Origin of the sequence: Sphingomonas sp. PP-F2F-G114-C0414 (assembly GCF_003688595.1) — a bacterium.
Taxonomy (GTDB): domain Bacteria; phylum Pseudomonadota; class Alphaproteobacteria; order Sphingomonadales; family Sphingomonadaceae; genus Sphingomonas.
The window spans coordinates 56,630-114,300 of record NZ_RCWT01000016.1; the positions used below are offsets into that span (position 1 = coordinate 56,630).

Here is a 57,671-nt window from a genome sequence, read left to right on the forward strand (position 1 = left end):
ACGACCTGACGCGGCTCGATGCCGACACCTGGACCGCGCATTTCGTGCCGCAGCATTATACCGGCGACTGGAGCGTGCTGCCGTTGCGCGTGCCGGTTGGCGTCACCCACCCGATCCTGCGGATCGCGCCCGATCCCGGCTGTCGCGACTGGGAGGATAGCGCGCTGCTCGGGTTGTGCCCGTATTTCTCACAAGTCCTCGCGGCGTTCGCCTGTCCGATCGAGGCGGTGCGGCTGATGCGGCTGGCGCCCGGATCTGCGATCAAGGCGCACCGCGATCACGACCTCGCGGCCGAACAGGGGCGCGCGCGGCTGCACATCCCGGTTGCGACCAACTCCGATGTGGATTTCCGGCTGAACGGCACACGCGTGTCGATGACGCCAGGCAGCGTCTGGTATCTGCGGCTGGCCGATCCGCATTCGGTGATCAATGCGGGCACGACCGAGCGCGTTCATCTGGTGATCGATGCGATCGTCGATCGCTGGCTCGAAGACCTGCTGGATCGGGCCAAGACCGGGGGGCCGCTATCGCGATGACCCTCGGGAGTGGCAGGGCGCTACGCAAGCTCGGGACTGCAGCGCGGATGCGTCGTGCCGACCGACGCCTGGTGGTCGAGGCGATGGCGGCGCTGCTGACGGCGCGTCTGCGCAGCCTGTTGCCGTTCCGGGTTCTCGCCCGGCATCTGGGCGGCATGGTCCCGTCACGATCCCCCGCCCCCCCTGCCCCGCTGTCTCCCGACGAGGAGACCAGCGTGTTCGCGGTCCGCTGGGCGATCGGTGCGGTGGCGCCGTGGCTGCCGTTCCGCACGCAGTGCCTGCAGCAGGCGATCGCCGCGCGCGCGATGCTGGCGCGCCGCGGGATCGGCAGCGTCCTGCATCTCGGCGTCGGCGACCCGACGGGGACCAAGCTGGTGGCGCATGCCTGGCTCGACGCCGGTCGGTTGCAGGTCACCGGCTATCCGGTCGATCCGGGGCTGGCCGAGGTCGGTCGCTTTACGTGAAGATCCGGTGCCTGATCTGCGTAGGGTTCAGTCCGGTGCGGTGGCGTGGATCTCGGTCGGCCTGAAGGCCTCTAGCGCAATCACGCGGTCGCAGGCGCGCAGCGTCTCCTCGCGGTGCGCGACGATCAGGATCGTCGTGCGCGGCAGTGCCCGCCGCAGATTGGCGATCACCGCCTGTTCGGTCGCGACGTCGATCGCGTTGGTCGCCTCGTCGAGGATCAGCAGGTCGGGATCGCGCAGGATCGCGCGGGCGAGCGCGATCCGCTGGCGTTCGCCGCCCGACAGCCGCGTGCCGCGCTCGTCGACCCGGGTCTCGAGCCCGTCTGGCATTGCCGCGACCATGTCGGCCGCGCCCGCCTGCGCCAGCGCCTGCCAGAGATTGGCGTCGGCGCGCACGGCGCTGCCCCAAGTCAGGTTGCGTCGCAGGCTGTCGTTGATGAGGTAGGAATCCTGCGGCACATAAGCGAGCCGACGCCGCCAGCCGGCCAGCGTGGCAGGGGCCAGCACCGCGTCGCCGATCATGATCCGTCCCGCGGTCGGTTCGAGCAGGCCGGTCAGCAGATCGACGACGCTGGTCTTGCCGGTGCCCGACGGGCCGGACAGCCCGGCCATCTCGCCGACGCCGATCGTGAAATCGAGCCCGGTGAAGACCGGCGCGGCCGCATCCGGATAGCGGAACGCCACCTGCTCGAAGCGCAGCGGTCCGTGACGCACCGACCCCATCGTGGCATCGCGCGAGGCCGTCACGGGATCGCCGAGATCGGCCTTCAGCGCGCGCAACGCGGTGAAGGCGGGCAGGACACCGAACAATTGCTGCGTGCTCTGCTGCAGCGACCGGACCGGGCCGCTCATCCGCACCAGCACGACCAGCGCTGCGAGCAGGGTCACCGTCGGTACGCCCATCAGCACGGCGCCGAAGATCAGGGCCGCACCGACCAGCGAGGCCACGCTCGCCGACGCGATCGATACGCGCGACTGGAAGCGGCGCTGCGCATCGAGCTGGGCGCGGAGGTGGCCGCTCTCCTGCGCGATCTGCGCGACGAACGCGTCGGCCATGTCGTGCGCGATCGCGATCTTGAGCCCGCCGAGGAACTGCGCGGCCTCGCCGGCGATGCGGAACGCGAACCGCGCGCTCGACGTGCCGACGGTCGCCGCACGACGCGACAGCGGCACCAGCAGCGCCAGACCGAGCAGCGCGAGACCGATCGTCAGCAGCGCGATGACCGGCGACAGCAGCAGCATCAGGATCGCCTGCGTCACGAGCATGATCGCCGCCATCATGATCGTCAGCAGCATCGAACAGGCGAGCGCAAGCCGGGCGATCTCGCTCGACAGGATATGGCCGATCCGTGCATGCCGCAGCCGCGCCAGCGCCGACCAGCGCGCCCGCGCCAGATCGGTGACCAGCATCAGCCGGCGATGATCGACGAACCCCAGCGTCAGGTCGGAGACCAGCCGGTCGCGCGTCGCCAGCACCACCGCGCGGAGACCGACCAGCAGGCAGAAGACCAGCAGCACCGCGGCCAGCTGCGCCAGTTGCGAGACGAGCCCGACCGACGCCAGCGCCTCGACCATCATCGCCCGCCAGTGTCCGCCGGTCTGCGGCGCGAGCAACGAGAAGATCGGCACGAGCAGCGCGAGCCCGACGCCTTCGAGCACCCCGCCCGCGAGCATGAGCGCGACCGCCGCAGCCAGCCGGCGTCCGCCATGGCGGACGAAGTCGCCGACCAGCGCGCGGACGTCGGCGATCAGCGACGCCCTGGACTCGGGCTCCGGCCCGGCGACACCACCGGCTGTCCTCCCCACCGGGGTCACCCGACGAGACTCTGGCGTGCGACCTGTTGGCGGAAAAAGCGCATGGTGCAGCATGCGGGTCCGGCGCCCCGCGAGCAAGCGCGCGCCGTCCTGCGGTCTAAGCGCGGATCGGCATTCAGCGTTTTGGGATCGCACCAGTGCCAATTTGCTCCGTCACCCCGGGCTGGCTCGGCGCTTGTCCCCGTCAAATATGTAACCGTCATCGTGGCGGCCCGAGGCGAGGTCCTCATGGATGCGCGACGGATCGATACCCGCCGCGAGCAGCGCATCGCGCCGCGGTTCCAGCGTTGCGTGCCGTCCGACTGGGACACTCGGATATAGCGGATGAGCAATGCGTACCCCGCCAGAAAAGACCACCGATATGGTGTAAGATGGCGCTGGTTTTCACAGCGGGTTTGGCTGTTTTGGGGCTCCGGAGGCGGCACCGCCCGCAACCGGAAAACCGTTCGTTTTTCTTGTGGTCAGGATGACGTCTTCACATTGGCTCGCCGCAAGTAGACGTGCTGGTGTGAGAGCAGCCGCAGTTGCTGTTGAGCGGCAGGCGCATCCTTGGCCGGAAACTCCGGGGCGACGCCTTTCCGGCTGACGGCAAGGTTAACAATGCCATCGACAAGACCGCCTTTCCGATGTGTGGCTAGACCTGCGATGGTGCGATCGAAGGTCAGCGGGTCTAGAGCGAAGCCGCGCCCCTTGTCGGGAAGGACGATCGTCTCGCGGGTTTCCTCATAATAGGGGAAGGCCAGCATGAACGGCGCATCGGCATCGGGGCCGGGCTCCCGCGTGAAATCCACGGATGCTCCCAGTTGCATGTTCGCGAGTTCGAGCGCCCCATCCTGCCAGTCCAGCGTTGCCGCTCCGTCGAGCGTCAGCGTTTCCATACCGGTCGCGGGATCGAAGCGCGCGGCTACGGTCGTAGGGGTGATATAGTCGTAGCTCTTGCGCCATACGGCTCGCAGCGTTCGGTCCCTCGCATCCGGTGTCAGCGCATCGAGTTGCCGATGCATTCCGATCGCACCATCCCCGCGGACGACGAACTCGGCATGGACTGGAACCGGTTTGTCGACGCCCGCTGACGCATCGAGCTTCAACGTCGTGACGCCGAGCGGCCGCATCGGCGGATCGGGCATCATCGGCACCAGTGCGGCACCGGCGGACTGGATCGGCAGCCCCCAGCGGAAGGCCGGCGTCTGGATATCGGCCAAATGGCGATCGCCCATCCGTGTACCGTCCAGCCAATAAACCCGGCCGGCGATCGTCGCGCGGACGAGAACGTGGTTGAACACGCCCGCAGCGGGTAGATAGCGAGGGATCGCGTCGCCGAAGCCCGTGGCGTTGACAAAGACAGGTTGCGCCTCGATGCCCAGCGCACGAAGCAAGGCCAACAGGAGCACCGTCTTGCCCTTGCAGTCGCCGTAGCGGCGCTGCCATGTGTCCTCGGCTGCGGCGGGAACATAGCCGCCATCGTTCAATCCGACGAAGAGATAACGGACCTGATCCTGGACCAACGCCAGCGCGGCCTCCGCACGCTTGACCGGGTCGGAGGTAGTGGATGCGATCTTCGCCGCCTGCGCGGACACCCCGCTGCCGGGAGCGAGCATCGCCGACTTCGCGTAAAGCGGCGCCATCAGCGTTGCGATCTCCGCCCAGTCCTTCCAATCGGATAGCTGTAGAGCATTGGCTTGACGGAACCGAGGCGGGGCATCCTTCGGCAGAACAGGTTCGCGCAGATTGGGGGCTGTCATCGACAACGTCACATTCGTTCCCGTCGATGTCTGTCCAGGCATGGGAAGGCCGGACATGGCACGCCATTGGATCGGCATCGTTTTCGCCCATTGGGCATAGAGACGGGTGTCGATCGTGGTCGGGTGGAAGTTCCATACCGCTTCGACATGTTTACCAAGTGCTGGATCACGATGACGCCTGGACGCCGCGATCTCTACGATGTCACCTACCTGGAGGCCGGTAATCTGAAGGGAAGCAGTCAGCCGCCCATCGATAGCAGCGCGTTCGAGATTGGTTTCGCGGTGGAGAACGGTGAAATGTTGTGTCTTAAGGACGTCGATGACTTGGTCGGCCCGAATAATGTGGACACGGTGGATGGCGAGACTGTCGGTATCGGGATTCCAACTCAAGGAGATATTAGCAGTCTTCATGAGGCCGTCGGGCGTCAGAACCTTCGTCGCATCATCCCAGTAAAGTGTGGTTACGCCGTCTGGATCAAACCATGCCTGATTGTCACGCAGTAGCATCCGGGTTCCGGAGGTAGAACGTTCATTCATAACTGTCGGAATAACATGGCTGACTGCCCAGGCCGGAGGCGATGCTATGATCATTGTATCTGCCGCATGACATTCGCTAGAAAGCATAGAAATTGCGCAGAAAAGCAAAAATCCACGACCTGAGGTCATTAAAAACTCCTCGAAAGCGATTTTATATTAACTTTTTAAAGTTTTACATATTATTACGAGGTCCTTTCAGGCCTGCTCTAACAGTTTGCCCAAAAACTGAACCAAGAAATATGAATAATGTGTATTCGAAAACCCGGAATGTATCAGAATAGCTTACTACATTAGTGCGAATTAATGCCGAATATCCCAGAAAATATATCAGAGAAACGCCAAGCGGCTTGACTAAAAAATTATTTAGTTTTTTCATGTGAGCTCGTTTCTGCCGGCCTTGCCTTATTAGGCAAGGCCGGCTTTTAGCGTTAGGGGATCTGCAATGCGGGATATCCGTTGCCGTAACGCGCCGTTCCATTCTGAATGGCTAAATCTCGCTGATATATGTAATCAAACTTCTGCTGAACAATGCTCTGCGACGATTTATCCGTGACGATTGAGGTCCCCAATGCAACACCGGCGCTTGCCGCATACCCCAAACCACCCGCAACACCAGCTAATGCAACCCCCGTATTGATAGTATGCATTTCTACCGAAGCCATGTCCTGTGCTTCTTGGTTCATCTGATCAATTTGTGACTTGGAGAATGGTGCGGTAACAACGATATCCTGGCCGCTGCCGTCATCTTGCCCACCCGTATTTGCGCCATAGCCGGATTCTGTCGCATCATAGCTGCCGCCATCGTCAAAACCACCGTCACCACCGCCGCCCCCGCTATCATCATCAAAGCTATCGGCATCTTCAAACATTCCGCCCGAAACAAAGGCAACTTCTTCAAGACTCAGGGCACGTAGCATATCAATTTACCTTATAATGAATGCGTGATTAAAACAGGCAATGAGCTGACGGTTGTTATCCCACGGCTTTCCCCTTCTTTGAGTGGTTCAATGAAACTTATCCGCCCATCCTTCATGGCGACCTGTCGGTCGGCGGTGGCGATGGTGCTTGGACGGTGTGCGACAATGATGCAGGCGACGCCCTGCGTTTTGAGCGACGCATTGACCTTCGCTTCGTTCTCCGCATCGAGATGCGCGGTCGCCTCGTCCATCACGAGAAGCTGCGGTTTGCGGTAAAGGGCTCGGGCCAACAGCACACGCTGCTTCTGGCCGCCCGAGAGTGCCGAGCCCATGTCGCCGACCAGCGATTCATACGCCATCGGCATCGCCATGATGTCGTCATGGATGATCGCGAGTCTTGCTGCTTCCTCGACGCGTTCCTGGTCGATCTGCGGATCGAAGAACGCGATGTTCTCCGCGATCGAACCGGCGAACAGCGTATCGTCCTGCATCACCGATCCGACCCGCTCGCGGTACGATGCCATGCCGGCGCGCGTCAGTACCTTGCCGTTGACGAGGATCTTGCCCTCGGTCGGATGCAGCAGGCCGAGCAGCAATTTTAGCAGCGTCGTCTTGCCGCCGCCCGAGGCACCGGTGATCGCCAGCGTCTCGCCCGGCTCGATCACCAGATCGACGCCGGCCAGCACGTCATGCTCGCCCGGGCCATAGGCGAAATACACATCGCGCAGTTCGATGCTCTCGATCGGGCCGACCGGGTTGCCGAGCGAGGCGGCTGGCTCGGGCGGGGTCAATGCGATGTCGCCGATCCGGCCGAGCTGCACATCGAGCATCCGATAATCGGCCAGCTTGCCGACGACGTTAAGGCTCGCCGACAGGAACTGCTGCTTGTACGCGCCGAACGCGGTGATCATCCCGATCGTGAACCCGCCGGCGAGGTTCAGCCGGATCGCGATGTAGACGAACAGGATGTTCTCGATCGCGATCACGGTCGTGTTGGCGGTCGAGAACACGGCCTGCAATCGGGCGATACCGACGCTCGCGTTGACGACCGAGGCGCGACGCGCCTGCCACACGCGAAGTCGGTCCTGCTCGCGGCCGAACAGCCGGATCGGCGTGATGCCTCGGATCGTTTCGATCAACACCGCCTGCTCGCGGGCCTGCGCCTGAATGACGCTGACACTGCGCATCCGGAGCACCCCGAAATAGGACCAGCGGATCAGGATATAGAGGAGCAGGCCGATGATCGTCACGCCGGTCAGCATCGGCGAGTAGACAAGCATCAAAGCCAGCGTGACGATCGTCATGATTCCGTCGACGACAGCTTGGACCAGACCATTGCCAAGCAGTTCGGTGATCGGCTGCGAGGCGTTGAAGCGAGTGAGCACGTCGCCGACGGAGCGCTTCTGGAACCAGCCGATCGGCAACCGCACCATGTGGCGAAACAGGTTCGAGACGAGCCGATAGCCGAGTTCGTTCGACAGCCCGACGATCGCCCAGCTGCGCACGAACGTCGTCACCTGCGACAATATGGCGATCGTACCGAAGCCGATCGCCAGTGCCGTTAGAAAGTCGAGATCATGCGACGGGATGACGCTGTCCAGCCCGATCTGCATGTAGAAAGGAGCGGCGAGCGCGAATACTTCGATCAGCAGCGATAGCAGCAGGACGCGTCCAAGCGCACCGCCAAGTCCTGGCGCGCGACTCCAGAGCTGCCACAGCGACAGCTTCGATCGCTCACGCTTGCGCTGGAAAGCCAGCGACGGTGTCGCCTCCACCACCACGCCAGTGAAGTGCGCTGACATGTCCGCCGCGCTGACCGTCCGCTCGCCGTTGGCCGGATCGTTGATGACGAAGCGTCGGGCATCGCCGCGCCCCTTGATGCGGGTCAGCACGACGAAGTGGTTGAAACCCCAGTGCAGGATCGACGGCAGCGTGAGGTCGTCGAAATCGGTCGGGTCACAGCGAAGCGGGCGTGCATCGAGCTTGAGCTGCTCGGCGATGCGCAGCAGCGTCGTTAGGGTCATGCCCTTGATGCTGACCCCGAACCGCGCCCTGAGCGCCAGGAGATCAACCTCGTGGCCGTGTCGGGAGGCGATCATCGCCAGACAGGCAAGGCCGCATTCCGCCGCCTCGTCCTGATGAATCATCGGTGTGCGGCCACGCCGTGACAGGGCGAGGACGACGTCGCTCACGCGCGCGCTTCCGCCGCATGGATCGGCTCGAGTATCCAGTCGAGGAACGATCGTCGGTCGAGGATCACGTCGGCGCTCAGCGTCATGCCCGGCTCAAGCGGGAGCACCTCGCCGAATGCGTCAATCAATTGCCGGTCGAGCGCGACATGCACTTCGTAGACCGGATCCTGCAGTTTGATCGGCGCGTCGACCTCATCGGGGGCCAAGACCGAGTGCGAGATCCGCACGATATGGCCGGTGAACGTGCCGAAGCGCTGATAGGGAAAGGCGTCGTACATCAACCGTACCGGCTGGCCGACCCGCGCCATGCCGATCGCGCGCGACGGCGCATACAGCGTTGCCTGCATCACCGACCCTTGCGGCACGATGGTGAAAAGGGGCTGGCGCCCATCGGTGCTGCGTCCTGCCGTTGCCTGCACGGACGTGACCCGGCCGGCGATCGGCGCGGTGATGGTGAAGGCGCGAGCGCCCTGGATGTCGATGCGACGCTGGTCGAGCGTATCGAGGCTGTTGTGGAGATCCGCGACCTTGCCGGCGTGGTCGGACGGCAGTTTGCCGAGATCGGCCTCGGCCTCGCTGCGACGTTCGTCGAGCTGCGCAATCTGCTGGATCAAGGCCTGAAGCTGCGTCGAGGCGGCGAGCCAAACCTGTCGGCGTTGCTCATATTCGGTCCGCGTTTCGAAACCCTTGTCGACCAGCGCGGTCATCGCGTCGAACGACTGGCGGGTGGACGCGACTGCCTGCTTCTGAAGATCGGTCTGGGATGTCATCTGGGCGCGTTCGGCGCCGAGATCGCCGATCAGGCGCGTCAGCCGAGCCCGCTCCTTGCCGGCGCGATCATCCTCGTACCCCAGTTCGCGTGCCGTCAGCTGCGCTTGTTCGGCAACGGACGCCAGACGTTCGGTATCGGGCGATGCGCCGCCTTCAAGGTTCTGCTCGGTGCGGATCGTTGCGATCGGCTGCCCTTGCCGAACGATGTCGCCGTCTTTCACGCCGAGCCACACGAGCTGACCTGGCTTGTCGGCATAGACCTTCGACAACATGCCTTCGGGCGTCAGCGAGCCGCTCACGGTTTCGGTGCGCGAATAATGGCCAAGCACGGCCCACAAAACGATTGCGATGGTTATGACCGTCAGCAGACCGGTCGTGACCGACAACGGCAGCGAGCGTGTCAGCGTGACTTCGCCCTCCAGACGCTGTCTTCGATGGTCCAGTGCTTCAGGCCGGAATAACGAAGACGACATCGACGTACAGCCTTCCCGAATCAACGCTCAGGAGAAGCTAATTCAGACCGGTCTGATTCACAAACCTTATGTAGAAAGCTGATCCAGAATAGATCTAAAAGTAGCGAGGTAGTTCGCAAAAGCTTGTTCGCCGGCTTGTGTCATCTGCACCGTGGTGCGCGTCTTCCGGGCAACGAAGGCCTTGTCGATGCTCACATATCCGGCTGCCTCGAGTCTCGACAAATGGCTGGACAGGTTGCCTTTCGTGGTTCGGGTCATTTCAGTGAGCGTCATGAAGTCCGCACTACCCGCGGTGCTGAGATAGGCCAGGACTGCGAGACGGACACGACCGTGTACCGTCTCGTCGATCTGCTCGAGAGAAGCGTTCAAGCCTTCCATTCTTCACGAAGCAAAAGGAGGCCGGGGACGATTTGCAACACGACTGCGGCGAACGCCAAAAGGAGCAGAAGGGGCATGTCAGCGACGACGGACAGCAGGATAAACGCAACGATCATCCAGCTGACGCCAATGTACGAGAACGCCTTCCGGTTTGCCAGTTCGCCTGTAGCCATCGCTGCAACTGCAAGGATGAGCGCGGTAGCCGCCTCGGACTCGGATTGCAGACTTGATCGATGAAGCTCCTCGCCGACGTTGAAGACAATGATCGCGGCCCCCGCAACAACCCAGACGCGGTGTATTGCGCGTGACCGCCAGGTCACTGCCCTGCTGTCCGAGCGGGCCAGCCTTATCGCAAACAGGCTGGCGAGATAGGCCAGAAGGACCGGTACGATCCACGCCGCGACGGTGTAGACCGAATGTCGCGACAGCCGCTCTGCCAAGGCGGCGGTAACGATCGCCGCCCCCCAGATGAGCATGATCGGACCGGTGTTCACGATGCTGGAGCGACCACGATGCGCCATTTCGCTGAGCTCTCTCAGCTGCTCCGTCGCATCCGACTTCAATCTGCCCTGATCGGCCATGCCTGTCTCGTCACCCTGTTACCAAAGCTCGTACCATACGACATGTCCTCATGACGATGACCGGGCATCGGGTCACTCCCTACTTCATTCGCGCGATCCACCTTCCGCCATCGAATGAGGCACGGATCTACCATCGTGCACGAGCGGATCGGCAATGTGCGTCCGTCTTACCGATCGTGGTTTGCGCCTCACGGAATGTGCGTCGAGCGACGCTATCCGTTTCAGCTACTGTGCGCCGGAAACCCATCTTTATTGCGCGTCTGGGCGATCATCATTGCAAGCCACTACAGATACTGACGCCGGCGCCCCCCCGCCCCCCCCGCCCTCTCGCGTTGGGCATCGGGCGTTGCGCGCCGGACGTCGGGCGATCCGTGCGTGCGTCAGGCGGGGATCCTCGTAGAGGTCGCGCAGCGCGCACAGGCGGAAGACGTTCCACCAGCGTTGCCAGCGATGTTCGGCCGCGTCGTGGAGCATGTGGCATCGCTGGCAAAGCGCGGCGAGGTTGGCTGGCATGTTGTGGCCCGGATCATGGTCGAGATGCGCGCAGGCGAGCACCACATAGGTCGTCCGGACGCTGCCCAGCTCGAAGCGATCGCGCACCGCGACCCGCCGTCCGCGCGCCGACCGCCAGTAGGCCGCATCGCCGTCCCACCAGCGTCCGTCGCCAAGATGTGCGACGAACCGCCGATGCGGTCGCGCACACTGCTCGCACCGCGCGCCGGCGCGGTCGAAGCGGATCGCCTGCGACAGTTGCGGCCAGTCGATCGGATAGAGCCAGCGGTTTTCGGGGCGGATCGGCATCGTGATTCTATGAGTCACCGCCGAGTCGAAGGAAAGCGAAATCTTCGCCTTTCGTTTCCCTCTTGTACCGGACGTGTTCGAGGCGCCAGACGGGCAATCCGAAACGGAAAAACTTTTGCCGTGTATAAGTGTCGACATGGTTGATCCGCTCATATCGGGGGCGCTGAGATCAAGGTCCCAACCGGTCATGCCACGAGGATCGATTCCACTAAGAATACCGCGCATCACTCAATCGCTAAGTCACACAGAAGCTTGTGAAATCAAGTGGAACAGCGCGGCGCGGGAGAACTGGTGGTGAAATATTAGGGGATTTCCTACGATGGATTATCAAACGACCTCGTCTAAAAATATGGACATCGAAAGCTCTGTCGATACAGCAGGCCGTGGCAATCAGCGATTTCGTAGAACAGGGATGAATGATGAAACCCAATTGGCCATGTACGATGATACCGATTGTGTTTTTGCTAGCATCCTGTGGCGGTGATTCCGGAGACAGCACGCAACCTGCGCCAATCTCGACGCCTTCGCCAACGCCGACTCCTACCCCGGCGCCCTCACCTACACCAACGCCATCCTCGCCGACGTATCTGTCGGCGTCGGATTTCAGCCGCGATCGGAGCTTTTCCGGCATAGGTCTTCGGATCGGTGTCGATCGAAGCAACGGCACGGCAGTGACCGATGTCCGACTTGATCCCGAGGGAACGGCGATCGGTTTCGACTTTACCGCATCGTCGCGAACCTATGTAGCTCGCTATAACAGCGACACTATTACGGCCGTTACGCAGGGTGTGGCGACCGAGCCGCCGTACGATAAGTTCAGTGGTCCTAACAGCAGCTTTTCCCGTTCACCGTTCGCACTTGCCGCAAGCGCGACTGGTGTACTGATCGGGTCGACGTATTTCGGTTATGTCGACTGGTCTGACAATAATGGCACCGGCGCCGGGGATTTTGGTACCCGATCCGCCACCCGAAGGCTCCTGTTCGGTGCGCGAACGGTCATGAGCGATCTTCCCACATCGTCTGTCGCGGCTTTTATGGGCCAATCGACCATGACCGGACCGGGTGGCGGAAGTGGTGGCACCGCCTCGATCACCGTGGATTATGCGGCGCGAACGATCGCAGGTGCGACCGTGTTTAGTCCGGCATCGACGGGCGGTACGGGTTCGTCCGGTGGCCCCGCGCCAACCCCGGAACCCATCACGTTTTCGGGCACCCTGGATCCATCAACCGGTCGCTTGACGGGCGTGATCACCCATACCGCGTCGGGGGCGACGGGAAAGTTCGAAGGTGCGTTATACGGCCCACATGGCGTCGAGATCGCTATGGTATTCACGATGAGTGCGGTGGACGGCACCCGATATTCCGGCCTTATCGGTGGACGTAACTGAACCGGAAAGACTGTTCGATCCACGCCGTATGCCATCCGTTCACGCCCTGAGCGCAAATCGCATTCGCATGTCTTGATACTCCTTAGCGTATCAAGACATGCGAGGGCAGTGTGAGGCGGCGAGCGGCTGGACGTGCAGGTCGACAGTCACGCGCGGTGGGCCGACCATAGCCTAATCGGGTCTTAATCATCTTCTCCTACGGTTGAGATGTGCGCGACCGTCTTTACGCCCCTGCCCTGTTGACTATCGTGTTGCTGGGTCTCTGCTTGCGGATCTGGTCGGCACGCGGCGGGCTGTGGGTCGACGAGGCATGGTCGGCGGTCTTTGCGGCGCGCGCTGGAACGCCGCTTGGCGTGTTCCTCGAGATCAACCACGACAACAATCACCATTTCAACAGCCTGTGGATGCAGATGTGGGGCCTTGGCGCGTCGCCGCTCGCGCTGCGCAGTCTGTCGATCGCGACCGGTACGCTTACCATCTTCGTCGCCGGCGCAATCGGTGCCCGGCAGGGTGTCGTCCATGCGCTGGTCGCTGCGCTCCTTTTCGCAGTCTCACCGATCCTCGTAAATTACGGATCCGAGGCACGCGGCTATGCGCCGATGCTGCTCGCCGCGATGATGATGATCTGGCGCGTCGCCTGGGTGCTCGACGACCCGCGGCGCAGATCGTCGCGGACGGCCTGGGGCCTCGGCGGGCTGGCTTTGCTGGGGCTGTTCTCGCAACTGACGATGCTGTTCTTCGTCCTGGCCATCGTTGCCTGGACCGTGTGGGTGACGGCGCGACGGATGCCGATTGACGCGGCGCTCGGCTCGACCATCCGGCTGTTGTTGCCTAGCCTCGGCGCCTGTCTCCTCGCGGTCGGGACGACGTTCGGTGCTGCCGCCTTGAGCACGACCGGTATGCAGGTCGGCGATTACAGCGGTTTTTCGCGGGCGGTCTGGGCCACTGCAATGACGACGATGGTGAGTTCGACGCTCGGCTTGCCCGATGCAGAGCGATGGATCGTGATGGTGCCAAGTGTCGTCGTCGTATGGCTCGGCCTTCGTGCCCGCAACCGCCGATCGATCATCGGGCCGTTCGCGATCGTCGCGAGCATCTTTCCGTTGCTCTTCCCACTGTTGGAGATCGGCAACAGCGGCTTTCCACGCTATTTTTTGCTGACCGCGGTCGCCATCCTGCTACTCGCCGCCGACGGTATCGCATACGCGTTTGTCCAGCCACGCGGTGCCAGTCGGTGGAATGGGTGTCGATGGGGCGGGGTGTGGGCGATGCTAGGTCTCGGGGCGATCGTCGTCGCCAGCCTTTGCGACGATCTCGCGCAAGCGGCGCTTCGCCGCGGCGATCCCGGAGCAGCGATCGCGACCATGGCGGCGCGTGCGCCACGCGGGACCAGTGTGATGGTCGATCATCTGCGTCCCGTCGCTGTGCTGCGTGTCGCTGCGGCCGAGGCGCGCTATCCGCTGGCGATCGGTGGCGGCTGTCCTGCACGGCGCTTTCTGCAGGTTGATCTGAGCATGCACGAGAGGGCGTTCCCGACGACCGTTCGATGTGGCCGACGCTATCGCCGTCTCGTCGTTCGCCGCAGCGCCCGCCTGTCGGGGGTGGATTGGGCGCTGTACGAAAGAGCGGGTTCGTAGATTTAAGACGGGAGACCAGCGGCGACAGCGGCAAGCGGGGTGGTGTCCCGACGCATGTGGCCGACAAGTGAAGGCGCTGGAACGCGATGTCCCGCGAGCTGTGGCAGGCCAACGAATGATCTTCCCTGGGTTTGACGGATGCCAATGATAGGTTCTGCGGAGCCGGGAGATGTATGATGGCAAGTACGACGAGACGTCGGTTCGTTGACACGCTCAAACGCGCGGCGATCTATGGGCGGGGCCTTTGGCGCAGCTTGGAGGCGGTCAGATACGCCACGCTCGATTGGGCCGACTGGTCAATTACCGACGACTGCTGAAGCCATAGGCAATATCCTATCAGCCAACGCCAGAGATCGATATTATACTGCTGCGGAAAAGTTTGATACGGCGGTGCGAATCACAAACAACGGCTTCCGGTAAATTCGGACTGTTCGGTCCAAGTTTAGAGTGTGACGCGGTTTTTTTGCTGATAAAATAGATAGATAGAGCCAAAAACTATGTTCAACGCCAGCTTCAACTGTAACGTGTGCGACGCGGCCAACATTTTCAGCCCGCCTGGCGATTGGCGTGAATCGCCATCATGCACCACATGCGGCTCATCCGTAAGAACGCGGCAACTCGTATATTGTCTGACTATGCGTTTGTTTGGAGAGGGGCGGACGCTTCCCACATTACGAGCAAATGAAATACGCGGCATTGGTCTTAGTGATTCGGAGATTTTAGCAAGTCGTTTGGTCGAATCATTCGATTATATAAATACATTTTATCATGCCGAACCTAAACTAGACATCTGCAATCCCGGTGCGGCATGGATTGGCAAGAATGACTTTCTTATCTCTAGCGACGTTTTCGAGCATGTCCCCTCGCCGGTGCAGAGCGCGTTTGATGGCGCGTTCGCCGTATTGTCGCCTGGCGCAATCTTTGTGCTGACGGTGCCCTTCGACCAACGCTCTGCTACGACAGAGCATTTTCCCAATGCGAAACACTTCAGATTGGTCGATTTTGACGACGAGTGGTTGCTGGTCGGGAAAACCGATGCAGGGACTTACGAAGTCCATAAGGATTTAATTTTCCACGGAGGACCTGGGACTACCGTGGAGATGCGCTTCTTCTCCCGTCAGGCGGTAATTGCTCATTTGGAGGCCGCGGGCTTCATCGATGTCCAGGTGCATGATCAGGCAGTGCCCGAATACGGCATATTTCCACCACACCATGAAGGGCTCCCTATCACGGCGCGAAAGCCGTCGCTGAACGCTTGAGGCAGCAATGGCGCACGATTGACACAGCTGGCAGTTCACCGGCTTTTACCCGGTCGCGCAATTCGGGAGTCGGCCGACCGGCTCCCGAACATGTCGCGCAGCATCCGGCTGTGACGTCTGCAGTAGCTAGGATCACCGTCCGGCGTCCAATACGCTGCGGCCAGGGCAAGCGTCGCCCGTACACCGCGCTTGGGAGGTAGCGACAGAAATATGACCGAGGTCGGTTATCGCTTTGCGTGTGACAACGGGCCGACAATCGCTTGCGCGATGAGTGCCTCAACGGACATCTGTTCCTATTATCGGCTGCGGCGAGACGTATCATCGAAGCATGGCCGACGGACACCGTGCGTCCGCATGGTCGCTATGGCGAAACGGCTGCTGACGAGTTTAGACGGGAAGTGGCCACCGGTCCTGTTCGTGATCATCATGGCCGCGCTCGGATCGATAATCCACTTATCCCCGCTGTGGAGCTTCTCCGAACCAACTCAAGCATAGCCTCGGCAGCGGGTCGACAAACACACGCGGCACTCAGTTGACCGTGCTCTCCCAGGTGTTTAGCGACTCCGTCTTGCGGCCATCGAATCAGGGGCGCGCGACGGTCAAATTAGTGGTCGAGCGTGAAAAAATTCGATGATACCGATATGACGGAATGGAGTTTCTATTTGTATAGCGCCGCCATAAATAGTCGCATGCTAAGGTTTGGTTATCAATTTTTAGGCCCTTTCCTGCTTGACTGGTATAATCGCCTTGCCTGTGCAACCCGGGGTTTGCCGACAGATACAATATATATGTTTGGTCGCGAGGGATGGAACCTCGTGCCTTTATTCAATTCTATCGAAGCCATGCGTGGCGGAGATCGTCGCCGTTACCTCTACCTCAACACATCGCGAGCCCTGCTGACCCATATTAGTCTTAGCAATCCGCAATGTGCAGATTTCGGGTTTGAGGTTAATTTCGAGGGGACTGTCCGGCAGTTTTTTGAATCAAGGCTCGGTCTTCCGTTCGAGCTATTGGAAGCTCCAGACATAGGCGATCAGTTTGTAAAGCTGCCGCGTGATGGCGAGTACCTGAAACAGATCTTCAATCGTCGGCGCGTCGTCGTCGAAGGATTTTCCGCAAAATCGCGTGATCTATATGAGCGGTATCTTGTCCGTAGCGGGTTCGACCTGAGCAAGCAGCATATCATATCTGATGTCGGCTTCCGTGGTACGACGCAGGCGCTCCTTTCTGCGATCTACGGATTCAACATACGCGGTTTTTATGCGTTGCTGGATCCGATAGCAGTACCGGCAGCACCCCCGCTTGCACTTGGCGCAGTCGCAGGTCTTTTTTCAGATACCCGTAGTTTTGGCGAAGGATACGCTCCGCTAGATCGCAGTCTTCTGCTGGAAGCTTTGCTGACGGCGCCATTCGGACAGATTATCGGTATCCAGGATGTTGAGCACGGCGATCCGTTTCTGTATCGCGCGGGCAGCGATGCTCAGCGCAATTTTTCGATTATCGGGGAATGCTTTCAGGGCGCGCACAAATTTGCAATCGACAACATCGATTTGCTCGGTTCACCCGAACCCCTCATTGAAGATTTTGTCCAGTTTTTCGAAAGTTATCACGCAGCCATCGTGAGCGATGCCGATGCTTTCAAGCCTATCTTTGCCCTTGATGACAGTTTCTTCGGAACTGACATCAACAATGCAGGACTGAAATTGTGAGCGATCCCATCGATTATGCTTTCTGCCGAAAGCAACACGGTTTCCAAACCGACGAGCAGGTCCGCGATTGGTTTTCGCAGGCGACCCCACTGGACTACCGAACGTTTTCACCCAACTTCTCTCCAATCGACTATCTTGTCGAGAATGAAGACTTGGTAAAGGCCGGAGCCCATCCGGTTACACATTATCTTTCCAGCGGCCGTGCCGAAAGACGGCCGATCAAGCCGGCAACCGAGTTGCGTGGCTACGACGCTGAAAATGCGGCGACGCGTGATATGGCCCCGGCCGACGCGCGTGTCGTGATCGTCCTGCACATCTATTATCCGACTTTTGTCCCCTACTTCATATCCCGATTGCTAGCGCTTGGCGGCCTTATGTGGGATGTCATGATCTCTGCTTCGGCGGACGTCATTCGCGAGCATGAGGAAACGCTGCGTGTCGCTTTTGGCGATCGCTTGCGCATCCTGATGGAGGTCCCCAATCGCGGACGAAACTTTGCGCCGCTGTTGGTCGATTTTGCAGCTGAGTTGAGCGCTTACGACGCAATCTGTCACTGTCATTCGAAGGAATCGCTTCATTCCGGCCGGCGTCAGACGGCATGGGCCGATTATTTGATCGCCAGCCTGATCGGCTCGCAGGACGTCATGCGACGGCATGTAAATCTCATCTTGTCAGGCGCCTGCGACGTCATCAGCCCTGCGCCGTTCATCGGCATGCCGCCTTGGGCGAGCCATAGTTTGTCGAACGATGCGCATTTCACCGAAATGTGTGCCCGGCTGGGTCTGGACGGAACGACGGGGTTCATGGCTTACCCGGTCGGTGGCATGCTTTGGATGTCCAAAACGGTGCATGCCAGCTTGGCATCGATGGCGTTGAAGCATGACGATTTTCCGCCCGAGCCATCACGTCCCGATGGCGAATTGCATCATGCGCTTGAGCGTTTGATCGGGCGTCTGGCTGGGCGGAAGCAGGCGTTTTACGATCAGGTAACTGGCCGATATTGGGCGCCGGATGCGGTCTTGCGAGAGGAAGTCCGGCGCAGCGCTAATGCCGGCGATCTGCCCGAAATCATCAACGGGCACGACATCGTGACCTTCGATTTTTTCGATACATTGTGCACCCGTTCCACCGGAGACGAGGAATGGGCCAAGCGGCGTGTCGAATTCGCGATTGGCCAGAACTATCATATGCGGCGCAATGCGGTAGAAGCGCAGCTCCGCGCTGGCCTCCACCCAGGCGAGGATGTCTCGCTGCCGCTGATCGCACAAGCATTGACGCGTGAAGGCTTTATCGATGCGATCGGCGCGGTTGCGCTGGAGCGCGCGTTCGATCTCGCGACACTCGTCCCGCGACCGCAGATCGTCCACGCTTATGAACATGCCATCGAAAAAGAGAAGATGGTTCTGATCGTTTCCGATAGCTATTATGACCAGGGGTTCATCCGGTCCTTCCTCCTCAAACACGGGATTCCCGAGCCCAAGCAGATTCTTATTTCCGCCGACGTGGGGTTACGTAAGGATCGCGGCGATTTATGGCATCATCTAGGCCGTGTTCGTGGCAACTCGCGGGGCCTGCACGTCGGGGATAATGTGCACAGCGATATCCAGAAAGCTTCAGAACAAGGCTTTTCCGGCTTCTACGTTCAGCACTGGCGGCACGAGTTGCTGCCGTTTTCGGGTTTCAGCAGAAATTTGCTGAAACGTAATCTTACTAATCCTGGCTTTGCCCGCAGCACGGATCGGGCTGCCCCGGAGGTTTTCGACGATGATCTACAAGAGCGATATTTGGACATTGTCCCCAGACGAGGGGTTAAGCGCCGCAACGTATCAAAGAATAGGGTTGCTCGATGAGCGATCGCGCCAGCTGACGCTCGGAATTCTGCCGGTCAAACTGAACGGCTGGTGCGCCGCTTGCGAGGGGGTGCGAGCCATCGACTTCCGCTCCAATCATGCTGTCGTGGACGAAGAGCGCGGGATGATCCACCTCGCCTTTTCCGAAACCGGGGTTTGCACCACCTGTCTAGTGAACTCTCGGCAACGATTTGCAGCAGAGATTCTTCGTACTCGTCCGGCGTCGTCGCGCGTGTACATCACTGAGCACAAGACCGCCCTGCGCATGAGACTTGCGTTGACGATCGCCGATTTGACAAGTTCAGAATATCTCGGGAACTACGAGTCCGGACAGACTGTCGACGGGATTCGGCATGAGGATTTGCAAAACCTCTCCTTCGAGTCGAGCTCGAAGGACGTCATCCTCAGCCTCGATGTACTCGAGCACGTCAATGATCCGCTACAAAGCCTTCGCGAAATCGAGCGCGTGTTAGCCCCTGGTGGCGTCGCGGTCGTGACTTTCCCCTTCTATGCAGATCGAACGACGACCGTACGTCGGTCCGAGATACGCGATGGTCAGATCGTCACGCTGCTGCCGGACGAATTCCACGGCAATCCGCTGGGGGGCGGCAGTCTGGTTTTCTCTGAATTTTCATGGGATTTCTTGCGCACGGTTATTCAAGAGATTCCAGGCAGTCGCTTTGTCCAATATTTTTCAAGCCACGCTCTGCATCTTGGGGGTTGGCGGTTCGCCTTGTTGATCGAAAAACCGTGAGTTGGGGACTGGACTGGCTATTTGAGCCGGTCCAGCTCCCGGGCTACTCCCCGCTCAGCTGGGGGTAATTGATACTCAAAACGCCGCCAGACCCGAACGCTTCCACCTATCGGGCGCGGTACAGACATAAACAAAATCGGCGTCCGCTGTAATCTGTCCCGTCTCGCAGGCTGCGCTTGAGTTCACAGGCGTGCGCGGCTGTATGCGGAGTGAGGCGATCGTAACACTCGACTGACCCGCCGTAAGGATGGCGTCGCCGCGGTTATTCTCGACCACCATCGCACCTCCTCCGAAGGTCAGGCCCATGCTGTCGCCCCCAGTAGCAGCGTCCCGGCCGTAAAGGTTGCCGATGATCTTTCCCGATGCGTCATAGAAGCTGATCGTCTGCCTAGGGGCGAGGGACAGCGCTTCCATCCTTGCATCGGGTCTTGGCGCGAGCGCTGTGCTGGAAAAAACGATGCCTTTTTCGAACTTCGCGCCATTATCGATGATACCGATCGCGGCGCTGGAGTTGGTCGTGCCGGCATAGCCCGCGCCCGCAGCAATCCATATCGCGGGAGTGATCCCGAAACCGCCGATCGCGACCGGCGACATGGCAACAGTGTCACCGAAATTGGCGGTGTTCACTTCGATGCCGTGTGTGGTGCCGGCACCCGCGCGGCGTGTTCCCTCGAAATAACCAGCGTAACTTGTTTGCCGTTGTCCAGCTTCGACATTGTCGTTGTTGGCTATACCGGCATAGGCGATCGACCCCTGACACCCCCCGGTACACGCATTGTCACTGGTTCGTGTTGCAGCAAGCTGGCTGATAAAGCCAGTCGATGATATCGAAACTGATTGTGAAAGTGTTGCGGAATGGGGCCGCATAAGCTCAACCCAATTGGTTGCTAGAGTATTTGAATTTATTTCTCCTACATAGCTACGAATGAGGTGAAGATCAGCAGGAATTTTATTGTTTGGAGATTCTTTCGATGCGGTGGAATTGTTTGAATCGATCATTTGACATCGAGAGTATCTCGATTTTACACATCGTGTATTTTGAATAGTCGCATGTTGCGTTGCATTTGAAGCATGATGCCGTAATGAGGTAGCTTTTGCCGCTGGGGGTTTCGCGGCTTGCAATGCGGAGCCTTGGTCCGTTGAAACAGCGGATGCCACAATCGGCGCGCCGTCCAAGTGCGAATGTGCTGAAGCAAGAGCCAGCACTATCGTTATGAGAGGTTGACTGGTTGCAAACACATCAGGTTCCTTTCTGGCGTGAGCCAGGGGCGTTAATCGTAAAATGATAATCGAAGTCGGAGTGCCCCGCCAGGAAGCGTACGATGCCACTCAATTGCAAGACCGTGCCTGCGAGCGCAACGAAATGACGAAGGTGGCGGACCCTGCTGCTGCTGGATCTGGCGCAGACGCTAATCTAGCTGGGGAAGGCACGCAGCGATCGGCATCTGACTGAGGAGACTGCCACGAACTTACTGACACGATCATGCTGGGAACGGCGCTCTCCTTTTGCATGGCGAGAGCTGGCATCAGGTGATACGGGGCGTCTTATCTGGACGGGTCACTGCAACCCGCTGATGATAGCCAATCCCGATGTGCTGGATGCGTACGCAAGCAGCCCGGCACGATGCGGGTCTATCTGATCACCGAGGCGATGCGCGATGTAGCCGAGTGGGCCGATTGGCTGCGCGGGGATGCCGAACTGCGCGACCTCGACAATCTGGGTTATGGGAGGACTCCTCCGATCCACCGTGATGTGTGAACGAGCACGGCATCAGTCGGCGTTTCGGCTGATCGATATCGTTACACGCCCGCGTCCGCCTCCTCAGGTCTTCCTGACAGCTCGGTGACCACGATAGTGTTGTTTGATCGTCAAGCGCGTACTAAGCCGGATGGACGGTTGAGGGATATAGATTTGCGTAAAGGTATTATTCTGGCGGGCGGATCGGGCACGCGCCTGTATCCCCTGACGAAGGGCGTGTCGAAGCAGTTGATGCCGGTCTATGACAAGCCGATGATCTATTACCCGCTGTCAACGCTGATGACGGCGGGTATCCGTGAGGTGATGATCATCACCACGCCGCATGATCAGGCGGCATTCAAGGCCGTGCTGGGCGACGGTAGCGACCTTGGCATGGTACTCGAATATGCCGTGCAGCCCGAGCCTGCCGGCCTTGCTCAGGCGTACCACATCGGCGCGGATTTCGTAGGGGACAAACCGTCGGCGCTAGTGCTCGGCGACAACATCTTCTACGGTCACGGCTTGCCTGACTTGCTGAACCGCGCCTCCGCTCGAGACGCGGGTGCGACCGTGTTCGGCTATTACGTCAAGGATGCGACCGCTTATGGCGTCGTTTCGTTCGACGCCGACGGCCGCGCCGAGACGATCGAGGAAAAGCCCGCGGTTCCCAAGTCGAACTATGCAGTGACCGGCCTCTATTTCTACGACGGTGATGCGGTTGCGCTGGCACGCGATCTCAAACCTTCCCCGCGCGGGGAACTCGAAATTACCGACCTCAACCGGCTCTATCTCGATGCGGGCAAGCTCTCGGTCGAGATCATGGGGCGCGGCTATGCATGGCTTGATACCGGTACGCACGGCTCTCTGCTCGATGCCGCGCTATACGTGCGCATCACCGAGGAGCGGCAGGGGCTCAAGATCGCCTGTCCCGAGGAGATCGCCTGGCGGGAGGGCTTCATCGACGACGCGCAGCTTGAACGCATCGCGGGGCCCTTACGCAAGAGTGGCTACGGCCAGTATCTGCTCGATCTCCTCGACGGCAGGGTGATCGCATGAAGTTCCTTGAAACCGCCATCCCCGGCCCGATCATCGTCGAGCCTGCCGTGTTTGGCGACGATCGCGGCTTCTTCATGGAAAGCTGGAACGCCACTAAGTTCCGCGACGCCGGGCTCGACCTGGCTTTCGTGCAGGACAATCACAGCCGCTCGTCCAAGGGCGTATTGCGCGGCCTGCACTTCCAGAACCCCAATCCGCAGGGCAAGTTGGTGCGCGTCGCTGCCGGCGCGGTGTGGGACGTGGCGGTCGACGTGCGGCGGTCCTCGCCGTATTTCGGCAAATGGGTCGGCATCGAGCTTTCGGCAGCGAACAAGCGGATGTTCTGGGTGCCGCCAGGCTTTGCGCACGGTTTCCTGACGCTCGAGGACGGTACTGACTTCCTGTACAAATGTACCGAGTTGTACGACCCGGCGAGCGAACATTCGCTGCTGTGGAACGATCCTGCGATCGGCATCGACTGGCCGCTGGACGGCATCGAGCCCAAGCTTTCGGGCAAGGACGTCGCCGGCAAGCCGCTCGCTGAGATCGAGGGCTTCGCATGAAGGCGCTGATCGTCGGCAGCAAGGGCCAACTTGGCCGCGGCCTTGCCATGACTGCGCCCGAGGGTGTCGAGATCGTCGGGCATGACATCGACACGCTCGACATCACCGACGCCACCAGCGTCGATGCGGCGGTCGCAGCGGAAAAGCCGGATCTGATCCTCAACGCTGCCGCTTACACGGCGGTCGACAAGGCCGAAAGCGACGAGGACACGGCCTACGCCGTCAATGCGACTGCGGTGGGCCTGCTCGCCGATGCCGCCAGCACGCACGGCGCGCGGCTGGTGCATGTCTCCACCGATTTCGTGTTCGATGGGCAGACCGGCACACCCTATGCGCCCAGTGCCGCCACCAACCCGCTCGGCGCCTATGGCCGCACCAAGCTCGCGGGTGAGCAACTGGCGGGAGACAGCGCGCTAATCGTACGCACCGCCTGGGTCTACGCACCAACCGGCGGTAATTTCGTGCGCACCATGATTCGATTGATGAACGATCGATCCGAGGTACGCGTCGTTGCCGACCAGATCGGCACGCCGACCTATGCACCCGGCCTTGCCGCTGCCTTGTGGACAATGGCTGATAAGCAGGTCACCGGCATTCACCACTATACTGATGCCGGTGCAGCGAGCTGGTACGATTTTGCCGTCGCGATCCAGGAGGAGGCGCTTGCTGCTGGCCTGCTGTCAAAGCAGGTGCCGGTAATCCCGATCGGCACCAGCGATTTCCCGACGCCGGCTCAGCGGCCAAGCTATTCGGTACTCGACAAGACGTCGACCTTTGTCGCGCTCGGCGGTCCAACGGCACACTGGCGCACCAACCTGCGCACGATGATCGCGGGGATCGTCGTGCACGGCTGATCATGCGGCGTTCTGCCCCGACGACAGGACGATGTCTTGTCCCGTCGTCGGATCGCAGTAGGAGCGGTTCGTAGAGCCGCCCCCCTTTCTCACGTAGTCGGGGTCTAAAGCGTGCCGAGCCGATCGCCCGCATAGCCTTTGCGCAGCGGTGCCCACCAGGCTTCGTTGTCTAGATACCACTGCACCGTTTTGGCGATGCCGGTGTCGAACGATTCCTGCGCACGCCAGCCAATCTCGGTCTCGGTCTTGGTAGCGTCGATCGCATAACGATGATCATGCCCCGGGCGATCGGTCACGAAGTCGATCAGGTCGCGATGCTTGAACGCCTTGGGCGCAAGATCGTCCATCAGATCGCAGATGCGCTCGACCACTTGTAGGTTGGTGCGCTCATTGCGGCCACCAATGTTGTATTTTTCGCCAAACCGGCCCTTTTCCAGCAGCATCACCAGCGCGCGCGCATGGTCTTCGACATAGAGCCAGTCACGAATGTTCGATCCGGTACCATAAACCGGAAGTCGTTTTCCCTCCATGGCGTTGAGGATAACCAACGGGATCAGCTTTTCCGGAAAATGATACGGACCGTAGTTGTTCGAGCAGTTCGAGATGACACACGGCATGCCGTAGGTGCGCACCCAAGCTCGAACCAGATGATCCGATGCCGCCTTGGACGCCGAATAGGGGGACGATGGATCGTACGGCGTTTCCTCGGTGAACAAGCCGTCCGGCCCAAGCGACCCATAGACCTCGTCGGTCGAGATGTGGAGCATGCGCAAGGCATCAGCCCGCTCGGCAGGCAAGCGATCGCGATAGGCACGAACCGCTTCGAGCAACGTCGCGGTGCCCATGATATTGGTTTCCAGGAAGATGCTCGACCCCGTGATCGAACGATCAACATGGCTTTCTGCGGCAAGATGCATGATGGCGTCGGGCTGGTGAGTCTCCAGGATCCGATCCATAGCCTCCCGATCGCGAATGTCGGCCTGCTCAAACGCGTGCAAGCCGGAGGTGCTGATCGGCTCGACCGAGCTCAGACTTGCTGCGTAAGTCAGCGCATCGACATTCACGACGGCGTGGCCGAGATCCCGAACCAGATGGCGGCACACCGCCGAACCGATAAAACCCGCGCCGCCCGTAACCAAAACCCGCATTGTTATAATTCCTAGAAATTAGGCTAATCCGATAACCTTATTGGCTACGACCCGATAATAGGGGGAGGCAGAATTCCGCAAAAGGTTCGTACTGTATGACGGCGGAGTGCCCTGCTGAGCAAGGAATCGCAATCAGGAAACTCAAAGCTGTTTACAAGGCGCTGTACCCGCACAGCAATAGACCGTTAAAGCGTATCAATTACCGAAGATAACAGCGGAAGTGAGACCGTGAAGGCGCTCTCATGCGGAGCAAACTCGGTATCCGTCACATCGCCATACAGCACGCGATAGCGATGGCCGCGAACCGCGGCCAAATCCCAGTAAAATGGCTCGATCCATCCATTGGGCGCAAGATAAAGTATCGACGTCGTCGCTGGACAAAATAGCGTATTCGTCATCGCCGCACCCATCTGACCGATAACGGTGTGAGCGCCGGCGAAAAGCCGTACCTGTTCGATGATCCCCATCGTCTCTGGATCGACTATACGGAAGCCCCGAGCGCGAACCAAATCACGCACGTCTTGTTGATTGACCAGTGTGCGGCTCCGCGAAGAAGCCCGTGACACGAACAAGCGGTCACCACGTCCATCTTGTCGCGGATCAGGCAAGGCCAACTCGACCATTCGGCGCGCCGCATACGCCAGTGCAAGTGGCGATTTCTGTACCGGATGGTCACTTACAGGGGTTGCATAATGTAGTTCGTCAAAATGATACGCGCGGCCGAGTTCAAGCCATTCAATTCTTACGTCGGTTCCCAACATCGCTCGGATCGTGTCGATTCTGACTTGGTCGATCGGAAGATAGAATGCGTGCAACAAGATCCGTACTGGCCGAGAATCGATCGCCTTTAAGTGTAGTGCCGCCTTTAATCGAGGCATGTCGTCGATGAGCCAATGACCATAGTTCGGCGAGCCGACAGATCCTATGTATAGGTTCTGCCAATCGTTGCCGGCAAAACGCTCTTGATCAATTCCGGCGAGATGTTGCGCGTTCGGTATCGTGGCTGCGGCATGGTCGCTTGGGCGGTAAGTCTCATACAACAGCGCCTCGCCATTATTTGACGTGCATTGAATAACGGACTGATACAACGTCGCGTTTTTTATTTTCGCCAGGAGAGATGGTGGGCATCGCTTAGTGGCAATGCTCGCATAAAAATGCCCAAGATGCTCCGTGAATAGGTCTAATGTAACAAATCCATCAGCCGGAAACTGCCATGTATATTGGCAACCGGAAAACAACTCTCCGACAATCTCAACGCCGTAATCCAGAGCTTGACGGCGGGGTGTGAGTACGGGTGGGGGCGTATCACCATATAAACGAAACGGCGCACTACTCACATAATCCGGCATTGTTGAAACTGCGATTTCGTGGGTCATGCCGTTAGTTTTGCCAAGGAAGCGGCGTACGCGGAGGCGTGGCCATCGTGAAATCCGACTGAGCAAGTGTGAGATTGGGCGAGTAATAGGGATCGTCGTCCAATATTGTCGCCCATCGCGTTCGCATCAGGGCCGCTTCAGCTTCAAGGCGCTTTGCACGCGCGCCATTTTCATCGCTTCCACGTGTCTTGCTTTCCTTGTGAATAAGCAAAATCTCGGGGTCGGCAATCACCTTAAAGCCAAGTTCACGAATCTTTAAGCATAGATCTACGTCGTTATATGCAATCTCAAGTTCCGGATCAAACCCGCCAACTTCTAGGAATTCAGTTTTACGTATAAATAGGCAGGCTGCAGTAACAGCCGAAAATTCTTGCAAGAGGCGCGCTTTCGCAAAATAGCCTGGATCTTCACCACCGATTCCATTGTGTGGAGTGCCCGCGACGCGGTGATGACCCATGCCAAGCACAAGTCCAAAATGCTGCAGTGTGCGATCGGGGTATAGCAATCGCGCGCCGACAATGCCGACATCTTTCATAGACAATAATGCACGAACGCGATCAAGCCAGTCACGCGCGAGCACTTCGGTATCGTTATTGATAAACCCTAGTATTTCTCCGCGAGCATATTCAACTGCAAGGTTGTTAATGCGGGAAAAATTAAAAGGCTTGTCGTCTCGTATTATACGTGCCGTGCCGGCGGACTCAAGTTTAGCTAGGTAGTTCAAGGTCGAACGTTCTTCACTGCCATTGTCGATTATTATAATCTCGATATTGATCGGCGAAGTCGCAAGTATGGAGTCAATGCATATTTTAAGTATATCCAGACCGTCACGTGTCGGAATCACGATCGATATCAACGTATTCAAAGATACTGCAGGCACAACGCCGGACAGGCCATCGATAAAGCTAGGAACCGAACGCAAAGGTAAGCCGGTTCGTTCGAAGTGGGCGTTGATCGCGCGTTGGGCAGCGACTGCTGCATAGCTCTTCTGGTCGGGCGAAACCGACGTCGAGCCCGGAATCATCCGCCAGTGGTATAATATATGAGGAATGTGGATAATACGATCATCTGCACTGCTTTCGTAGCACCTCAGGAAAAGGTCATAATCCTGACTCCCCTCGAACCCGATACGAAAGCCGCCGACGGACTCGATCAATGCTCGGCGATACACCCCAAGATGACTGATCATATTGTGACCGTACATCAGGAAACGGTTCCAGCGGCCTTTGAAGTACGGCGCCGAGCGCATCGTCCGCAGATCGACCTTGTCTTCGTCCGAGAAGAGCACGTCAGCATTGGGGTGTTGATTAATGTAGAAGGCGACGACGAATAGCGCATAGTCGGGTATCAAGTCGTCATGGTCGACCAGCACCACAAAATCGCCAGTTGCAAGCGTTAGCGCACTGTTGCTAGCGGCAGATATGTGTCCGTTAGTTGCGCACCGCATTGATTTGACCCGTATGTCACGCGAGGCATAGTCGGCAAGTATCGTTGCGACCTGTGGATCCGATGAATGATCATCGGCGATGCAAATTTCAAAATCGGTATAGGTCTGGGCTAGCAGCGAGTCGAGGCATGCACACAGTAACGCTGCCGGTGTATTGTAGACCGGCAACACGAACGAGAAGCGCGGTCGCCAAGCCATCGTTTCCGTCATGCGCGCGATAGTTACGTAGTCTGTGGCTTGGGGGCGCTCATAGGTCGATATCCAACTCCGATAGTCACTGCCGACGTGAGGATCAGGCGCCATCAGGCTGAGAGTGGCTTCTGCGGCTTCCTCGGCTGTGATTTCGACACGCGCGCAGCGTTGTACGAGTGCTACTAGCCGATCGATATCGAGATCATCCGGGCCGCGCGCCCGCAGCATCTCCTCGGCCTCGGTAAGTGTGATCGGTGCAAAGCCAATCAATGGCAGGCGCATTGCGTTGGGCTTACGGTCGAGGATCCAGCGTACGCCGACTATGTGGCCAGGTCGCGCTACCAGGATGCGGGTTGGCTCGCGTCCAGCGGTATAGACCAAAGCCAGGTTGTCGTCGAAACCCGCGCCATAATCGATCTGCACTTCCCCCCGGGGCCGATAGGCCACGTCGAGCGGCTGGGTGTCTAGCGTCAGAACGCCAAGCTCGAACTCGGGGTCATTGTTATGCTTCAGGTCCAGCAGCATCTGCGCGCTACGCGATATGAGGTCGAGCCGATCCTGACCGGCGAGACGTAAATCGGTAATATCGAGAATTTCAACATTGCTAGTACGAGGTGATAGTGCAGTGATTATCGCCGCACGTTCCGCAGGTGCGGGGCGCTCGGCACCATCTCCGGTATCCTGCAACAGATCGGCCTCGATCAGCGCATGTCGATTGCCGTCGAGCGCAGCACTCCGACGATAGTCGTTCAACGCACCCGGGCGATCACCGAGCAACTTTCGGACATGCCCCATGCTGAGCCATAAATCCGCATCATCAGGAGTTAGCGACAAGCCTTGCCGATAGGCCGCCAGTGCATCTACCAGTCGGCCGGAGTGTTTGAGCGCATGTCCCCACTGCACGACGATCGCAACATCGTCGGGCGATCTTGCGACATGCTGGCCATATTGTTTTGCTGCTTCTGCCCAATCACCGATTGCACGTGCGGCATCGCCCAGTCTGCGTGGTGTTCGTCGATGTCTGCCCAAGCCTATCGTGCGCGCGGCCAACGAAATGAAATACGGCGCTCTCAATCTCAGTCCTACGTCGGTCATTGTCTGGCGGATCGCGCCGTCTCCGGCTACCGCTAGCTGAAACGATCGCAGTCCACTAGGTCAAAACCGGACTTTAGACGAGTTGGGGTTTGTGCGGAATGCTGCAATGGGGTTTAGCGCGACAGCGCCTTGCGGCCGCGCGGCATGCAGCACGGGCCGGGACGTGGCCGGAAGCGGCAAAGGCGTATGCAGCCTTCCTGGATGTCCGCCCGCGCAACGCAGCCGCCTGGGTGCAATATGGCCATGCCCAGAAGGCGATTGGGGAGCTCGCCGGCGCGCGTAGCGCTTACGAGCGTGCGATTGCTCTTGCGCCAAATGTTCCTGATACCTGGCTTCAACTTGCGGCGGTGCTGCGCCGTCTCGGCGATCGAACAGCCGCGATCGATTGCTGCGTACGCGCGCTGACGATCGATCCGAACTTCGAGGCTGCAACCGAAGAGTTGCTTGGGCTCGGCGGGCGTGACCGACTGCCTGGCGGTATTTCGCATCACCAAGGCGATGAGAATGTTCCAGGACAGGCGCCATGGTTGGAGGCGCTGGTGAAAGCCCAGACCGGTGACGTGTACGCGCCCGCGCGCTATCATGAATATCGTCGTTCGTTGACTATTCCGACCCCACCGGCACGGCCCCGCCTCGACCAACCTATTGCGGTTATGATCGATGCACAGGCGGCGCTGCCGGTCGATGTCCGCGCGACGCTTTCGAGCCTGCGCGACCAAACTGACCCATCATGGACAGCGGTCGTGATAGGACCCGCAACGATCGGCGATCATTCAATTGCCAGCCTAGCGGCGCTCGACCCGCGCATTGTCTTTGTGCAGTCCTCCGTATCACCGACTACAAGCTACATGCTGCTGGCACGTGCCGGAACCGTACTCGACCGACAGGCGATTGCCTGGTTTTCTTATACCGCCGCACACACCGGATGCTGCGCAGCTTATGCAGATCACGATCACTGCATCGATGACTGGCGTACCGGGCGGCGTCATGACACGCCGCTATTTCAACCGATGTTTGATCCCGACTGGTTCGCGGACGCAGACATGTGCCCGGCCTTGCTGCTTATCAATTCCGCCAATTTTGATATCACGCTCGAAGCATCTCTCCAGCGCCTGCGCAAAGGGCGAAACGAAGTCGCGCATATTCCGCTGTTGCTCGCATCTATAAAGGCAATGTCGCTACAGGCCCTGCGTGCCCAAGCCGAGCCCGCGTATGCCGGGCAAACTCATGCTCACCCAACGGTGCCGCGGCTCCTCAAAGCATCATCGCACCAAATTCACGTTGTAATTCAAACTCGTGATGCACCCGAACTGCTGCGCGACGCAATCGACAGCCTGCATCGGCTCGCGGCACGGCCAGACCTGCTTCGTATCACGATTGTCGATAATCGCAGTAACCTGCCATCCACCGCGCGCTTACTGGCACGGTATGCAGCGCGCGGGATAGCCCATACGATTGCGCTCGATGAACCGTTCAACTGGTCGCGCGCCAACAACCTTGCAGTTGCGGACAGCGATGCCCCTGTCCTGCTGTTCCTCAACAACGACACCACCAGTCTGACCTCTGGCTGGGATGCGGCACTTCACGACATACTGGCCGATCCCGACGTTGGCGCAGTTGGTGCGATGCTGCTTTATCCGGACCAGAGCATCCAGCATGCCGGAATGATCTTCGGCATCGGCAGCGGCGGACCGGTTCACGAGGGTATAGGTCATTCGGCCCGGGATCGCGGACCCAGCGGGCGCTGGAGCCGTGCCCGCAGCGCCGCAGCCGTTACCGGCGCGTTCCTCGCAGTGCGGCGCCACGTGTTCGAGGATATTGGCGGGTTCGATGCCGTCGAGCTCTCGATCGCGTTCAATGATGTCGATCTGTGCCTGCGAATTCGCGAAGCAGGCTATCGGGTCATTCAGACGCCGACTATTCGCCTGATTCATCATGAGTCCAAGACCCGCGGGTTGAACGTTACACGCAGCCAAGTCGCCTGGGACCTGGAAGAGCTAGCAGTGGTGCATCGCCGCTGGGGTGCGGCCTTGTTCGAGGACCCCGGCTACAACCCACATTGGACACGGATCGGCCAGCCGTTCGACGGCTATCGCTTTCCCTCGTTGAGCGAGACGCTGAGCCACATCGAACGCAGCGCGCGCGCGGATCCTTGGCAGGTAACCGCGCACGCTAGCGTTGATGGGTGATGGGCGGCTCAGATCAGTTCGTGATTTGCCGGGCGGTGATAAACGGCGCGAACAGCTGATTGATGATGCCGAACAGCTTGGCTGGCTGGTTGGCGCGGGCATTAGCGATGTAAATCACGTCCTTGTCTTTCATGACGAAACGCTGGGCCAGAAAATAGCTCTCGGGTTTCAGCATGTTGACACGGTAGATGATCGGCTCCTCCAGCCCTGAGGCGGGCTGAACGCTGTAGCGAAACAAGAAGATCGCCGACGGATCCGCACTGGCATCACTCGGCCCTCCGACACGTGCGAGCGCTTCTGCAAGTGAGACCTGTGCGGTGTCGAACGGCATCTGTGAAATTTTGGCGACCGCGCCGAACACCGTGTAGGTTCGTGCGCTTCGGATCAATTCGATGCGATCTCCCGGGATCAGCACCAGATCGTCCGCCGAGTTCGACCGGATCGTGCCAAGCCGCGCTTCCGCGACATTCGAGCCCCGCACGAAGCGCACAAGCATGTCCTCAACGGTACTGGTACCGCTCAGGACGCTGCCGCCCGCGCTGGCAATGGCGTCGAGCAGGCGTTCGCGGCTTAGCGTCAGTTTGAATCGTCCCGGTTTGTTGACGGAGCCCGAGACAAACACCGTATTGGCGACATTCTCCTTGATTGCCACCATCGCACGTGGATCCTGCGATTTACCTCGCAGGCCCGCGACGATGCGCTGTTCAGCTTGGTCGACCGTTAAGCCACCGACCTGGACCTGGCCTAGATAGGGCAGCGTCACCTGACCTGCGGCGTCGACCACCGTTTCAGGAAAAACTTCGCCGCGCGCCGATGGATCAAAGCTTCCGCCGGCAGCGGAACGCATACCGCCCCCGAACAACGAAACACCGACTTCATATATTGAAATCGAGAGCACATCCCCCGGGCCGATCAGATCGACGCGACGCTCCTCGGCCAGCGACGCCAGCGTGGGACCAGCGACGTGCCCGTCCTGCGACGCGGTGTTGAGCGCGGCTACAGCATTGCTGTCGAGGTTGATGATGCGAAACTTGACCGGACTGTCTGTAGCCTGCGATCGCTTGACGATCGTACCGGCGGTCGGACCATTTGACGGCAATGTCGAGCATCCCGCCAAGGCAAACGAGACGGCGCACGCAACGAAGCCGCAAAATCGCCGATCTGGCACAGGCAAAGGCATTAGGGTCGTATTCCTGGTTGGGCGAGCATAAGCAGTGGCGGCGAGACACCTTCCACTCGGATGTGCAACCACGCCTTTAGCAAAGGCACGCGCAATTGCTACCGAGCAAAGAGGCAGTGCGTGCCTACATGCCGCGAGATTGGAGTTGGTGGTGCACCGCGGACGCTTCCTCGATCGTATCGTAATGGACCAGCGCTCCCCCATAGAGAACTGCACCGCGTCGACAATATGAGAGCAAGGTCGCTGGATCGTGCGAGATCATGATCAGCGTTGCATTGTCGCGGCGCGATAGCAGCGCATCGCGCGAGCGTTTTCCGAAGCGTTCGTCGCCCGCGGCAGTGACCTCGTCGACAAGATAACAATCAAATTCGATCGCCAGGCTGATCCCGAAAGCCAGGCGGGCGCCCATTCCGGCCGAATAGGTCTGCACCGGCTGATGCAGATAAGCCCCCAGCTGTGCGAAATCTTCAACAAAATCGAGCAGTTCCTGCTCGGGCCGATCGTAAATCCGCGCAATGAAACGGGCGTTGTCGGCACCCGTCAGGCTTGTCTGAAAGACGTTGCTATAGCCTATGGGCCAAGAGGTCGTCATTGATCGGATCACGCGCCCCGACGTCGGCTGCTCGACGCCCGCGATCAAGCGCATCAACGTCGATTTTCCAGCACCATTGGCCCCGCAGATGCCAATCGAGTCCCCCTTCTCGATGGTGAAATTCAAGTCGGCAAAAACCAGTTTCTCGAACTTGCGGATATGATAGCTCTTGGAAACATGCTCGAAACGGATCATCGAAGGGTCCAGGCAGGCAGCGCATGCGCCACTATGGCGTTATGGTAACGCTGGCTCGATACAGGCGCGTCCAACAATAAGAAAGCCGCAACGCATTTGCCTGTCGATACCGCTCGCTTGCCGATCCCGATCCTTACCGATGCCCGCTCGCTGAACGGTGGAACGGGTGTATCGACCTATGCGCGGGGCTTGGCTGCGGCGCTGCCACACCTCACCGATCAGCCGCTGCTGTTGAAGGCGAGCACAACGAACAACAGGGCCGTTCGTTGGCTTAACGCGGTCAGCCCAAGGACACGGCCGCTCGTCTATGATGCTATGGGTTCGCTGTCGGCACGAGACGTGTTTCGCAACGCGCATGTTCATTTTTCGACATGGGGAAGGCTGCTTCGGCTCTCGAGCGACCTTCCACCTGGGATCGCGCACTGGACCTACCCGGTTCCATTGGTGCTCGACGGCTGGATCAACCTCTACACGGTGCATGATGCCATCCCGCTTGACGCACCAGAGCTGACGTCGATTGACCCACGGCGGCATCGCGCGGTGCTCGATCGCATCCAGCAGGAGGCCGCGCGTCTGGTTACCGTTTCAGACAGCGCACGCGTGTCGATCGTGACAGCACTCGGATGTGCGCCTGATTTTGTCGTCAATGCCGGACAGGCGGTCGACGTAACCGACACCCCCCGGATGCCCATTCCGGCCGCTCTTCGGCGCAAAGGCTATTTGCTCGTGGTTGGTTCGATCGAGCCCCGTAAGAACGTCGCCAAATTACTCGCTGGCTACCGCGCAAGTGGTACGACATTGCCGCTAGTTCTGGCTGGTCCCGACGGCTGGCAGGCGGAACCAATCCTGCGCGAAATCCGTGCCACACCGGGCGCCGTACGTTTACCCTATCAGACCCGCGGCGAGCTTCTGGGTCTTATCGAAGGCGCGCGCGCGCTGCTGTTTCCCTCCCTTGCGGAGGGTTTTGGCCTGCCAGTCATCGAAGCGATGGCACTGGGCACGGCGGTAATGACCAGTGAATTGGGGGCTCTCGCCGAAGTGGCTGGAGGTGCGGCCCGATTGGTGAACCCGCACGATATCACTTCGATGGCAGCGGCAATCGAAGAGTTGAGCCGCAACGACGCCATGATCGACGCGCTTGGGTCAGCCGGCTTGGTCCGTGCAGATGCTTTTACCGCCAACCGGTTCGTCGAGGGACTCCGTAGCCTGTATGTCGATGCGTTGCGTGGGACTCGACCTCAGGGTAGGGGAAAACCTCTCGATCTTTAAAACAGGCACGCAACGGTTGCGCATCGGCATAGACGGCTACAATCTGGCGATGCCATGGGGAACCGGGATTGCGAGCTACGGCCGCAGCTTGGTCGAAACACTAACCGCGATGGGCCACGAGACCGACGGGATCTTTGGGCTCGATGTCGCAGGACCGGTGCAAGAGCGCGAGGCGTTGTTCTATGATCGCCTGGCACGACCGCCCAAGCATACCATCAACAAATTCGGTATACGCCGGGCTACCACCATCGCTCGCATGCTGCGAGGACCGGTCGCCCAGCTTGTCCCGCCTGGGGGTGTCGATACGCGACCGTTTGCCGAGCGCATGCCTCGCTTCGATCGACTATGGAGCAGCCCTTTTCTGTTCGAGCGCGCGCACGCTTATTTTCGTACGACACGACAATTCGTCCGACTGCGCATCCCGCAGCCGCCGGCCATCATGCACTGGACCTATCCGGTGCCGGTGGTGCTCGAAGGCGCACGTAACATCTATACCATCCATGACGTGGTGCCGCTGCGGCTGCCGTCGGCGACGCTCGACGACAAACGGCAATTTCGCGCGCTGGTGCAAGGCTGCATAAAGCATGCTGCACAACTATGTACCGTATCCGAGACAAGTCGGCGCGATATAGTGGATTTGTTCGACGTAAATCCTGACCATGTGTCGAATACCTATCAGATCTCGCCAATCGATGATGGCCTACTGGCAGAAAATCCCGCTGAATCGGCACGCTTGATAGAGGCGCTGTTCGGACTGAAGCGCGATGGCTATTTCCTATTCTACGGAGCGATTGAGCCCAAGAAGAATCTTGGACGCCTCATCGAGGCCTATCTCTCGCTTGAGCTCGATACGCCACTGGTAATCGTCGCGGGCCGATCGTGGCAAAGCCAACCCGAGCTAGTCCTGCTTCCTCGCCCGGATGATCTCGCGAGCCCCCGCCACGCCCATCTCGAGCGAAGAATTATCCAGATCGATTATTTGCCCCGTCACTTGCTGCTGAGGCTGTTGCGCGGGGCACGGGCGCTGACTTTCCCCTCGCTCTACGAAGGCTTCGGGCTTCCCGCCAATGAGGCCATGTTATTGGGCGTGCCGGTGTTGGCAGCTGATACCGCATCGCTACCGGAAATCGCCGGGGATGCTGCACTGTTGGTCGACCCTTACGATGTATCCGCTATCGCGAGCGGTTTGCGCAAGCTCGATACGGACGCTGGCCTGCGTGCAGAGCTCGCGAAACGCGGGCCGGTCCAGGCACAACGCTTTTCACCTGCACGGTACAAAATGCACCTTGCCGACTTATATGATCGAACGATGAGCCATACCGCATGATTGATGAAGCCGATGAGATCGCACGGGAAGCCGAACGCGCGGCTTGGGAGCGTGATCGGTATACGCCGTTGCCACTCGACCCGTTTGGATCAATGCCGCAATGGGCCAGCCGACTGCCGGGGCTTGGCCGAGATCAGCCCGCGCCAGATCCGGCCTATGTCTTCGCGACGATGATCGTGCGGCCAGCGCTTGGCCCGGTGACGTTCAGCATCGTCTTTCACGATCTGGTCGCATCGCATGGCACCCTGGTACTACAGATCGTCGCGAAGCCGGCGCACCTGCGCAATGCGCCGCAGCCGGTCGAGACCCGCAGTGTCGCATTGGCTGACCTCGCTGCGAACGGCGGCATCGCTCATATGCAAGTCCTAAGCCGCAAGAATATGTTCTACGCAGTTAGCGGTTACATCTATGACGAGACCGACGCGCTTGCGAGTGCAATCAGCGTTTCGCTCGACCGGCGCGAAGAGTCAGATCCGGAATGGGAAGTTTCAGGTGCGGGCTCTCAAGTCCGTTTCGCGAAGGCCAATCCACCGCCTTTGCGTGCCCAGCCCGAACTGGTTACCGTTTCGGACCCGACGCTCGCAACCCCGGTATCGCAACCGATGACGGTACGGCAGTTCGGCGAACGGAGCTTCACGACCTGGATGTCAGCGCTCGATTCCGCTCCCGAACGGACCGGTGAGGCTTGGCAGGACGCTTATGTTCTGCAGGCATTGCAGTATTATGGCGCCCCGGTGAGCGGGGGGCATGGCCTTGGCATAGAAACGCGGCCGAGCCTGCTACCGACTTATTTCACAAGCCAGCAGTGCGCTATCCTCTCGGCATCGGTGTCAGACACCCCGCACGGGGATGATCCCGATGCGCTGGGCGGCGTGCCGGACGCGGAAGGTGTAGAGCGAATAGAGCTGAATGGCCTGTCGATACCCGAGGACATCGTCGATTTCGATTTTCTCTGGACCAACGGCCTGCCCGGGGTGCGAGGCGGACGCGAGGCATTTCCCCACCTTGTGCTCGACTGCATGCGATGTCTTAAGCTCGATGGTATCGCGATACACCTTTTTGACTATGAAGGTATGCATGCGGGGCAGTATCGCGCGGTTCCAAGCGGCCTTGCCTATACGCGCGGGGAAATCGAGCGGATCGCGTTATCATTAATCGCGCAAGGCCAAGAAATTGCCCAACTGACCTTTGCCGCCGACGATCAGCGCCGTGCCAACCACGAAAAACCCGTGCCGTTCGGACTGATTGCTCGCCGGCGACGTTAAGTCGCCGGCATTGCGGATCAGAGGGCATGTTCCTTGACGCCCGCAGCCAGCAGCCAGCCGATACTGTAGACCAGCAGCAAGGCAAGAAATACCGTCAGAACAATCCGCCCGCGCTCGGGGTATTCTGACTTCACGGGCATATTGGCTTCGACCACTTTGACCAGATACAGTTGCTGACGCTGCGCCCGGTCCCTCGCCTGCTCATACGCGGCCGCTGCGGCCTCGTAGCGTTTGCCGACAAATTCCTGGCGCAAGCGCAAATTTTCATATCCTCCAAGGTCTCTCGCAATCGATCCGCCGCCACCGCCGCTGGTCAACCGACCGGATTGCGCCGCAAGCTGCGATTGAAGCGAACGCACTTGGCGTTGCATCGCAATATATTGCGGGCTGGAATGGCTGACAAAGGCTCCCATCGTTTCCAATTGCGACTGCGCCGCCGCAAGATTTCCGCGCAACGTGGAAACCAGGCCAATCTGCGCTTTGCCCGAACCTTCGGGATCAATGTCCGCTTGCGACTGTCGGAAGTCGGTAAGCGTGGTCTGAACGTCCGCAACCGCACTTTCCGCCAAATCCAGCTGACGGCGCGCCGACGCGATCCCGTCGGTATAACTACGGGCGTTCAGCAGGTTCACACGCTGCTCACCCATCTTCATCAGTCGCTGGATGATATCATAGCTATCTCCAGGACGAAATGCACGGACGGTCAATACAGCAATGCCCGTATCGCGATTGTTGAGTACTAAGACCTTACCCTTATAATATTTAAGCAGTTTTTCGGGCGTAGGATTAGGTGTACTCAATCGGCTAAAAAAGTCGGCTTCGGGGCGCCGAAAGCGATCGACTAGATCGATGTCGCGATTAAGCTTTGTAACAGCGTCATGCGATTGAAGGTAATCTGCGACACTGACTGCCTCACCTTGCGATTGTGTCATCCCGCCGGCTAAGCCGATCAAACTACCAAAACCCGTAGGAGATGCTGTCGCACCCTCGGATGAGCGAATCATGAAATGCGCTTCAGACTCATACTGGTCCGCTGCTACCAAATAAAAGTAAGCTGCCACTAATAAAGTAGGCAGCATAACGATCGATAGAAAGCTACGCCGCTTGTAAAGCCAAGCAACAAAATGTGAGAATAGACTGGGTCTATCTTCAACGCTCGTTTCGATAACCGGCGCGAAAATACCATGCATGTTCATTTTAAAATCTCGAGCCGTGCAGAGGAGTATTTGTAGCAGATCGGGTCACGTCATATGTATCCGGTGTTTTACCGCACGGATCATAAGTAGTCCGACTAGATTCAGTCCCAAAATCCACGCGTTGATGTAGGTGTAATTGACATACTCAAGCGTCGCCGACTCAAACTGCCCGTATCGTACAAGCTCGAATATCTGCGGAAACGGGTTGTATAATAGATAGTCACGATATGGCTGCGGCACCCATATGACTTGATAGAAGGCGCCGGAGAGGGGTATCATAAAATATGTAAATAAGTGAACGAGTCGTTCCAGTGTTCGATTTTCGTACGTTCCGCCAATGATAATATTGGCAATTCCGAATGAAAAAAGAAAAACGTACAATACGCCAAGGAGCAGGCTCAGCGGTCTAACCGGTAGGCTCGCATATCCCATTGGAATAATGAGTCCCAGCAAGACGGTGAAAGCCATGAACGTTCCCGCAGCCTCCAATATCGCGCGTGCAAAAGAGATGTCGAACACGGTGACCATTCGATGATACAGTAGCGGCGCATTGCCATGCAGCGCACCTTCGGCGCGATTAACAATGCCCCGGAACATGATGAAAATGGTGTAACCGCAAACAGTAAGTGCGATTGGACTAATCTCACCGTCATGCGACGCCTGCCCGCTGTGCATCAGAGCGATAACGCTGCCAAGCATCAACGGCTCGCCGAACAGCCACAAATATCCGATATTTTCGCGTCCATAACGCGTGTGCAATTCGCGCATTAGGATGGCGCCAATAACACGCATCTGTACGGAAAATGCCTGCGCGAAGTTTGTCAACTTAAAATCACTTGCAGTTATAAGTTTCACACGGCAACCTCGTAAGGAGCGCGCCATATCAAGTGAATACGGCTTTGCCAATGTCGTTGCCCCTTGCAGGCCTGACGGGGCCTCGCGAATGTCGCGGTACGTTCCCTAGGAGGTCGTTGGCCTCGAGTGCGGTGCGGGCGTCCCTTATCGTATGGGCATTCCGCCGGTGGAGGGGGGGGGCGATAGAGCCTTGCGCATTTTGCTGGGGGGCACGCAGGACCCCGCTGGGCGTTCAGATCCCCGCTGTCGAAGCAGAAGTAGCCCGTACAATTTAACGACGCGCTCTACGCGTTTCGGGTCGGGTTCTCGACGCTCTGTCTTCGGCCTGCTTACAGCGAAGCATGACCACGGCGATGGCAATGGGCCGGTAGATCATGGATCGGTAAGTTCGGCGACCAGAGCGTGAATGTCGGTGACCGACGACCCGCCCTTTTCTTGCGGATACGTCACCTTGACGATCCAAACCTGTCTCTTCCGGTACCTACCGCCTCGGTACCGACCACGAGGAGCAATTTCGCTCTCCTTGTGAGCCGTTCGTACCGCCAGCCATATGGCTCAATTCATATATGGTGACGAGCTGGCGCCGCGGCGTTCAGGTGGGCATCTCACCGCGCCCACCGCGTCTGAAGCTTGGCTATTACAAGCGCCCACTCTAAAGCCAATCAGTTCGAGATAGAGCGGTTGCACGAATACGGAGGACAGATTGTTCAAAAAAACGCTCGGCAAGATTCTGAAACGAAAGAGTTTTCTGAATGATGCCGTTGGCAGTGACGCACGTGAGCGCAATCCGTTTCGGATCGCGGGCGATAATGCGCGTGATCTCCGCAATTGGCGCGCCGCCGCTGATAACTACACCAAGTATCTGCACCAATATCCGGATGATTTTGACATTTGGGTTCAGCTTGGTCACGCGGAGAAGGAGGCCGGGGCATTTGACGGCGCAGAGGCGGCGTATCGGCAAGCGTTGGTGCTCGATCCCAACGATGCCGATTTGCTTTTGAATTTTGGAAGTTTTTACAGGAGGATGGGCGACCTCGAAACCGCGGCTGAAATGATCCGCCGCAGTTTCGAAGTTGATCGCAACCGGCCGGCTGGTGCCGAACTCGAACGATCGATCTTTCAACCGTATCTAGCGAATGCCGAAAAACACGTCGCTCGTACGAAACTTCGGCCACGCGCCGCGGAGGTTGTCGGACCTCGCGTTCGTTCCATCGGTGCAGTCGACTCTACTCACGGTTGGACAATTTCAGGTTGGGCCGTGGACCCCGATGCCCCTAACGAGCCCGCTGAAGTGGCATTTTTCCTCGACGGAGCATTGATCGATAGCTGTGTGATGCACCGCTTTCGTTCTGACATCGACTTGCTCGGGCATGGATCCCCTCTCGCGGGCTTCAGCGTCGACCTGGATTTAGATTACGGCAAGCAGAAAAGTTATACCGTCTCAGCACGCTTGGCCAGAAGCGGACAGGAACTGTTGGACTCTCCGGTTATAATGTCCGCACCTGTCGAATATGCAAATTGGGTTTGCCGAAAGGCCGATACAAAGGGCGATGTTCTAGAGCTTGTCCGTCGCAAATTCGCCAGTGAAACGGCAGGCGAGCTGCTTTCAATTGTCATGCCTGTCTATAATACGCCAATTTTGTGGCTAAGGCAGGCGCTTACCAGCGTTGCCGAGCAGTGGTGTGAAAATTGGGAGCTGATTTGTGTCGATGATTGCTCACCTAACTCAGACGTACGAGATGTGCTTGATGAATTCTCAGCTCGGGATTCCCGATTCCGCACTATAAGACTTGAAGTCAATAGCGGAATATCTAGCGCAACTAACGCTGGTATCTTGAGTGCCAAAGGTAACTATGTCGCCTTTATGGACCACGATGACTATCTTGAGCCCGATGCCGTATACCGTATGCTGCAAGCGGGTCAAAAGCGTCCAGAACTAATTTATTCGGATGAGGCCATTACTGGCGATAGTATCGCTACTATACAGCACTTTGTTGCAAGAAGTGCGTTTTCATACGACTATTATTTATCGCATCCCTATTTTGTGCATTTCGTCGCCGTCCGTGCCGACGTGGCGCGGGCCGTATTGCTAGATGAAACGCTAAAAATATCTGCGGACGTAGATTTTGTTCTGCGGGTTATCGAGAAATCCTCGAATATAGCACATGTTCCCTCCTTCCTCTATCGATGGCGTACTCACAAGACGAGTACCGGGCACGCACGTAAGTCCGAGGTAACGGCAGCCACTATCGGTGTGCTTAAGCGCCATCTTGAACGATCGGGCGTGCAGGCCAATGTCTCGCCGGGGCTTGGTTTTAACAATTATCGTATCGATTTCCATGATGATCGCGGAAAGACGATGATCGTCATTCCGACAAAAAATCGAGGCGATTTGCTTAAGGCCTGTATTGATTCGATTCTAAAGACGTCATCCACAGATAACGTGGATATTCTGGTGATCGATCATGAGTCCACAGATAAGGCGACATGTAGATATCTGGCATCTCTCAATGGCGTCGCTACAGTTTTGCCATATTCCGGGCCTTTCAATTATGCGCGAATGCATAATTACGCGCTTGAGCATATTTCCGAGGATTATAAATATCTTCTGTTCATGAATAATGACGTGGAAGCGATCGATGCCGGCTGGCTCGAGCATATGAGAGGATTGGCAGGTCGAAGCGATGTCGGTGTCGTCGGTGCGACGTTGCTGTATGGCAATCTTACGATTCAGCATTCCGGCGTAGTGATGTCTCTTGGCGATCTAGTCGACCATGCGCATAAGTTTCTCCCATTCGAGGTCGATGGGGAACGCAATCGCGGATATAATCTAAGCTTGAGTTCTACGAGAGACTATTCGGCGGTTACGGGTGCGTGCATGATGATGCGGCGGGATGTATTCGCCGGTATAGGGGGGTTCGATGAAACCTTTGCCGTTGGATATAATGATACAGATTTGTGCCTGAGGATTGGGTCGCTTGGCCTAAAAATCCTGAATGACCCGTACGCTGTCCTATATCACCATGAGTCGGCAACGCGTCTCGATACCGACCATATGAAACATCCGGAGGATGCCAAGCGCTTGATTGCACGCTGGTCCGATATGCTTGCGGCAGGCGATCCTTTTTATAATCCGTTGTTGGTTCCACGTCCCGCAGAAGATCATTCGGTTCGCAAGATACAGGATATTTATGCGCCGCCGCGAATCCGTGCCGTCAATCCGGTGATAAAGTCATCGTCGACGGCGCGGCCGGAAAAATTCGCGGTATGAAATCCGTGATGTGATATGGATAGCTAGGTGTCGATGCTCGTGTTGCTCGACACCGCAGTAGGGAGCGGGATCTTGCATGCGTTGATCATGGTCCGTTTCCTGCGGGTCCGCTTATCCCAGGCTCAAACTCAGGTCATGCTCTTGATTTGAATGAATCTTCCTGATGCACAGCGGCTGTGCTGGTGGGACGCGACGGGTGGCGTTGTTCCGTTTGTCGGACAGGGCGTGAGCAGCGATCGAGCCGTACCTGCCCAAGAACCAACCTGGTGTTCGTCGGGTTGATGACCGACGGGTTATTTCGGAGATTGTGCATGGGCTGAAGGTCGGCTGTCGCTGGTGCGATTGCCCGACAGACCCGCCGCCGACAATCTGCAATCGCGTCGATCGCCGGTTACCGCGCGGGAATTCGCTGTTGTTTGAGCGGTCGATTGAATGGCGGAACCTGACCGTCAGGTCAGATGAGAAAATAAAAGCAGGGCCAAACGAAAATATCGCGTATCAGGCGGCGTGGCGAACCTGTGGCCCAAAAGTCACGCTTCGATTATTCTATGTTAGGCGGGGAACGTCCCGCCAGCGCCACGGTTTCAACGTCGTCTACCGTACCAATCAAGGATGTTTACATGCGTAAAATCGTTGCGCTCTGCGCGATCGCGGGCTTTGCGGCCGTTGCTACCCCGGCCCTCGCACAGGATGCGACGCCGGACACGACCCAGACCACAACCGATACCGGCCCGACCTCGTTCCGCGGTTTCCGCATCGAAGGTAACGCTGGTGGCGATCGCTTCCAGTCGCAGGGCCGCCACGACGACAAGTTCGGCTACGGCGCGAGCATCGGCTTCGACGGCCAGATCGGCGAGCGGATCGTGATCGGGCCGGAAGCGACCTATTGGCGTTCGAGCGGTTTCGGTGAAAACTGCACCGCCGGCGTTTCGGGCGGGTCGATCTGCCACAAGTCGTTCGAGGAATATGGCGTCGGCGTCCGCGCAGGCGTTCTGGTCGCACCGCAGCTCCTCGTGTTCGCCAAGGGCGGTTACGTCACCAACGAGCAGCGCAAGCGCTTCGACGCACCGGCAGGCCAGACGAGCTTCTACAACCACTTCAACACCGACGGCTATCAGGTCGGCGGTGGCGTTGAAGCCTCGATGGCGAACCGCTTCCAGGGCCCGCTCTCGGGTCTCTACGTCAACGCGCAGTATGTCTACTCGCAGTATGACGACCACACCTCGCGCCAGCGCGTGATGGGCGGCATCGGTATCCGCTTCAAGTAAGCGGTTGACGCCATCGGCGGTCTCGACCGCCGATGGCGTCGCTTTGCCGACAGGCAATCTGCCGCTAGGGACGATCTCCCTAGCGGCAGCCGTGGCATTCCTCGGTGAGCCACATTCCGACGTGGTCCTGCGTCGGGTTTCGAGGACAGATACGTGCAATTTCCCTACCGGGCCTTTGGCCGGGTCGATCGCAAGATCGACGACCGTCGACCATGACCATGGTTGACCGCCCGCCCGCCCCCGCCCGGAACGACGTTGCCGTGGCGCCCCCCATATTAATCGACGTCAGCCGCTCGATCTGGCGCTACTGGTCCGGTCGGCTGCCGACCGGCATCGATCGCGTGTGCCTGGCGTATGTCGAGCATTTCGGTCCGCGTGCGCAGGCGGTCATCCAGTGGAAGCGACGCCGTATCGTGCTCACCGCGGCCAATTCGCGACGCCTGATGGCGCTGCTGGTCGCGCCGGGGCTTCCATCGCGGCAGAAGCTAGTCGCGGTACTGGGCAAAGCGATCCCGACCGCCTTCGCCAGCGCGCCGCAGCGCGGTCAGCTCTATCTGAATATCGGCCATACCGGGCTGAACGATGACAGCCTGGTGACCTGGATTGCCCACCATGGTCTGCGCGCGGTCCATCTGATCCACGATCTCATTCCGATCGAGACACCCGAATTCTGTCGGCCAGGCGAAGCCGGTCGGCACGTCCAGCGCATGACCAACGCCTTGCGCAGCGCAAGCGGGATCATCGGCAATTCGGAAGCCACGCTGACCGCGTTGCGCGACTTTGCCGCTCAGCATGGTCTCCCCCCCCCGCCGATGGTCGCCGCGTGGCTGGCCGGCGACGTGCTGCCGGCTGAGGTCGCGCCGACGCCCGCCGATCATCCCTATTTTGTGGTCGTCGGTACGATCGAGGGGCGCAAGAACCACCTGCTGCTGCTGCAGGTGTGGAAGCGGCTAGTCGAACGGCTTGGTGACGCGGCCCCGCGCCTGCTGCTGGTTGGGCAACGCGGCTGGGAGGCCGAGGGCGCGTTCGCCTTGCTCGACCGGAGCATCGCGCTGCAGGGCGTGGTGATCGAACGCGGTCGTTGCGACGACCACGAACTGGCGGGGCTGCTGAAGGGCGCGCGCGCGCTGTTGATGCCGTCGTTCGCCGAGGGCTTCGGCATGCCGGTGATCGAGGCGTTGCAGCTCGGTGCGCCGGTGATCGCATCCGACTTGGCCGTGTTCCGTGAGATCGCGGACACGATCCCGACGTTCATCCCGGTCCACGACGCGGGAGAATGGGAGCGCACGATCCTCGATTTCTGTGGTCCCTCCCCCGAACGCGCGCGGCAGATCGCGGCGATGCGCGCATACCGGGCACCAAGCTGGGAGGGCCATTTCGCGATCGTCGAACGCTGGCTGGAAACCCTCCCCGCCCAATAAGATCCCCGATAAGGTCAGAGCATCGGCGTCGCCTTGACCACCGCGTCGATCGCCATCAGCTGACGCAGCAACGGCTCCATGTCACCCAGCGGCCAGGCATTCGGGCCATCCGACAGCGCCTGGTCGGGATCGGGATGCGTTTCGATGAACAGGCCCGCGACGCCGGCACCGACCGCGGCGCGCGCCAGCAACGGCACGAACTCGCGCTGGCCGCCCGATCGATCGCCCTGCCCGCCCGGCAACTGCACCGAATGGGTCGCGTCGAACACCACCGGGCATCCGGTGTCGCGCATGATCGCCAGGCTGCGCATGTCCGATACCAGGTTGTTGTAGCCGAACGTCGCGCCGCGTTCGCACACCGTGAAGCTGTCGGGATCGCAGCCCGCCTCGGTCGCGGCGCGGCGCGCCTTGTCGATGACGTTCGTCATGTCGCCCGGCGCCATGAACTGCGCCTTCTTGATGTTGACCGGCTTGCCGCAGGCCGCGACCGCCGCAATGAAATCGGTCTGGCGCGCGAGGAACGCGGGCGTCTGGAGCATGTCCACCACTTCCGCGACAGCCGCGACCTGCTCGACCGTATGGACGTCGGTGAGAATCGGTACGCCGATTTCGGAGCGCACCTTGGCGAGGATCCGCAGGCCTTCGTCCATTCCGGGCCCGCGGAACGACAGTCCGGAACTGCGGTTGGCCTTGTCGAACGAACTCTTGTAGATCAGCAGGATGCCTAGCCGGTCCGCGATACGTTTCAGCGTCTCGGCGGTCGACAGCGCAAGCGCTTCGTTTTCGATCGCGCATGGACCCGCGATCAGGAACAAAGGTTCCGTCGACCCCACCGCCTTGCCGCACAATTGCATCTATCTTAACCCTTCGTCATTCGATGACCGCCGCAATTATCGGTATCAAACCGACATCGTTACGGCTGACCGCGAGAACTGTAAAAACTGGATCACCCGTCACACTTGCAGTATGGGCCGCGCGACGGCTCCCGGCCGTCGTGTATCTTTTAAGGGATGGATTCGCCATATGCGATATGACGAGCCCCTCCGGCGAGGTGACGAGTTGCAGTCCATGGAAATGCGTAAAGTCGGCGACGCCGCGCTGGTATCGGCGTTGAAGACGGTTCGGATCGAACAGGAAGCGCTCAACATTCTCGCGATCGCGCTGGAGAATTCGGCACTCCGCGATGCGTTCAAGCTGTCGGTCGCAGCGATCGCGGCGACCTCCGGCCGGCTGATCGTCAGCGGGATGGGCAAGAGCGGGATCATCGGCCGCAAGATCGCCGCGACGATGACCTCGACGGGCACGCCGTCGCTGTTCATTCATCCGGGCGAAGCCAGCCACGGCGATCTCGGCATGATCACCCCGAGCGATATCGTGCTCGCGATCACCTGGTCGGGCGAGACCGCTGAGCTCGGCGACATCATCGCCTATTGCCACCGGTTCAACATCACGCTGATCGTCGCGACCGCCAAGGCGAACAGCACCGCGGGCAAGGCCGCGCATATCTGTCTGGTCCTGCCGCATGTCCGCGAGGCGTGCCCGAACGAACTCGCGCCGACCTCGTCGACGACGCTGCAGGCGGTCTTGGGCGATGCGCTGGCGATCGCGCTGATCGAGCAGCGCGGTTTTTCGAAATCCGATTTCCTGTCGCTGCACCCGGGCGGTCAGCTCGGTGCCAAGCTTGTCACCGTCGAACAGTTGATGGGCCGGGGCGAAGAGGTGCCTGTGGTCCGGCTCGGTGCATCGCTGATGGACGCGACCTTCGAGATGAGCCGCAAGCGCTATGGCTCGACCGCGGTGGTCGATGCCGAGGGCAATCTGGTCGGCGCGTTTACCGATGGCGATCTGCGGCGCAGTTTCGCGACCCAGCATCTGCAGGATCCGATCGAGGCGCATATGACGCCGACCCCGCTCGCCGTGCCGCCAACGACGCTGTCGACCGAAGCGCTGCGGACGATGAATGCCAACGCGGTCATGGTCCTGTTCGTGTGCGACGGGACCAAGTTGATCGGCGTGCTGCACGTCCACGACCTGTTGCGGGCTGGCGTCGTCTGACTCCCGTTCGATCTGGCGTCCAGCCACCTACAGACCTGATCGTCGTTCCAGCGCGATACGGCTCGACGCGGTTGCCGGGCAAGCCGCTGCTCCGGATTGCCGGCCGAACGCTGCTGGAGCGCGTCGTCCAGGTCGCGCGCACCGCCGCGACGATCGCCGGCGGTTGCGACGTGGTCGTGGCGACCGACGACGACCGGATCGCCGAGCACGCCCGGTCGCTCGGCTGCGACGCGGTGATAACAGCCCGTGATATCCGGTCGGGCTCGGGACGCGCGTGCGCCGCGGCACTGCAGCGTGCCGCACGCCCGGATATTGTCGTCAACCTCCAGGGCGATGCGCCGTTCATTCCGGCCGACATGGTCGCCGCGCTGATCGCGGCCGCGCGGGCAAGCCCGGCCGCTTGCGTCACGCCGGTGGTGCAACTCGACTGGCCCGCGCTCGACGCGATGCGCGCACACAAGGCGCGGTCGCCGTTCAGCGGTACGACCTGCGCCCGCGACGCCAATGGCAAGGCGTTCTGGTTCTCGAAGACGATCATCCCCGCGATCCGCGACGAAGACCGTCTCCGTGCGGAAAGCCCGCTGTCGCCGGTGTTCCGTCATCTCGGACTCTATGCCTATCGGATCGACGCGCTGGAGCGTTTCGAGGCGATGTCCCCGACCCGCTACGAGCGCCTCGAAGGGCTCGAGCAGCTGCGTTTCCTCGAAATGGGGCTCGATATCCAGACGATCGCGGTCGCGCCGCCCACGCACGCCATGTCGGGGATCGACACGCCGGAGGACGTCGCGCTTGCCGAGGAGCTGATCCGTCGGTTCGGCGATCCTTACGCGTCGTGACCCGAACGTTCGTCATCGTCCGTCACGGTAATACCTTTGCCGACCACGAAGCCCCGCGACGGATCGGCGCGAGAACCGACCTGCCGCTCGTCGCCAGCGGGCATGAGCAGGCACGTCGGCTGGGAGGCTATTTCGCCGAACAGGGTTGGCGCTTCGACACTATCCTCTGTTCGCCGCTCCTGCGGACGCGCGAGACCGCGGAGGCGATCCGCGGCGCGTTCGACGATGCGCCGACCGTCACGCCTGCGCCACTCCTTGCCGAGATCGATCACGGGCCGGACGAAGATCGGATCGAGAGCGAGGTGATCGCGCGGATCGGTAGCGACGCGCTGGCCGCATGGGAAACGCACGGCATCGCGCCCCCCGGGTGGGGCGTCGATGCCGCGCCGCGGCTGGCGGGGTGGCGTGCCCTGTTTGCGGAACAGGCGTTTGCGGAACAGGCGGGAAGCACGACCTTGCTCGTCACGAGCAACGGCGCCGCGCGGTTCGCGTTGCTCGCCGACGCCGCACTGATCACGCAGGCGGACGTGCGTGACAGCTTGAAATTGCGGACCGGCGCGTTCGGGATCATCCGGAACAGCGATGCCGGTTTGCAACTCCTCGACTGGGATCGGCGACCGTAAACCGCCCATGATCGATCCTGCTCGACCAGCATGCTTGCGTCCGTCGATATCCTCGAAGAGAGGGTGGCGATGAAACCGGCCCGTTACCTCTTATTGCCCTGGTGGATCGCGCAATTGCCGACCGGCGCCAAGGCCTTCAGCGACAATCCGATCATCGGCTCTCCGCTGCTCAACCGCTGGGGCCTGCACGTCGCGCGCGTTCGTCTGGCGGGGATGCTGGCCGGGGTCCGCCGCAAGCGGCTCGCGCATCTCGTCTCGGCCGAGGATCGCGCGGCGTTCGACCGCGACGGCTTCGTTCTCACGCGGGACTTTCTGCCGGCCGACCTGTTCGCCGATCTCAAGCGACAGGTGCTGGCGCACGTCGCCCCCGCGCGCGAGATGGTGCAGGGCGACACGATCACCCGCCGCATCGCGCTCGATCCCGCCGCGCTGGCGGCGATGCCAGCGGTCGCGGCCTTGGTCGGCAGTGCCCGATGGCGCGGGCTGATGCGCTATGTCGGCAGCTTCGACAGCGAGCCGATCGGCTATATCCAGACCATCCTCAGCCATGTGAGCGATGCCGCGCCCGACCCGCAGACCGCGCTGCACGCCGACACCTTCCACGCGACGGTCAAGGCGTGGCTGTTCCTGACCGATGTCGCCGAGGATGAAGGCCCGTTGGTCTACGTTCCCGGGTCGCACCGGATGACGCCGCAGCGACTGGCGTGGGAACGCGATCGCAGCGTCCGCGCGCGCACAAGTCTCGATCGGCTGTCGGCGCGCGGGTCGTTGCGGATTACGCCGGAAGAACTGCCGGCGCTCGATCTGCCCGAACCGCAGGCATTCGCCGTGCCCGCCAATACCCTGGTCGTCGCGGATACGTCGGGGTTCCACGCGCGCGGTGCCTCGGTCAGACCATCGGTGCGGATCGAGATCTGGACCTATGGCCGGCGCAATCCCTTCCTGCCCTGGACCGGGCTCGATCCGTTCAGCCTGCCCGGGATCGCCGAGCGTCGTGCGCCTCTGGCCTGGTCGATCCGCGACCGGTTGCGCGGGTTGCTGGGCCAGCCCTGGAGCGACGCCGGGCTCAAGACCGCGGCTGCGCCTGCGCATCCGGACGGGACGGTACCGTGAGGGACGCGAAGACCGTCCCTCTGCTCCGCGCGCCGCCTTTTCCCGGCGCGGCCGTGACGTATTCGGGCCCGATACCCGCCACCGACGGTGCGATCGCGCCGGCGGTCGAACAGGCCGACATCGCGCGGATCTTCGCGGCCATCCGGGAGGCCAGGGTCGGGGGCCCCTTCTGGGAAAGACCCGCCGCTGCGTCGGACGCCCGCACGATCGTCCGCGCACGGTCAGCGTCCGAGGTCGCCGACCTTCGCGCGGGCATGACCGATGCCGAGCAGGATGCGGTCGTCTGGCTGCTGCCGGCCGATCGCGCGCGCGACCCGGCCTTGCGCGTGCCGCATCCGCGTGGAGCGATGATCTTCGGGGAGGTCGATCCCTGGTCGCTGCTCGACGACGACGTGCAACTGGTCGCGCATGGCGACGACGAATGGGTGGCGTTGGCGGATATCGCCGGAAGCGCCGTACGGATATTGTCCGACGGGGCCTATGGCACGCCGGATACGCCCTTGGAGGAGCGCCGCCAGCGGATCGCCACCGCGCTGTTCGACACGCGCTATCGCGATCCGGCGACGGGGCTGGACACCGGCATCGATGCGACGATCGCGCATCTCGGCTTCTGGCGGCGGATAGGCGACGGCAATCGCGGGATCGTCGCCGCCTGTGGGATCGCTTGGTGGAAGCGCCGCGAGATCGCGCGCTTCCTCTGGTCGCCCGATCGCCGGGTGCGGTATTTTTCGTCCGAACGCCGCGCCATCGCGCATGCCAAGCGGCACGGTGGTACGGTCGCGGTGTGGCCGTCGCGGATCTCGCCGGCGATGGTCCGCGATGCCGCGGCCGCGGACGTCCCGCTGGTGCGGGTCGAGGATGGCTTCGTCCGATCGGTCGGGCTGGGCAGCGACATGGTGCCGCCCTCCTCGATCACCGTCGACTGGCGCGGGATCCATTATGATCCGAGCCGGGCCAGCGATCTCGAGACGTTGCTCGCGGAGACGCAGTTTCCCCCTGCATTGCTGGCGCGCGCGGCGCATCTCCGCGCGGCCATCCTGGCGGGCGGGATCAGCAAATATGGCGGCAACGCCCCGCACGTGTTTCCGGCCCGCCAACCCGGGCGTCGGCTCGTGCTGGTACCCGGGCAGGTCGAGGACGACATGTCGGTCAAGCTGGGTGGCGGAGGCCTCGCCAGCAATCTCGAACTGCTGCGCCGCGCGCGTGCGCTCGAGCCCGACGCCGAACTCTGGTTCCGGCCGCATCCCGATGTCGATGCCGGGCATCGCAAGGGCGCGGTGCCCGATGCGGACGCGTTGGCCGTTGCCGATCGGATCGTCCGCGGAGGCGGTATGGCCGCATTGCTCGAACGCGTCGACGCGGTCCATGTCCTGACCTCGCTGACCGGTTTCGAGGCGTTGCTGCGCGGGTGCGACGTGACCTGCCACGGCATGCCGTTCTACGCCGGCTGGGGGCTGACGCGCGATCTGATGTCGCTGTCCGATCGCAGGGGGCGGGTGCTGGCGCTCGACGAACTCGTCGCCGGCGTGCTGATCCTCTATCCGCGGTATCTGGATCCGGTGAGCGGCCTGCCCTGCGAACCCGAGACGCTGTTCGCGCGGATGGTGGCGGGCGATGCCGTCAACCGGCTTGGCTGGGTCACGCGCCTCCGGCAGATCCAGGGTCGCCTCATGAAGGGGCGTCGCTGAAGCGGGGCTGAAGCGGGGCTGAGGCGGGCCCGAGACGGGGGGCGCGTCGAACCGATCGCCGCTGCACCATGTCTCGGTCAGGCCCGCAATCGGACCCTCGATCAGGAGTGTACGGGAGTCTCCGGCGCGGTCGCTGCGGCCTTGGCGGAGATATGCGAGCCGAACAGGCGATCCCAGAAGATCGTCGTGATCGCGTAATTGCCGTCGCGGCGACCGAAATGATGGCGCAGGTGATGTCGGCGCAACGCGCGCATCAGCGGACCGCGCGCCGGTAGCTGATGGCAGGCGTAATGGATGCTGTCATAGGCGACGTAGCCGATCGCGAACCCCAGGAAGATCACCGTGCCCGCAGGCCCGAACGCCGATGCCAGGCCAACCCAGATCGCACCCGACCAGGTCACGCTGACGATCGGGGGCATCAGGCTGCGATAGGGATCGTTCGGATCGGAATGATGATTGCCGTGCATCACATAGCCGAGCCAGCGGCCCAGTTCCGACTGCAATTCCAGGTGGAACAGAAAGCGGTGCATGCAATATTCGAACAGCGACCAGATCAGCAGACCCGTCATCACCAGTCCGACCCAGGTCAGCGGCGCCACGGTTCCCCAGCCCGCCCATGTGACCAGCACGAGGATCATGGACCAGGTCGCGACGAACGCGCGGGGCGATATCACGGTCAGGCGTTCGAGCAGATCGCTGCGAAACAACCGAAGGCGTTGCGGATACTCGGCGCCCCCGCCGTGGTTCGGCCTTGGCTCTTGTCTACGCATACTCATACCGCCGCTATGGACAGAGGCGGGGTGCCCCTGTCAAGTGACACTAGGAGCAATAGATTATCCTGGGCTTACCGAGAAACGGCATCTGTCGACGGGCTGGTTCAGGTTTGCGCCAAGTTATGGTGTAGACGACACACCCGACAGCCCCTTCAAATAAGCGCCATTCAGGATAGACGTGCGACAGCGAATTCTCATAACCGGTGCCTCGCGAGGGTTGGGTGCCGCGATCGCGCGGCACTATGCCGGTCCGGATGTCCTGCTCGTGTTGTGGGGACGCGACCACGAACGGCTCGAGCAGGTCGCGGATCAGTGCCGTGACGCCGGTGCGATGGTGACGCTCCGATTGCTCGATCTCGTCGATCCCGCAGCGGCGCTCGCCGCGATCGACGCGGAGGAGTCTGCGGGGGCCATCGACATCGCCGTGCTCGCGGCCGGGCTCGGCGATATCCAGGGTCGCCACGAACGGAGCGAAGATCCGGCCCGGATGGTCAGGCTGGGCCTGGTCAACTTCGTCACACCGAGCGCGATGGCCGCGGCGCTGGCCGACAGGATGACGGCGCGTGGCCACGGCCATATCATCCTGATCGGATCGGCCGCGGCGTTTCATGCGCTCCCGTTCGCCGCGGCCTATGCCGGGTCGAAGGCAGGCCTTGCCCGCTTCGCGCAGGCACTGCGGATCGGCATGGCCCCTTATGGCGTCCGGGTCATGCTCGTATCGCCCGGCCCGATCGACCGGCCCGAAGGGCGCCAGGTCGCGGCGCCGCAGCGTCTCCTGATGCAACCCGCCGACGTCGCCGCGCGGATCGTGGCGGCGAGCGCACGCGGCGACGCGCATCTCGTCCTGCCCTGGCCGTTCGCCGCGTTGCGGCTGGTCGATCGCCTGCTGCCCGCGGGCTTGCGCGATCGGTTGCTGCGCAGTCTCAGGCCGAAGTGACGGAGGCGCCGCGGACGGCGCGCAGGATGGCATGATGGAGCTGGTCGGGGGTGAGGTCGATGCGGCCATCGGCGCCGGCGACTGGCGCGGGGACCGGCTTTCCGTCGACGAACCGCAGCATCACATAGGGCGTGTGGCGGACCGGGTCAGGCTCCGCCACGCCGGGAATGCTCGGTCGATGATCGCCGAAGAAGACCAGCAGCGCTGAGCGGCGGGTGTCGGCGAGGCCGTCGATCAGCTCGGTCAGCATCGTGTCGCTGTTGCGGACATGGTGGAGATAGGCGTCGAGCCCGCCCGGCGATCCGGTCAACCGGTCCTTCATCCACGGACCGTGGTTTTCCATCGTCACTGCATAGAGGAACGTCGGTTCCGCAGCGTCGTCGATCAGTGTGCGGAGCGACGCCCCAAGCGTCCGGTCGGCGACGTAGCGGCCGGTGCCGGGCACGACCGGCGGGAAATGCTCCTCCCCGATCAGGCGGTCGAAACCGATCGCCGGCATCATCTGGTCGCGCCCGTAGAAGCGCAGGTCGTGCGGATGGACGAACAGACAGCCATAACCTGACGCGCCAAGCTTCGCAGACAAGGCGTAGGAGCCTTCGCGCTGCGCGGTCAGGAAGGGGTCGTAGCGACGGAAGCCCAGCGCCGCCTCGCTACGCCCGAACAGCACGCCGAATTCGGTCCGCATCGTATAGGCGCCGAACCCGCTGACGCCGAGGTTGCCCCATTGCGACGCCAACACGCGCGCGCGTGCCAATCCGGGCAAGGCGTGTCGGGGATCGTTCGTCAGGTCGACCGGATCGGCAAAGGATTCGCACTGGATGACGATCACGAGATCCGGCCGGGCAAAGTCGGCTGCTGGATCGGTTGCGGGTAGCGATCCGTCGGAAAATTCGGTCGGGCACAACGGAGGATCGGGCGTTTCGCGCCAGCGTAGCCAATACAGCAGCAGCGTCGCGATCAGGCCGTGGCGGGCGAGATCGGCGTCGATGTCGGGTGTCCCCGCCAGACCGGCAAAGGCCTTGCCGCGGAGCAGCGCCGCCAAGGTCCCCCCGGCCAGCAGCAGCACCCCCGCCCCCACGAGATGCGGCGTCAGATGCGGCACGAACAGCCAGACCAGCGCGAGGAGCAGGCCGAGCGCACCGATCGCCAACCCCGATTTCTGCGGCGTCGACAGCGCGGTGAAATAGAAACCGGGATGCCGGACCAGTGCGGAGAGCAGCGCTAGGTCGGAGAACAGCAAAGGTTCGCCCAGCATCGCGTGCTTGGCGTTCGATGCGGTCACGAACACCGCCATCAGCGCGACGACGAGGCTGGCGGCAACCGGCGCGCTTCCCGAAAGCGCCAGGATCAGGCCGAACAGCGCGGTCATCGTCAGACACTGCAGGATCAGTCCCGGCGCACTGCGCAGCGCGCTGCCCCGATAGCGGTGCCGCGGTCGCACCGCCGCATCGAGCGCCAGCGAGACGCTCTGCATCAGCAGGAAGGATATAAAACCGATCGTCACAGTCTGCCGCGGTGTCGGACTCGAAGGAGGGTCATGAATCGACGCGCGAAGGCCAGCGACGACAGACTTGTAGCGGCAGGCGTATAGCGGGAGGCCGTGAGGCTGTCACCGCCGGTCATCTTGCCTCCGTGCGTCAACCTATCTAGCTGCCGGGTCAACGGCCCGGATGCCGACGGACACCCGCCATGATGCGCCGCATTATGTGTCTATCGCCTGCATCGGATATGTATGAAAGGCTGCCGCATGCTTTCTTCCTTTGCCGATGTGCCCGACATCACACCCAAAATAGCGGCGCCGAGTTCGACACTACCCCCGGCGCGACGCAACGTCCTGCTTCTGCAAGGGCTGATGGGGCCGCTCTTCGGCCGGGTCGGCAAGGCGCTGCGCCAGCAGGGCTACGGGGTCTACAAGGTCAATTTCAACGGTGGCGACCGGCTGTTCTGGCGGCTGCCCAACGGCATCGACTATCGCGGATCGCTCGCCGACTGGCCCGACGCGCTGGCGCGGCTGATCGACGAGCACCAGATCACCGATGTCATGCTGTTCGGCGACTGCCGGGCGATGCACCTCGGCGCGACCCAGGTGTGCCGCACCCTTCACATCCCCGTCCATGTGTTCGAGGAAGGTTATATCCGGCCGGACTGGGTGACGCTCGAACTGGGCGGCGTGAACGGCCATTCGAGTTTGCCGCGCGATCCGGCCTGGTACCGCGCCCAGGCCGCGACGCTTCCGCCGATCCCCGAGCATCGCCAGGTCGCATCGTCGTTTCGGCGACGCGCGCTCGAGGCGGTCGCGTACAACGTCGCCGACGTTTTCAGCCGCTGGTATTACCCGCATTGGGCCAATCACCGCCCCTGGCATCCGCTGGTCGAGGCGATGGGCTGGGTACGCCGGTTGCGCGGGCGCAAGCAGGCGGCGGTGCGGGCGGCCGCGCTGGTCGCGCAACTCGAGACCCGCGGCGATCCCTATGTGCTGTTTCCGTTGCAGCTCGATTCCGATGCCCAGATCCGGCTGCATTCGAGCTTCGCCGGGATCGCCGATGCGTTGCGGATGGTGATGCATTCCTTTGCGGAGAATGCCCCTGCCCCGCTGCGACTGGTCATCAAGGAGCACCCGCTCGATAACGGCGTCCGCGACTGGCGCGAGGAGACCGCGTCGCTCGCCGCACTCCACGGTGTTACCGACCGCGTCGACTATCTCGAAAGCGGCGACATGGTGCCGATCGCGTGCAAGGCGAAAGGCATGGTGACGATCAACAGCACCAGCGGGACACTCGCGCTCATGCAGGGCGTTCCGGTGATCGCGCTCGGCCATGCGGTCTACGACATGGACGGCATCACCTTCCAGGGATCGCTCGACGAGTTCTGGCGCGATCCCGGCAAGCCCGACGCGGAGACGTTTGCCGCGTTCCGCCGCGTGCTCATCGACCAGTGCCTGATCCCCGGCGGTTTCTTCTCAGAAGAGGCGCTCGCACGCGTGACCGAAGGCGTGATCGCCCGGCTGGAAGCGGCCAGCCCGAAGCATATCGCGACAGACGGCACGGGCGCGTTGTCCGCCGACTTGCAGGTCACGAAGATTTCCTGACTACTATCCTACATGACGACCTGTCGACGTGTAGGATGGCGGCGCGACAGAGATTGCTTGGTTTGGGCAAGAGCCAGAGTCCTCGGCGCAGCAGACAGAGGTCCGACATGTCGACAAGCAGACATGTCGATCGACGAGGCGGTGGATCGAGCGCGAGGCACCCTGGCTTGCAGCACTCTGCGACCGGTCGCAGGCCTGCGCCATACAGCCGTTGAATTCATACTCGAAAGCACGAGCTTTTCACCCAAAACCGCGATTTTCCTCTCCGTCTCCCTTGGCAGGCTCCCATAAGTTCGTGCTTTCGAGTAGAAATAGCCGATGACCCGACCCAGCCCCGCCAAGCGCGCCCCTGCCCCGCGCGCCAAACCCCGCAAGTCGAGCGCCGGCCAGACGGAAATTCCGCAGGGCGACCTGTTCCTGCTCGACAGCCCGTTATACGGCGAGATCCGCGGCGAACGGTCGCTGATGGCGTTCCCGTTCTTCGCGCTCAGCAAGAATGCGTGGATGAAGCCGCTCAGCTACAAGACCGACACCGTCACGATCGAGGTGCGGCCCAGTGCGAGTGGCGTCGCGACGATCTACGACAAGGAGATCGTGCTCTATATCGCCAGCCTGATGGCCGCCAAGCTCGAGGCCGGCGAGGACGTCGCACAGGATTTCGTCTTTACCGCGCACGATCTGTTCAGCGTCACCGGCAGCAACCACAGCGCGCGGTCCTATGGACGGCTGTCCGAAGCGCTCGAGCGGCTGCAGGGCACCCAGATCAAGACCAATATCGAGGCGGGTGGCGAAGGCGAGGAAGGGTTCTTCTCATGGCTATCCGAAGCCAAGCTTCATTATAACAAGACCCGCGCCGGCGAACGCCGCTTGAAGGCAGTCAAGGTGCGGCTGTGCGACTGGCTGTTCCGGGCGATCCTGCTCGACCGGCACGTGCTCGACTATGCCGCGGCGTATTTTCAACTCGGTCCGATCGAGCGGCGGATCTACGAAGTCGCGCGATCGGCCGGCGATGGCGATGGGTTCGAGATCGACCTTGCGACTTTCCGGTTGCAGATAGGCTATCAGAATCCGCTGGCGAACTTTCGCGCCGCGTTGCGGCAGATCGTCGTCGCCGACACGATCCCCGACTACCGGCTCGACCTCGTCGAGACGATCGGCGATCCCGACGGCACCGAGGTCGTCAAGCGGGGCCGCAAGACCAACCCCGTCAGGGTCGTGATCACCAGGCGGCTGACTGCGCTCGACGAGCATCCCAAACCCCGCCTGTCGCGGCAGCTC

47 protein-coding genes and 1 pseudogene (2 of these 48 running past the window's edge) are annotated in these 57,671 nt (G+C 60.7%); 29 read left to right on the plus strand and 19 right to left on the minus strand.

What is annotated here, in order from left to right; translation table 11 throughout:
* On the plus strand, window positions 1-536 hold the 3' portion of the coding sequence (locus tag C8J47_RS18035; RefSeq protein ID WP_220683402.1) for an aspartyl/asparaginyl beta-hydroxylase domain-containing protein. The gene continues 100 nt to the left of window position 1, outside the view; the window shows 536 of its 636 coding nt (coding positions 101-636); its start codon lies beyond the left edge, outside the window; its stop codon occupies window positions 534-536.
* A complete protein-coding gene (locus C8J47_RS18040; RefSeq protein ID WP_121886854.1) occupies window positions 533-1,000 on the plus strand; it encodes a lasso peptide biosynthesis B2 protein in 468 nt (155 codons plus the stop codon). Before C8J47_RS18035 ends, C8J47_RS18040 begins: the two co-directional genes overlap by 4 nt.
* A gap of 27 nt (window positions 1,001-1,027) precedes the next feature.
* Here C8J47_RS18040 and C8J47_RS18045 read toward each other — a convergent pair whose 3' ends face one another.
* The 8 genes from C8J47_RS18045 to C8J47_RS18085 all read right to left on the minus strand — a co-directional run bounded on the left by C8J47_RS18045 (window position 1,028) and on the right by C8J47_RS18085 (window position 11,207).
* A complete protein-coding gene (locus C8J47_RS18045; protein WP_183129171.1) occupies window positions 1,028-2,806 on the minus strand; it encodes an ABC transporter ATP-binding protein in 1,779 nt (592 codons plus the stop codon).
* A 470-nt stretch (window positions 2,807-3,276) separates the two neighbouring features.
* On the minus strand, window positions 3,277-5,094 hold the full coding sequence (locus tag C8J47_RS18055; RefSeq protein ID WP_183129172.1) for a DUF3857 domain-containing protein: 1,818 nt from the start codon (window positions 5,092-5,094) through the stop codon (window positions 3,277-3,279).
* 428 nt (window positions 5,095-5,522) lie between these two features.
* Window positions 5,523-6,011, minus strand: a complete 489-nt coding sequence (locus C8J47_RS19000; RefSeq protein WP_147454364.1) for a hypothetical protein — start codon at window positions 6,009-6,011, stop codon at window positions 5,523-5,525.
* Between the two features lie 11 nt (window positions 6,012-6,022).
* Window positions 6,023-8,203 (minus strand): peptidase domain-containing ABC transporter, encoded by a 2,181-nt coding sequence (locus C8J47_RS18065; RefSeq protein WP_121886858.1) that lies wholly within the window; start codon window positions 8,201-8,203, stop codon window positions 6,023-6,025.
* Window positions 8,200-9,447 (minus strand): HlyD family secretion protein, encoded by a 1,248-nt coding sequence (locus tag C8J47_RS18070; RefSeq protein ID WP_121886859.1) that lies wholly within the window; start codon window positions 9,445-9,447, stop codon window positions 8,200-8,202. Before C8J47_RS18070 ends, C8J47_RS18065 begins: the two co-directional genes overlap by 4 nt.
* A 66-nt stretch (window positions 9,448-9,513) precedes the next feature.
* Window positions 9,514-9,816, minus strand: a complete 303-nt coding sequence (locus C8J47_RS18075) for a transcriptional regulator (protein WP_259467638.1) — start codon at window positions 9,814-9,816, stop codon at window positions 9,514-9,516.
* Window positions 9,813-10,406, minus strand: a complete 594-nt coding sequence (locus C8J47_RS18080; protein ID WP_121886861.1) for a hypothetical protein — start codon at window positions 10,404-10,406, stop codon at window positions 9,813-9,815. The genes C8J47_RS18075 and C8J47_RS18080 overlap by 4 nt, the downstream gene beginning before the upstream one ends.
* Window positions 10,407-10,655: 249 nt before the next feature.
* Window positions 10,656-11,207: a hypothetical protein gene (locus tag C8J47_RS18085; RefSeq protein ID WP_259467639.1), complete on the minus strand. Its 552-nt coding sequence runs from the start codon at window positions 11,205-11,207 to the stop codon at window positions 10,656-10,658.
* A 319-nt stretch (window positions 11,208-11,526) separates the two neighbouring features.
* Between C8J47_RS18085 and C8J47_RS19290 the strand changes: the two genes are divergently transcribed.
* The 7 genes from C8J47_RS19290 to C8J47_RS18115 all read left to right on the plus strand — a co-directional run bounded on the left by C8J47_RS19290 (window position 11,527) and on the right by C8J47_RS18115 (window position 19,804).
* Entirely contained in the window at window positions 11,527-11,691 is a 165-nt protein-coding gene (locus C8J47_RS19290; RefSeq protein WP_183129173.1) for a hypothetical protein, read from the plus strand.
* 187 nt (window positions 11,692-11,878) lie between these two features.
* On the plus strand, window positions 11,879-12,595 hold the full coding sequence (locus C8J47_RS18090) for a hypothetical protein (protein WP_121886862.1): 717 nt from the start codon (window positions 11,879-11,881) through the stop codon (window positions 12,593-12,595).
* Between the two features lie 209 nt (window positions 12,596-12,804).
* Complete coding sequence (locus C8J47_RS18095; protein WP_147454365.1) at window positions 12,805-14,232, plus strand: hypothetical protein; 1,428 nt, start codon at window positions 12,805-12,807, stop codon at window positions 14,230-14,232.
* 635 nt (window positions 14,233-14,867) lie between these two features.
* The gene (locus tag C8J47_RS19005; RefSeq protein WP_147454366.1) at window positions 14,868-15,491 is read left to right on the plus strand and encodes a hypothetical protein; all 624 of its coding nucleotides are present in this window, start codon (window positions 14,868-14,870) and stop codon (window positions 15,489-15,491) included.
* A 617-nt stretch (window positions 15,492-16,108) separates the two neighbouring features.
* Entirely contained in the window at window positions 16,109-17,200 is a 1,092-nt protein-coding gene (locus C8J47_RS19010) for a hypothetical protein (protein ID WP_147454367.1), read from the plus strand.
* Window positions 17,197-19,050 (plus strand): rhamnan synthesis F family protein, encoded by a 1,854-nt coding sequence (locus tag C8J47_RS18110; protein WP_121886866.1) that lies wholly within the window; start codon window positions 17,197-17,199, stop codon window positions 19,048-19,050. The genes C8J47_RS19010 and C8J47_RS18110 overlap by 4 nt, the downstream gene beginning before the upstream one ends.
* Window positions 18,965-19,804 carry a class I SAM-dependent methyltransferase gene (locus tag C8J47_RS18115; RefSeq protein ID WP_121886867.1) on the plus strand — a complete coding sequence of 280 codons (840 nt, stop codon included), beginning with the start codon at window positions 18,965-18,967 and terminating at the stop codon, window positions 19,802-19,804. The genes C8J47_RS18110 and C8J47_RS18115 overlap by 86 nt, the downstream gene beginning before the upstream one ends.
* Window positions 19,805-19,879: 75 nt before the next feature.
* Here the strand turns inward: C8J47_RS18115 and C8J47_RS19015 are convergent, their stop codons facing one another.
* Entirely contained in the window at window positions 19,880-20,803 is a 924-nt protein-coding gene (locus C8J47_RS19015) for a hypothetical protein (RefSeq protein WP_147454368.1), read from the minus strand.
* Window positions 20,804-21,428: 625 nt separating this feature from the next.
* Between C8J47_RS19015 and C8J47_RS19675 the strand changes: the two genes are divergently transcribed.
* The 4 genes from C8J47_RS19675 to rfbD all read left to right on the plus strand — a co-directional run bounded on the left by C8J47_RS19675 (window position 21,429) and on the right by rfbD (window position 23,994).
* A complete protein-coding gene (locus C8J47_RS19675) occupies window positions 21,429-21,563 on the plus strand; it encodes a hypothetical protein (RefSeq protein WP_259467640.1) in 135 nt (44 codons plus the stop codon).
* 153 nt (window positions 21,564-21,716) lie between these two features.
* Window positions 21,717-22,598, plus strand: coding sequence for a glucose-1-phosphate thymidylyltransferase RfbA (gene rfbA / locus C8J47_RS18125; protein ID WP_121886869.1), 882 nt, complete (start codon window positions 21,717-21,719; stop codon window positions 22,596-22,598).
* Window positions 22,595-23,140 (plus strand): dTDP-4-dehydrorhamnose 3,5-epimerase, encoded by a 546-nt coding sequence (gene rfbC, locus C8J47_RS18130; RefSeq protein WP_121886870.1) that lies wholly within the window; start codon window positions 22,595-22,597, stop codon window positions 23,138-23,140. The genes rfbA and rfbC overlap by 4 nt, the downstream gene beginning before the upstream one ends.
* Window positions 23,137-23,994: a dTDP-4-dehydrorhamnose reductase gene (gene rfbD / locus C8J47_RS18135; RefSeq protein WP_121886871.1), complete on the plus strand. Its 858-nt coding sequence runs from the start codon at window positions 23,137-23,139 to the stop codon at window positions 23,992-23,994. The genes rfbC and rfbD overlap by 4 nt, the downstream gene beginning before the upstream one ends.
* 104 nt (window positions 23,995-24,098) lie before the next feature.
* On the opposite strand, the gene rfbB is transcribed toward rfbD, so the two are convergent.
* The 3 genes from rfbB to C8J47_RS18150 all read right to left on the minus strand — a co-directional run bounded on the left by rfbB (window position 24,099) and on the right by C8J47_RS18150 (window position 29,252).
* Complete coding sequence (gene rfbB, locus C8J47_RS18140) at window positions 24,099-25,142, minus strand: dTDP-glucose 4,6-dehydratase (protein WP_121886872.1); 1,044 nt, start codon at window positions 25,140-25,142, stop codon at window positions 24,099-24,101.
* 185 nt (window positions 25,143-25,327) lie between these two features.
* A complete protein-coding gene (locus tag C8J47_RS18145; protein WP_121886873.1) occupies window positions 25,328-26,518 on the minus strand; it encodes a DUF563 domain-containing protein in 1,191 nt (396 codons plus the stop codon).
* Window positions 26,519-26,522: 4 nt separating this feature from the next.
* Complete coding sequence (locus tag C8J47_RS18150; RefSeq protein WP_121886874.1) at window positions 26,523-29,252, minus strand: glycosyltransferase; 2,730 nt, start codon at window positions 29,250-29,252, stop codon at window positions 26,523-26,525.
* Window positions 29,253-29,350: 98 nt separating this feature from the next.
* Here C8J47_RS18150 and C8J47_RS18155 point away from each other — a divergent pair, with 98 nt between their 5' ends.
* Window positions 29,351-31,441, plus strand: a complete 2,091-nt coding sequence (locus tag C8J47_RS18155; RefSeq protein ID WP_121886875.1) for a glycosyltransferase family 2 protein — start codon at window positions 29,351-29,353, stop codon at window positions 31,439-31,441.
* A 13-nt stretch (window positions 31,442-31,454) separates the two neighbouring features.
* Here the strand turns inward: C8J47_RS18155 and C8J47_RS18160 are convergent, their stop codons facing one another.
* Window positions 31,455-32,621: a polysaccharide biosynthesis/export family protein gene (locus tag C8J47_RS18160; protein WP_121886876.1), complete on the minus strand. Its 1,167-nt coding sequence runs from the start codon at window positions 32,619-32,621 to the stop codon at window positions 31,455-31,457.
* Between the two features lie 124 nt (window positions 32,622-32,745).
* Complete coding sequence (locus tag C8J47_RS18165; RefSeq protein WP_121886877.1) at window positions 32,746-33,408, minus strand: ABC transporter ATP-binding protein; 663 nt, start codon at window positions 33,406-33,408, stop codon at window positions 32,746-32,748.
* Window positions 33,409-33,525: 117 nt separating this feature from the next.
* On the opposite strand from C8J47_RS18165, the gene C8J47_RS18170 reads away from it, so the two are divergent.
* From C8J47_RS18170 to C8J47_RS18180, 3 genes are read left to right on the plus strand one after another with little or no spacing between them, the layout of a single operon-like run.
* Window positions 33,526-34,677, plus strand: a complete 1,152-nt coding sequence (locus C8J47_RS18170; RefSeq protein WP_147454369.1) for a glycosyltransferase family 1 protein — start codon at window positions 33,526-33,528, stop codon at window positions 34,675-34,677.
* Window positions 34,634-36,004, plus strand: coding sequence for a glycosyltransferase family 1 protein (locus C8J47_RS18175; RefSeq protein WP_259467641.1), 1,371 nt, complete (start codon window positions 34,634-34,636; stop codon window positions 36,002-36,004). Before C8J47_RS18170 ends, C8J47_RS18175 begins: the two co-directional genes overlap by 44 nt.
* Window positions 36,001-37,269, plus strand: a complete 1,269-nt coding sequence (locus tag C8J47_RS18180; protein WP_121886879.1) for a hypothetical protein — start codon at window positions 36,001-36,003, stop codon at window positions 37,267-37,269. The genes C8J47_RS18175 and C8J47_RS18180 overlap by 4 nt, the downstream gene beginning before the upstream one ends.
* A gap of 17 nt (window positions 37,270-37,286) precedes the next feature.
* Here the strand turns inward: C8J47_RS18180 and C8J47_RS18185 are convergent, their stop codons facing one another.
* Together C8J47_RS18185 and C8J47_RS18190 are read right to left on the minus strand one after the other, a co-directional pair.
* Window positions 37,287-38,459 (minus strand): lipopolysaccharide biosynthesis protein, encoded by a 1,173-nt coding sequence (locus C8J47_RS18185; RefSeq protein ID WP_259467642.1) that lies wholly within the window; start codon window positions 38,457-38,459, stop codon window positions 37,287-37,289.
* Between the two features lie 51 nt (window positions 38,460-38,510).
* Window positions 38,511-39,371 carry an ABC transporter permease gene (locus tag C8J47_RS18190; RefSeq protein ID WP_259467643.1) on the minus strand — a complete coding sequence of 287 codons (861 nt, stop codon included), beginning with the start codon at window positions 39,369-39,371 and terminating at the stop codon, window positions 38,511-38,513.
* 652 nt (window positions 39,372-40,023) lie between these two features.
* Between C8J47_RS18190 and C8J47_RS18195 the strand changes: the two genes are divergently transcribed.
* The 4 genes and pseudogenes from C8J47_RS18195 (at window position 40,024) to C8J47_RS18210 (ending at window position 45,280) form a co-directional block, all read left to right on the plus strand.
* Entirely contained in the window at window positions 40,024-42,591 is a 2,568-nt protein-coding gene (locus C8J47_RS18195; protein ID WP_121886882.1) for a glycosyltransferase, read from the plus strand.
* A gap of 235 nt (window positions 42,592-42,826) precedes the next feature.
* Window positions 42,827-42,994 (plus strand): annotated as a pseudogene (locus C8J47_RS18200) (transposase); the annotation flags it as partial.
* A 217-nt stretch (window positions 42,995-43,211) separates the two neighbouring features.
* Entirely contained in the window at window positions 43,212-43,859 is a 648-nt protein-coding gene (locus C8J47_RS18205; RefSeq protein ID WP_056056120.1) for an outer membrane protein, read from the plus strand.
* A 212-nt stretch (window positions 43,860-44,071) separates the two neighbouring features.
* Window positions 44,072-45,280 (plus strand): glycosyltransferase family 1 protein, encoded by a 1,209-nt coding sequence (locus C8J47_RS18210; RefSeq protein ID WP_259467644.1) that lies wholly within the window; start codon window positions 44,072-44,074, stop codon window positions 45,278-45,280.
* A gap of 14 nt (window positions 45,281-45,294) precedes the next feature.
* On the opposite strand, the gene kdsA is transcribed toward C8J47_RS18210, so the two are convergent.
* Window positions 45,295-46,134, minus strand: coding sequence for a 3-deoxy-8-phosphooctulonate synthase (gene kdsA / locus C8J47_RS18215; RefSeq protein ID WP_121886883.1), 840 nt, complete (start codon window positions 46,132-46,134; stop codon window positions 45,295-45,297).
* A 214-nt stretch (window positions 46,135-46,348) separates the two neighbouring features.
* On the opposite strand from kdsA, the gene C8J47_RS18220 reads away from it, so the two are divergent.
* The 5 genes from C8J47_RS18220 (at window position 46,349) to C8J47_RS18240 (ending at window position 51,595) form a co-directional block, all read left to right on the plus strand.
* Window positions 46,349-47,335, plus strand: a complete 987-nt coding sequence (locus C8J47_RS18220) for an SIS domain-containing protein (protein ID WP_060527715.1) — start codon at window positions 46,349-46,351, stop codon at window positions 47,333-47,335.
* A gap of 38 nt (window positions 47,336-47,373) precedes the next feature.
* The gene (locus C8J47_RS18225) at window positions 47,374-48,171 is read left to right on the plus strand and encodes a 3-deoxy-manno-octulosonate cytidylyltransferase (RefSeq protein WP_121886896.1); all 798 of its coding nucleotides are present in this window, start codon (window positions 47,374-47,376) and stop codon (window positions 48,169-48,171) included.
* The gene (locus C8J47_RS18230; RefSeq protein WP_121886884.1) at window positions 48,168-48,794 is read left to right on the plus strand and encodes a histidine phosphatase family protein; all 627 of its coding nucleotides are present in this window, start codon (window positions 48,168-48,170) and stop codon (window positions 48,792-48,794) included. Before C8J47_RS18225 ends, C8J47_RS18230 begins: the two co-directional genes overlap by 4 nt.
* Window positions 48,795-48,863: 69 nt before the next feature.
* Complete coding sequence (locus C8J47_RS18235; protein ID WP_121886897.1) at window positions 48,864-49,907, plus strand: phytanoyl-CoA dioxygenase family protein; 1,044 nt, start codon at window positions 48,864-48,866, stop codon at window positions 49,905-49,907.
* Window positions 49,904-51,595: a beta-3-deoxy-D-manno-oct-2-ulosonic acid transferase gene (locus tag C8J47_RS18240; protein ID WP_183129174.1), complete on the plus strand. Its 1,692-nt coding sequence runs from the start codon at window positions 49,904-49,906 to the stop codon at window positions 51,593-51,595. The genes C8J47_RS18235 and C8J47_RS18240 overlap by 4 nt, the downstream gene beginning before the upstream one ends.
* A gap of 101 nt (window positions 51,596-51,696) precedes the next feature.
* Here the strand turns inward: C8J47_RS18240 and C8J47_RS18245 are convergent, their stop codons facing one another.
* Window positions 51,697-52,371, minus strand: coding sequence for a sterol desaturase family protein (locus C8J47_RS18245; protein ID WP_259467646.1), 675 nt, complete (start codon window positions 52,369-52,371; stop codon window positions 51,697-51,699).
* 175 nt (window positions 52,372-52,546) lie between these two features.
* Here C8J47_RS18245 and C8J47_RS18250 point away from each other — a divergent pair, with 175 nt between their 5' ends.
* Window positions 52,547-53,305 (plus strand): SDR family oxidoreductase, encoded by a 759-nt coding sequence (locus C8J47_RS18250; protein ID WP_121886886.1) that lies wholly within the window; start codon window positions 52,547-52,549, stop codon window positions 53,303-53,305.
* Here C8J47_RS18250 and C8J47_RS18255 read toward each other — a convergent pair.
* On the minus strand, window positions 53,292-54,809 hold the full coding sequence (locus C8J47_RS18255) for an LTA synthase family protein (protein WP_310886145.1): 1,518 nt from the start codon (window positions 54,807-54,809) through the stop codon (window positions 53,292-53,294). The genes C8J47_RS18250 and C8J47_RS18255 overlap by 14 nt on opposite strands.
* Before the next feature lie 243 nt (window positions 54,810-55,052).
* Between C8J47_RS18255 and C8J47_RS18260 the strand changes: the two genes are divergently transcribed.
* Both C8J47_RS18260 and C8J47_RS18265 read left to right on the plus strand, forming a co-directional pair.
* Window positions 55,053-56,393, plus strand: coding sequence for a capsule biosynthesis protein (locus C8J47_RS18260; protein WP_121886888.1), 1,341 nt, complete (start codon window positions 55,053-55,055; stop codon window positions 56,391-56,393).
* 318 nt (window positions 56,394-56,711) lie between these two features.
* Window positions 56,712-57,671 carry the 5' portion of a replication initiator protein A gene (locus tag C8J47_RS18265; protein ID WP_121886889.1) on the plus strand. It continues 132 nt past the right edge of the window, so only the first 960 of its 1,092 coding nucleotides appear in the window; it begins with the start codon at window positions 56,712-56,714; its stop codon lies off the right edge, out of view.

Coding starts and splice junctions, on each gene's coding strand:
- C8J47_RS18040 (WP_121886854.1), top strand. CDS start 533: ATGACCCTCGGGAGTGGCAGGGCGCTACGCAAGCTCGGGACTGCAGCG.
- C8J47_RS18055 (WP_183129172.1), bottom strand. CDS start 5,094: ATGAATGAACGTTCTACCTCCGGAACCCGGATGCTACTGCGTGACAAT.
- C8J47_RS19000 (WP_147454364.1), bottom strand. CDS start 6,011: ATGCTACGTGCCCTGAGTCTTGAAGAAGTTGCCTTTGTTTCGGGCGGA.
- C8J47_RS18070 (WP_121886859.1), bottom strand. CDS start 9,447: ATGTCGTCTTCGTTATTCCGGCCTGAAGCACTGGACCATCGAAGACAG.
- C8J47_RS18080 (WP_121886861.1), bottom strand. CDS start 10,406: ATGGCCGATCAGGGCAGATTGAAGTCGGATGCGACGGAGCAGCTGAGA.
- C8J47_RS18085 (WP_259467639.1), bottom strand. CDS start 11,207: ATGCCGATCCGCCCCGAAAACCGCTGGCTCTATCCGATCGACTGGCCG.
- C8J47_RS19290 (WP_183129173.1), top strand. CDS start 11,527: ATGGATTATCAAACGACCTCGTCTAAAAATATGGACATCGAAAGCTCT.
- C8J47_RS19005 (WP_147454366.1), top strand. CDS start 14,868: ATGCGTTTGTTTGGAGAGGGGCGGACGCTTCCCACATTACGAGCAAAT.
- C8J47_RS18115 (WP_121886867.1), top strand. CDS start 18,965: ATGATCTACAAGAGCGATATTTGGACATTGTCCCCAGACGAGGGGTTA.
- C8J47_RS19015 (WP_147454368.1), bottom strand. CDS start 20,803: ATGATCGATTCAAACAATTCCACCGCATCGAAAGAATCTCCAAACAAT.
- C8J47_RS19675 (WP_259467640.1), top strand. CDS start 21,429: ATGCGGGTCTATCTGATCACCGAGGCGATGCGCGATGTAGCCGAGTGG.
- rfbC (WP_121886870.1), top strand. CDS start 22,595: ATGAAGTTCCTTGAAACCGCCATCCCCGGCCCGATCATCGTCGAGCCT.
- rfbD (WP_121886871.1), top strand. CDS start 23,137: ATGAAGGCGCTGATCGTCGGCAGCAAGGGCCAACTTGGCCGCGGCCTT.
- rfbB (WP_121886872.1), bottom strand. CDS start 25,142: ATGCGGGTTTTGGTTACGGGCGGCGCGGGTTTTATCGGTTCGGCGGTG.
- C8J47_RS18145 (WP_121886873.1), bottom strand. CDS start 26,518: ATGACCCACGAAATCGCAGTTTCAACAATGCCGGATTATGTGAGTAGT.
- C8J47_RS18150 (WP_121886874.1), bottom strand. CDS start 29,252: ATGACCGACGTAGGACTGAGATTGAGAGCGCCGTATTTCATTTCGTTG.
- C8J47_RS18155 (WP_121886875.1), top strand. CDS start 29,351: ATGCTGCAATGGGGTTTAGCGCGACAGCGCCTTGCGGCCGCGCGGCAT.
- C8J47_RS18160 (WP_121886876.1), bottom strand. CDS start 32,621: ATGCCTTTGCCTGTGCCAGATCGGCGATTTTGCGGCTTCGTTGCGTGC.
- C8J47_RS18165 (WP_121886877.1), bottom strand. CDS start 33,408: ATGATCCGTTTCGAGCATGTTTCCAAGAGCTATCATATCCGCAAGTTC.
- C8J47_RS18180 (WP_121886879.1), top strand. CDS start 36,001: ATGATTGATGAAGCCGATGAGATCGCACGGGAAGCCGAACGCGCGGCT.
- C8J47_RS18185 (WP_259467642.1), bottom strand. CDS start 38,459: ATGCATGGTATTTTCGCGCCGGTTATCGAAACGAGCGTTGAAGATAGA.
- C8J47_RS18205 (WP_056056120.1), top strand. CDS start 43,212: ATGCGTAAAATCGTTGCGCTCTGCGCGATCGCGGGCTTTGCGGCCGTT.
- C8J47_RS18210 (WP_259467644.1), top strand. CDS start 44,072: ATGACCATGGTTGACCGCCCGCCCGCCCCCGCCCGGAACGACGTTGCC.
- kdsA (WP_121886883.1), bottom strand. CDS start 46,134: ATGCAATTGTGCGGCAAGGCGGTGGGGTCGACGGAACCTTTGTTCCTG.
- C8J47_RS18220 (WP_060527715.1), top strand. CDS start 46,349: ATGGAAATGCGTAAAGTCGGCGACGCCGCGCTGGTATCGGCGTTGAAG.
- C8J47_RS18235 (WP_121886897.1), top strand. CDS start 48,864: ATGAAACCGGCCCGTTACCTCTTATTGCCCTGGTGGATCGCGCAATTG.
- C8J47_RS18245 (WP_259467646.1), bottom strand. CDS start 52,371: ATGAGTATGCGTAGACAAGAGCCAAGGCCGAACCACGGCGGGGGCGCC.
- C8J47_RS18260 (WP_121886888.1), top strand. CDS start 55,053: ATGCTTTCTTCCTTTGCCGATGTGCCCGACATCACACCCAAAATAGCG.